Source organism: Natrinema hispanicum (genome assembly GCF_004217335.1).
Taxonomy (GTDB): Archaea; Halobacteriota; Halobacteria; order Halobacteriales; family Natrialbaceae; genus Natrinema; species Natrinema hispanicum.
The window spans coordinates 1-57,368 of sequence record NZ_SHMP01000006.1; the positions used below are offsets into that span (position 1 = coordinate 1).

Annotated in this window: 47 protein-coding genes, 2 tRNA genes and 3 rRNA genes (1 of these 52 running past the window's edge); 25 read left to right on the forward strand and 27 right to left on the reverse strand. The window is 62.3% G+C overall.

The features are described from left to right. The 5 genes from BDK88_RS14475 to BDK88_RS14495 all read right to left on the reverse strand — a co-directional run. The coding region (locus BDK88_RS14475) for a HEAT repeat domain-containing protein (RefSeq protein ID WP_207225302.1) at nucleotides 1-831 on the reverse strand (831 nt) is incomplete at its 3' end. Nucleotides 832-923: 92 nt separating this feature from the next. Beyond that, nucleotides 924-2,954, reverse strand: coding sequence for a SpoVR family protein (locus BDK88_RS14480; protein WP_130501041.1), 2,031 nt, complete (start codon nucleotides 2,952-2,954; stop codon nucleotides 924-926). After that, nucleotides 2,947-4,275 carry a YeaH/YhbH family protein gene (locus tag BDK88_RS14485; RefSeq protein WP_130501042.1) on the reverse strand — a complete coding sequence of 443 codons (1,329 nt, stop codon included), beginning with the start codon at nucleotides 4,273-4,275 and terminating at the stop codon, nucleotides 2,947-2,949. Before BDK88_RS14485 ends, BDK88_RS14480 begins: the two co-directional genes overlap by 8 nt. Then, entirely contained in the window at nucleotides 4,266-6,554 is a 2,289-nt protein-coding gene (locus BDK88_RS14490) for a PrkA family serine protein kinase (protein WP_130501062.1), read from the reverse strand. Before BDK88_RS14490 ends, BDK88_RS14485 begins: the two co-directional genes overlap by 10 nt. Nucleotide 6,555: 1 nt before the next feature. Further along, on the reverse strand, nucleotides 6,556-8,628 hold the full coding sequence (locus tag BDK88_RS14495; RefSeq protein WP_130501063.1) for a PrkA family serine protein kinase: 2,073 nt from the start codon (nucleotides 8,626-8,628) through the stop codon (nucleotides 6,556-6,558). Between the two features lie 690 nt (nucleotides 8,629-9,318). On the opposite strand from BDK88_RS14495, the gene BDK88_RS14500 reads away from it, so the two are divergent. Both BDK88_RS14500 and BDK88_RS14505 read left to right on the forward strand, forming a co-directional pair. After that, nucleotides 9,319-9,750 carry a DUF5820 family protein gene (locus BDK88_RS14500; protein ID WP_130501064.1) on the forward strand — a complete coding sequence of 144 codons (432 nt, stop codon included), beginning with the start codon at nucleotides 9,319-9,321 and terminating at the stop codon, nucleotides 9,748-9,750. Nucleotides 9,751-9,818: 68 nt separating this feature from the next. After that, nucleotides 9,819-10,265 (forward strand): UPF0179 family protein, encoded by a 447-nt coding sequence (locus BDK88_RS14505; RefSeq protein WP_130501065.1) that lies wholly within the window; start codon nucleotides 9,819-9,821, stop codon nucleotides 10,263-10,265. Between the two features lie 140 nt (nucleotides 10,266-10,405). On the opposite strand, the gene BDK88_RS14510 is transcribed toward BDK88_RS14505, so the two are convergent. After that, nucleotides 10,406-10,756 carry a winged helix-turn-helix transcriptional regulator gene (locus BDK88_RS14510; RefSeq protein WP_008010127.1) on the reverse strand — a complete coding sequence of 117 codons (351 nt, stop codon included), beginning with the start codon at nucleotides 10,754-10,756 and terminating at the stop codon, nucleotides 10,406-10,408. A 108-nt stretch (nucleotides 10,757-10,864) separates the two neighbouring features. Further along, nucleotides 10,865-11,446, reverse strand: coding sequence for a flavodoxin domain-containing protein (locus tag BDK88_RS14515; protein ID WP_130501066.1), 582 nt, complete (start codon nucleotides 11,444-11,446; stop codon nucleotides 10,865-10,867). A gap of 127 nt (nucleotides 11,447-11,573) precedes the next feature. Between BDK88_RS14515 and yqeC the strand changes: the two genes are divergently transcribed. Continuing rightward, entirely contained in the window at nucleotides 11,574-12,320 is a 747-nt protein-coding gene (gene yqeC, locus BDK88_RS14520; RefSeq protein WP_130501067.1) for a selenium cofactor biosynthesis protein YqeC, read from the forward strand. A gap of 11 nt (nucleotides 12,321-12,331) precedes the next feature. Here the strand turns inward: yqeC and BDK88_RS14525 are convergent, their stop codons facing one another. After that, nucleotides 12,332-12,967: a molybdenum cofactor guanylyltransferase gene (locus tag BDK88_RS14525; protein WP_130501068.1), complete on the reverse strand. Its 636-nt coding sequence runs from the start codon at nucleotides 12,965-12,967 to the stop codon at nucleotides 12,332-12,334. 58 nt (nucleotides 12,968-13,025) lie between these two features. Continuing rightward, the gene (locus BDK88_RS14530; protein ID WP_130501069.1) at nucleotides 13,026-13,580 is read right to left on the reverse strand and encodes a hypothetical protein; all 555 of its coding nucleotides are present in this window, start codon (nucleotides 13,578-13,580) and stop codon (nucleotides 13,026-13,028) included. A gap of 164 nt (nucleotides 13,581-13,744) precedes the next feature. Here BDK88_RS14530 and fdhF point away from each other — a divergent pair, with 164 nt between their 5' ends. Both fdhF and BDK88_RS14540 read left to right on the forward strand, forming a co-directional pair. Next, nucleotides 13,745-15,874, forward strand: a complete 2,130-nt coding sequence (gene fdhF, locus BDK88_RS14535) for a formate dehydrogenase subunit alpha (protein WP_130501070.1) — start codon at nucleotides 13,745-13,747, stop codon at nucleotides 15,872-15,874. A gap of 225 nt (nucleotides 15,875-16,099) precedes the next feature. Then, entirely contained in the window at nucleotides 16,100-17,260 is a 1,161-nt protein-coding gene (locus BDK88_RS14540; RefSeq protein WP_130501380.1) for a glutathione-independent formaldehyde dehydrogenase, read from the forward strand. A 120-nt stretch (nucleotides 17,261-17,380) separates the two neighbouring features. Here BDK88_RS14540 and BDK88_RS21265 read toward each other — a convergent pair whose 3' ends face one another. Continuing rightward, the gene (locus BDK88_RS21265; protein WP_165396973.1) at nucleotides 17,381-17,542 is read right to left on the reverse strand and encodes a hypothetical protein; all 162 of its coding nucleotides are present in this window, start codon (nucleotides 17,540-17,542) and stop codon (nucleotides 17,381-17,383) included. 93 nt (nucleotides 17,543-17,635) lie between these two features. On the opposite strand from BDK88_RS21265, the gene BDK88_RS21270 reads away from it, so the two are divergent. Continuing rightward, nucleotides 17,636-17,794, forward strand: a complete 159-nt coding sequence (locus BDK88_RS21270; protein WP_165396974.1) for a hypothetical protein — start codon at nucleotides 17,636-17,638, stop codon at nucleotides 17,792-17,794. Nucleotides 17,795-17,871: 77 nt separating this feature from the next. On the opposite strand, the gene BDK88_RS14545 is transcribed toward BDK88_RS21270, so the two are convergent. From BDK88_RS14545 to lrpA1, 5 genes are all read right to left on the reverse strand, one after another. Next, the gene (locus BDK88_RS14545; RefSeq protein WP_130501071.1) at nucleotides 17,872-19,035 is read right to left on the reverse strand and encodes a CobW family GTP-binding protein; all 1,164 of its coding nucleotides are present in this window, start codon (nucleotides 19,033-19,035) and stop codon (nucleotides 17,872-17,874) included. A gap of 176 nt (nucleotides 19,036-19,211) precedes the next feature. Beyond that, nucleotides 19,212-19,511, reverse strand: coding sequence for a DUF4242 domain-containing protein (locus tag BDK88_RS14550; protein ID WP_130501381.1), 300 nt, complete (start codon nucleotides 19,509-19,511; stop codon nucleotides 19,212-19,214). Nucleotides 19,512-19,764: 253 nt separating this feature from the next. After that, on the reverse strand, nucleotides 19,765-20,355 hold the full coding sequence (locus tag BDK88_RS14555) for a nitrous oxide reductase accessory protein NosL (protein ID WP_130501072.1): 591 nt from the start codon (nucleotides 20,353-20,355) through the stop codon (nucleotides 19,765-19,767). A gap of 88 nt (nucleotides 20,356-20,443) precedes the next feature. Continuing rightward, nucleotides 20,444-20,923: an SRPBCC family protein gene (locus tag BDK88_RS14560; RefSeq protein WP_130501073.1), complete on the reverse strand. Its 480-nt coding sequence runs from the start codon at nucleotides 20,921-20,923 to the stop codon at nucleotides 20,444-20,446. An 86-nt stretch (nucleotides 20,924-21,009) separates the two neighbouring features. After that, a complete protein-coding gene (lrpA1, locus tag BDK88_RS14565; RefSeq protein WP_130501074.1) occupies nucleotides 21,010-21,438 on the reverse strand; it encodes an HTH-type transcriptional regulator LrpA1 in 429 nt (142 codons plus the stop codon). A 967-nt stretch (nucleotides 21,439-22,405) separates the two neighbouring features. Between lrpA1 and BDK88_RS14570 the strand changes: the two genes are divergently transcribed. The 5 genes from BDK88_RS14570 (at nucleotide 22,406) to BDK88_RS14590 (ending at nucleotide 27,747) form a co-directional block, all read left to right on the forward strand. Further along, nucleotides 22,406-23,879 (forward strand): 16S ribosomal RNA (locus BDK88_RS14570). 139 nt (nucleotides 23,880-24,018) lie between these two features. Beyond that, nucleotides 24,019-24,090, forward strand: a tRNA-Ala gene (locus BDK88_RS14575). A gap of 227 nt (nucleotides 24,091-24,317) precedes the next feature. Then, nucleotides 24,318-27,235 (forward strand): 23S ribosomal RNA (locus BDK88_RS14580). Nucleotides 27,236-27,371: 136 nt separating this feature from the next. Next, nucleotides 27,372-27,493 (forward strand): 5S ribosomal RNA (rrf, locus tag BDK88_RS14585). The 16S, 23S and 5S rRNA genes sit together here with 2 tRNA genes alongside, the layout of an rRNA operon. A 179-nt stretch (nucleotides 27,494-27,672) precedes the next feature. Continuing rightward, nucleotides 27,673-27,747, forward strand: a tRNA-Met gene (locus BDK88_RS14590). Between the two features lie 93 nt (nucleotides 27,748-27,840). On the opposite strand, the gene BDK88_RS21815 is transcribed toward BDK88_RS14590, so the two are convergent. The 3 genes from BDK88_RS21815 to BDK88_RS14605 all read right to left on the reverse strand — a co-directional run bounded on the left by BDK88_RS21815 (nucleotide 27,841) and on the right by BDK88_RS14605 (nucleotide 31,755). Next, complete coding sequence (locus tag BDK88_RS21815; RefSeq protein ID WP_130501075.1) at nucleotides 27,841-28,194, reverse strand: hypothetical protein; 354 nt, start codon at nucleotides 28,192-28,194, stop codon at nucleotides 27,841-27,843. Nucleotides 28,195-28,911: 717 nt separating this feature from the next. Next, nucleotides 28,912-29,847, reverse strand: coding sequence for a thiamine pyrophosphate-dependent enzyme (locus BDK88_RS14600; protein ID WP_130501076.1), 936 nt, complete (start codon nucleotides 29,845-29,847; stop codon nucleotides 28,912-28,914). 3 nt (nucleotides 29,848-29,850) lie between these two features. Beyond that, nucleotides 29,851-31,755 (reverse strand): 2-oxoacid:acceptor oxidoreductase subunit alpha, encoded by a 1,905-nt coding sequence (locus tag BDK88_RS14605; RefSeq protein ID WP_130501077.1) that lies wholly within the window; start codon nucleotides 31,753-31,755, stop codon nucleotides 29,851-29,853. 240 nt (nucleotides 31,756-31,995) lie between these two features. On the opposite strand from BDK88_RS14605, the gene BDK88_RS14610 reads away from it, so the two are divergent. After that, on the forward strand, nucleotides 31,996-33,816 hold the full coding sequence (locus BDK88_RS14610) for a 2-oxo acid dehydrogenase subunit E2 (RefSeq protein WP_130501078.1): 1,821 nt from the start codon (nucleotides 31,996-31,998) through the stop codon (nucleotides 33,814-33,816). Between the two features lie 29 nt (nucleotides 33,817-33,845). Here BDK88_RS14610 and BDK88_RS14615 read toward each other — a convergent pair whose 3' ends face one another. The 6 genes from BDK88_RS14615 to aroC form a co-directional block, all read right to left on the reverse strand. Continuing rightward, nucleotides 33,846-34,355 carry a VOC family protein gene (locus tag BDK88_RS14615; protein ID WP_130501079.1) on the reverse strand — a complete coding sequence of 170 codons (510 nt, stop codon included), beginning with the start codon at nucleotides 34,353-34,355 and terminating at the stop codon, nucleotides 33,846-33,848. A 61-nt stretch (nucleotides 34,356-34,416) separates the two neighbouring features. After that, on the reverse strand, nucleotides 34,417-35,439 hold the full coding sequence (locus BDK88_RS14620) for an NAD(+)/NADH kinase (protein WP_130501080.1): 1,023 nt from the start codon (nucleotides 35,437-35,439) through the stop codon (nucleotides 34,417-34,419). An 11-nt stretch (nucleotides 35,440-35,450) separates the two neighbouring features. Then, a complete protein-coding gene (locus BDK88_RS14625; protein WP_130501081.1) occupies nucleotides 35,451-36,452 on the reverse strand; it encodes an alpha-ketoacid dehydrogenase subunit beta in 1,002 nt (333 codons plus the stop codon). Then, on the reverse strand, nucleotides 36,449-37,495 hold the full coding sequence (locus BDK88_RS14630) for a thiamine pyrophosphate-dependent dehydrogenase E1 component subunit alpha (protein ID WP_130501082.1): 1,047 nt from the start codon (nucleotides 37,493-37,495) through the stop codon (nucleotides 36,449-36,451). Before BDK88_RS14630 ends, BDK88_RS14625 begins: the two co-directional genes overlap by 4 nt. Nucleotides 37,496-37,729: 234 nt before the next feature. Continuing rightward, entirely contained in the window at nucleotides 37,730-38,509 is a 780-nt protein-coding gene (locus BDK88_RS14635; protein WP_130501083.1) for a PHP domain-containing protein, read from the reverse strand. A 137-nt stretch (nucleotides 38,510-38,646) separates the two neighbouring features. Further along, on the reverse strand, nucleotides 38,647-39,798 hold the full coding sequence (gene aroC, locus BDK88_RS14640; RefSeq protein ID WP_130501084.1) for a chorismate synthase: 1,152 nt from the start codon (nucleotides 39,796-39,798) through the stop codon (nucleotides 38,647-38,649). Nucleotides 39,799-39,982: 184 nt separating this feature from the next. On the opposite strand from aroC, the gene BDK88_RS14645 reads away from it, so the two are divergent. Both BDK88_RS14645 and BDK88_RS14650 read left to right on the forward strand, forming a co-directional pair. Then, complete coding sequence (locus tag BDK88_RS14645) at nucleotides 39,983-40,354, forward strand: DUF7344 domain-containing protein (protein ID WP_130501085.1); 372 nt, start codon at nucleotides 39,983-39,985, stop codon at nucleotides 40,352-40,354. Next, the gene (locus tag BDK88_RS14650) at nucleotides 40,351-41,082 is read left to right on the forward strand and encodes a DICT sensory domain-containing protein (protein WP_130501086.1); all 732 of its coding nucleotides are present in this window, start codon (nucleotides 40,351-40,353) and stop codon (nucleotides 41,080-41,082) included. The genes BDK88_RS14645 and BDK88_RS14650 overlap by 4 nt, the downstream gene beginning before the upstream one ends. 3 nt (nucleotides 41,083-41,085) lie before the next feature. On the opposite strand, the gene BDK88_RS14655 is transcribed toward BDK88_RS14650, so the two are convergent. After that, nucleotides 41,086-41,391, reverse strand: coding sequence for a DUF7344 domain-containing protein (locus tag BDK88_RS14655; RefSeq protein ID WP_242611678.1), 306 nt, complete (start codon nucleotides 41,389-41,391; stop codon nucleotides 41,086-41,088). A gap of 224 nt (nucleotides 41,392-41,615) precedes the next feature. On the opposite strand from BDK88_RS14655, the gene BDK88_RS14660 reads away from it, so the two are divergent. Beyond that, on the forward strand, nucleotides 41,616-44,987 hold the full coding sequence (locus tag BDK88_RS14660; RefSeq protein WP_130501088.1) for a PAS domain S-box protein: 3,372 nt from the start codon (nucleotides 41,616-41,618) through the stop codon (nucleotides 44,985-44,987). A gap of 45 nt (nucleotides 44,988-45,032) precedes the next feature. Here BDK88_RS14660 and aroA read toward each other — a convergent pair whose 3' ends face one another. Then, complete coding sequence (gene aroA, locus BDK88_RS14665; RefSeq protein ID WP_130501089.1) at nucleotides 45,033-46,331, reverse strand: 3-phosphoshikimate 1-carboxyvinyltransferase; 1,299 nt, start codon at nucleotides 46,329-46,331, stop codon at nucleotides 45,033-45,035. Between the two features lie 110 nt (nucleotides 46,332-46,441). On the opposite strand from aroA, the gene BDK88_RS14670 reads away from it, so the two are divergent. The 4 genes from BDK88_RS14670 to BDK88_RS14685 all read left to right on the forward strand — a co-directional run bounded on the left by BDK88_RS14670 (nucleotide 46,442) and on the right by BDK88_RS14685 (nucleotide 49,075). Continuing rightward, complete coding sequence (locus BDK88_RS14670) at nucleotides 46,442-47,005, forward strand: tRNA (cytidine(56)-2'-O)-methyltransferase (RefSeq protein WP_130501090.1); 564 nt, start codon at nucleotides 46,442-46,444, stop codon at nucleotides 47,003-47,005. 93 nt (nucleotides 47,006-47,098) lie between these two features. Beyond that, nucleotides 47,099-47,623: a transcription factor TFIIE subunit alpha gene (locus tag BDK88_RS14675; RefSeq protein ID WP_008010224.1), complete on the forward strand. Its 525-nt coding sequence runs from the start codon at nucleotides 47,099-47,101 to the stop codon at nucleotides 47,621-47,623. Further along, nucleotides 47,623-48,303 carry a DUF2110 family protein gene (locus tag BDK88_RS14680; protein WP_130501091.1) on the forward strand — a complete coding sequence of 227 codons (681 nt, stop codon included), beginning with the start codon at nucleotides 47,623-47,625 and terminating at the stop codon, nucleotides 48,301-48,303. The genes BDK88_RS14675 and BDK88_RS14680 overlap by 1 nt, the downstream gene beginning before the upstream one ends. Nucleotide 48,304: 1 nt before the next feature. Further along, entirely contained in the window at nucleotides 48,305-49,075 is a 771-nt protein-coding gene (locus BDK88_RS14685; protein WP_130501092.1) for a DUF5803 family protein, read from the forward strand. 90 nt (nucleotides 49,076-49,165) lie between these two features. On the opposite strand, the gene BDK88_RS14690 is transcribed toward BDK88_RS14685, so the two are convergent. Beyond that, nucleotides 49,166-49,627, reverse strand: coding sequence for a chemotaxis protein CheW (locus BDK88_RS14690; RefSeq protein ID WP_130501093.1), 462 nt, complete (start codon nucleotides 49,625-49,627; stop codon nucleotides 49,166-49,168). Between the two features lie 140 nt (nucleotides 49,628-49,767). On the opposite strand from BDK88_RS14690, the gene BDK88_RS14695 reads away from it, so the two are divergent. The 6 genes from BDK88_RS14695 to BDK88_RS14720 form a co-directional block, all read left to right on the forward strand. Next, a complete protein-coding gene (locus BDK88_RS14695) occupies nucleotides 49,768-50,556 on the forward strand; it encodes a chemotaxis protein CheW (RefSeq protein WP_130501094.1) in 789 nt (262 codons plus the stop codon). Nucleotides 50,557-50,835: 279 nt separating this feature from the next. Continuing rightward, the gene (gene cheY / locus BDK88_RS14700; RefSeq protein ID WP_008010233.1) at nucleotides 50,836-51,198 is read left to right on the forward strand and encodes a chemotaxis protein CheY; all 363 of its coding nucleotides are present in this window, start codon (nucleotides 50,836-50,838) and stop codon (nucleotides 51,196-51,198) included. Continuing rightward, on the forward strand, nucleotides 51,195-52,412 hold the full coding sequence (cheB, locus tag BDK88_RS14705; protein ID WP_130501095.1) for a chemotaxis-specific protein-glutamate methyltransferase CheB: 1,218 nt from the start codon (nucleotides 51,195-51,197) through the stop codon (nucleotides 52,410-52,412). Before cheY ends, cheB begins: the two co-directional genes overlap by 4 nt. Further along, complete coding sequence (locus BDK88_RS14710; RefSeq protein WP_130501096.1) at nucleotides 52,405-55,557, forward strand: chemotaxis protein CheA; 3,153 nt, start codon at nucleotides 52,405-52,407, stop codon at nucleotides 55,555-55,557. Before cheB ends, BDK88_RS14710 begins: the two co-directional genes overlap by 8 nt. A 34-nt stretch (nucleotides 55,558-55,591) precedes the next feature. Beyond that, nucleotides 55,592-56,197, forward strand: a complete 606-nt coding sequence (locus tag BDK88_RS14715) for a chemotaxis protein CheC (RefSeq protein WP_130501097.1) — start codon at nucleotides 55,592-55,594, stop codon at nucleotides 56,195-56,197. After that, nucleotides 56,194-57,368, forward strand: partial view of a chemotaxis protein CheC gene (locus BDK88_RS14720; RefSeq protein ID WP_130501098.1) — the 5' portion only. The gene runs 94 nt beyond the window's last position; the window shows 1,175 of its 1,269 coding nt (coding positions 1-1,175); its start codon is at nucleotides 56,194-56,196; the stop codon falls past the right edge of the window. The genes BDK88_RS14715 and BDK88_RS14720 overlap by 4 nt, the downstream gene beginning before the upstream one ends.

The following is a 57,368-nucleotide window of genomic DNA, read 5'->3' on the forward strand; positions in this document are numbered from 1 at the left end:
CGTGTCGGCGCTGGCAGCGACGTGGCCGATCGTAGCCGCAGTCAGTGCCCGGGTGTCGGGATCGGGAAACGAAAGCGCTGCCTCGAACTCGGCGGCGACCGCTGCGACGGCGGCAGGATCACGGTGAGCGACATCGCCGAGACAGCCGATCGCGCTGTGTCGCAGCGACCGGTCGTCGTGGGCCACGAGCGCGGCTGCGTCGGTGACGAACTCGAGCGACGGCAGCGTCGCCTCGGAACGTGCCAACCGACCGAGCGCGCGAAGCGCCGGCCCACCGTTCTCGGTCGGATTCACCGAGAGCGCGTCGACAAGGATCGGTCCTGCCGGTTCGACTGCCGTCGGCGCGTATTCCGAGACGTGTGCGATCGCCTCGATCCCACAGCGATCGTAGCCACGGCGACGCTCGAGGACGTCGGCGATCGCGTCGGCGTGCTCGGCGACGACATCAGGTCGCTCGGCCGCGACAGCCGCGAGGGCGCGGAGGAGATCGCACGCGATCGACTGGTCGGCATGCTCGTGGGCGACGGCCACGAGCGTTCCACTCGAGGGTGCGACGTCGGTGGGTGCTTCGGCCGCCAGTGCGGCGAGACAGGCAGCGATCTCGTCGTGAAAGTCGAGGTCTGGCTGCTCGAGCAGTGCCCGGAGTTTCGGCACCGTCGGGACGTACGCCGCGGCCCGTTCTTCGTCCTCGATTGCGGTTCGAATCCGGCGCACGGCAGCCCGTTGGTCGGCCGAGACGTGACCGTCGAGTTGTGCGAGAACCGACGGGAGATCGGCTCTGGCAGCCCCCCGACCACCAGGCTCGACGGTCTCCCCCCCTTCCCGGTTCATTGTGTCCTCTGCATGGAGGATAACCGGTAAAAACATTCTGGCTGACCGACGCCTCGAGACACCTCGACATGGACGACCGGCGGTCGGCTGCTCTAGGCGAGCCACTCGTCGGGCTTGGTGTCGTAATCGACGTCGTCGGCAGCGAGGTGCTCGACTTCGTCCCACGGCACGTCTTCGGTCGTCACCGTCTGGCCGTCGTAGCGGATCAGCTTGCCCTGCTCTTCGGGTTCGGGCTCGCGGTTGCGCCGTTTTGCCACCTCGATGTCGTGGTCGTCGACCTCCTTGACGATCGTCAGCAGGTTCACCGGCCGCCCCCACAGCTCGAAGATCCGTTTGAGAGTCTCTTTGGCCTGTCCGAGATCGAGCATGACGCCGTTGTACTGGTGACCAAGCAGGAGTTCGTTGGCGTTGTTGTAGTTGCCGTCGTAGACCGCGATGGTCGGCTTCCCGAAGTTGGTAAACTGCAACAGCAGCTTCTTCTTGACGTCTTCGGCCGCATCGCTCGTGACGTGGAACTGGCCGGTCGCCTGCGAGTGCTCGTAGGTGAAGTAGTTGTTCTCGGTGATGAACTCCTGGGTCAGGAACTCATCCAGGAACGTCACGTCGTTGTGACTCTCCCGGACGTCGAACAGCCGATCCCAGCCGGCGGTGAAGTCGACATCTGCGAGTGCCTCCTCGACCGACGAGTACCGGGCGTCGTCGAACAGGTAGCGGCCGATCCGCTCGAGTTCGTTCTGATTGACACGCGCGAGAAAGCCACGGTTCTGCCGTTTGACCAGCGAGTAATGTCGCCGGGCCAGTCCCTCGTAGGTCAGTACCTTCCAGGGGTACGCCTCGACGTCGATCTCGCCAGCGCGGGCCCGCTCGAGGGCCTCATGATCGACCCACTCATCTCGAACGTCCGCGAGCTCGTCGAGCGTGTCGGGGGTGATCATCGCGAGCGCCGTCGGCGGCTCGAGCGTCTCGAGCACCGCGTCGAAGTCGACGACGTCGGTGAGGTTGCGCCAGGAGATGCCCTCGATGCGAAGCAGTCGTTCGAGGACTTCCCGACGATTCGTGGTGTTCTCGACGTACTCCCAGAGCTCCATCCCGAGGCTGTAGGGGTTGAGTCCGCCCGACGCCAGGACTTTCGCCATGTGGTCGGCGTAATTTAAGAACTCGTCGTCGCCGGCGAAGGTCTCGTCGGTCATCATCGTCGATTCCCAGTAGGCGGCCCACCCTTCGTTCATCACCTTCGTCATCTTCTGGGCGGCGAAGTAGTAGGCCTCCGCACGCATCATATCGAGGATGTCGCGTTGCCACTCTTCCATCTCGACCCCCCGGCCGGTCTCCTCGTCGTACTGCTTGCCGTGTTCGCGGACGAAGGCCAGTACGTCCTTCTGGGGCTGTTCCGGGAAGTTGGCGGTGATGTCCTCGTCCTCGAGTTTCTCGATCCACTCCTCGTTGAACACCTCGCCTTTGATCTCGTCGGAGAGCTCGAGTTCGTCTAACTTCTCGGCCAGATCCTCGTCGATCTCCGCGCCGGCCGGCCCGTCGACGTCAAGGCGGCGAGTAAAGATCTGGTGTTGATCGATGTTGTCCTCAAGGCTGAGACAGTGGTCGATCCACTTCTCGACCTCGGCACGGTCGATCTCGGGATCGGACATGTACTCGTCGATCGCCCGTGCATGGCGTTCGAGCATCGCGGCGGCGTTGACCTGGCCTTCGTCAGACTGACCGCGGGTGAACATGCCGAACCACTCGTTGTTCGCGAAGAAATCGGAGTGGGCCTCGACGTGTGTGATGACGGCCTTCTGGTCGGCTACTGTGTTCGACTCCTGCAGGAACGCGTGGGCGGGGTTGTCGTTGTTGACGATCTCGAAGGCCTTCCCGCCGCCGTACTGGCCCTGCTTTTGCTGTTTGTCGTACTGCATTCCCCACCGCCAGTGTGGGTAGCGACTCTGGAACCCACCGTAGGCGATGAGTTCGTTCATCTCGTCGTAGTCGATGATCCAGTACTTGACTGGATAGGGCTCGAGGCCGAGTTTCTGTGCGAGATTCCGGGCTTCCGTGACCGGTTCCTCGAGATCGCTTGCGATCGCCTGTTTGCGGAAGCGATCCGCGTTGGAGTTGCGCTTACTCATTTGTCTCACCCTCCGTCGAGAGGATTTCGTAGATCGCGTCGGTGACGTCGTCTTTGCTGTTGACGTAGGCCACCGCGACGTCGTCGGCGTCGGTCCCGAAGTGGCGCTCGAGTTCCTCGGCGTGGGTGGCGTTGATCGCGTTGCCGCTTGGCTGGGTCTCCACGTAGGCGTGGAGATTGGCTGGAATCTCCTCCATCAGCGGGACCACGCGCTCGCTGGTGTCATTTGAAGAGTTCTCGGAGTCACCCGCAGCGAAGACATACCGGTTCCAGTCGCTCCAGGGGTACTCCTCTAACAGTTCGTTCGCGAGTTCGTAGGCGCTCGAGATTTTGGTCCCGCCGCCGCTGCGGATGCCAAAGAACTCGTCGCGCTCGACTTGCCAGGCGTCGGCGTCGTGGGCGATGTAGACGAACTCGGCGTTGTCGTACTTGCCCTGGAGATACCAGTCCAGTGGCGTAAACGTCCGCTCGACGAGCTCGCGTTTCTTCTCGCGCATCGAGCCCGAGACGTCGCGGATGTTGACGACGACGACGTTCTTCTCTTTCTCTTCGATGATCTCGGGGTGGCGGTAGCGTTCGTCCTCGCGGCGGAAGGGAACGTGGTCGATCCCCTCGCGGCGGATCTTCTGTTGGACGTCCTCGCGCTCGACGTGGTCTTCGACTTCCTCGATCGAGGCCCACGTGCCGCGTTCCGAATCGGGGATGTCCTTGTAAGCCTCTTCGATCCAGGCCATCGAGACTGGAAGGTTCTCGCCGCGAGCCCACTCGAAGACCTCGCGCGGGGAGATGTCCTCGACCTTACAGAGTTCGCGCAGGAACTCCTCGTCGAAATCCATCGCGAGCTTGCGCTTGAGCCCCTCCTTGAACATTCGCTCGAAGTCGAGCGTGCTGTTCGGCCCGGTCCGGGTGAGGTCCGTAAACGGCCCCTCCTTTTCCTCGACGACCGTCTTGCCCTTCGGATCGAGATCGAGCCCGAGTTCCTCGTCGAGTTCTTCGGCGAACTCCTCGGGGTCCATCTCGTAGTATTCGTGCTCGCCGCCCTCTTCGCCGGGTTCGCCGTCCTCGCCGTCGTCGTCGCCGGGCTGGGGCTGTGGCTGGCCGACCGGCTGGCCGGTATCCGGCGTGCCGTCCTCGCCCTGCCCGACGCCGCCTTTGTCGCGCTGGTCGTACTCGAATTCCGGCAGCGAGACGATCTTCACCGGAATGTTGATCTCGCCCGGCCCGCTTCTGCCGAGTTCGCCGTACTGGATGAAGTCGGACAGATCTTCGCGGCGCTCTTCGCCGACTTCACGGAATCGCTCGAGGTCGTCTCTCAGTCCCATCGGTAGCTCACCTGTCCCATAACGTGTCTGCTTGTCAGTTCGGCCGACGCCTCCGAGTAGCCAAAGAGGGAGACCAATGTGTCGATCGTGTCCGCTTTGACCGTTGCCGTCTCGGTGCCACTTGGTGGGTCGTCCCACTGGCGCGGGTCGAAGTCCTCGAAGGTGCGCTCGACGTCGTCCCAGTCGTGGCTCTCGAGGACGGTCTTGATCACCGGAATCGCTGTCAGGTCGACATCTTCGACCGAGAAGTCGGCGTCACGGTGCTCCCAGGCGTGGCGGTTCAGTGACGTGATAACCTTCTCGCGCCGGAAGTTCCGGACGCTCTCGCGGGGGAGGTTGCCCTCGTATTCGGCCTCGGAGAACCGTCCCAGGTGTTCGACCTCGAACAGCTTCATCTTCAACGGATCGGGCTCGACGCGCTCGCCGCGGTCGTTGTACAGCGGTTCGTCGGTCTCCCAGGCGTAGACGTGTTCGACGTACTCGGCGACGGTCTCTTCGTCGACGCGTTTGTCGTGCATGATCGCCTCGATGACGTCGGACTCCTGTTGGTCGTAGACGTAGTTTTTCACGGGGACGACGCGGTTTTCGAACTCCGAGCGCTCGCCCGAGGAGAACACCGGTGCGTCGGCCAGCCCCTCGACCATGGCGTTTAACACATCGCGGGGCATGACGATATCCTCGACCGGCAGATCGGCGTGGTGGCGGTCGCGGTCGGTCTGGAGCAACTCCGCGAGCGTGTCCCGCGTGTACGTCACGGGAACCCCGTGGTCGCCGTCCGTCCCGTCGTCGTTGAAGTCGAACTCCGCTTTTTCGCGGCGGCTGTCGCCCTCCTGGAGGTAGCCCTGATCGTAGATCAGCGCCTTGTCGACGAGATCCAGCCCGTTCGGGAGGTTCTCCTCGTCTAAGCGCGTGACGACCGCATACAGCGCGGCCGCTTCGATCGCATGCGGGGCGAACTCCTGGACGCGCGTCTCGCCGTCACGGTTCTTGACCGTTACTCGCACCGGCTCGCGGATCCGGTCTGCGAGTTCGTCGTAGCTGTCTGCCTCCCAGACTGCCGTCTCGCCAGTGAGCTCGCGCCGGATCAGCTCCGTCTCGAGCGAGAGGTTCGTCAGATAGCCAAACCGGTGTTTGTCCAGCCGTCGCTTGAGCGCTTTCAGCGGATCCATCCCGTTGCGGTCGGCGTGTTGGTTGAGCTGGGCCTCGAGGTCGGGGTTCGAGATAATCAGCAGCTGGCTGTCGACGTCCATCCCGATTCCTTTGTCCAATTTGACCGACTGCTCGTCGGGGACGTTCAGCAGCTTCTGGAGCAGGTCGGCGTGCTGGGCGGCGTCCTCGACGATCGTGAGGACGCCGTTGCCCTGCGAGAGGACGCCGTCGTAACTGAACGCCTGCGGGTTCTTGCGCCCGCGCGAGTCGAGTTCCTGGAGCATGCCGTGCATCCACGAGCCGACGAGCCGTTCTTTCGGTCGGCCGTCGTCCTCGCTGTGGAGCACGCCGACACCCTGGCCGACGTCGACGACGTAGTTTTTCACCCGGAGGTGATCCTCGTCGGTGATCGCCGAGAACAGCTCGTCCTCGCCTTCTCGGCGGTACCGTTCCTCGAGGTAATCGTAGGCCTCCCGGGAGAACGGGTCGAGCTGTGCGTCGACCTGGACCGGGACGTGATCGTCGAGTTCGTCGTTGAGTTGTGCGAGCAGGTCCGCACGGACGTCTTCGGGGAACACCGACAGCGGATGGACCTGGACGGGGCTTTCGTACCAGTTCTGCTCGTCGGCTGCGGTGGCGTCGCCGCCGTAGCTCAGACCCCGCTCGCCGGCGTCGGCGGTCGTAACGTTCCATTCGACGGTGTATCGGCGGCCGTCGGGCGTTTTCGAGTACTCGCGCAGCCCGTTAACCAGACAGCGCTTGAGCTCCGACTTGCCGGTCGCGGTCGGCCCCTCGAACCAGATGATCTTCTCGTCTTTCGCTCGACCGGCGGCGATCGACCGCAGGTCGTCGACGAATCCGTTTAATACCTCTGTGTTACCCAGAATGGCGTGCTCGCCGTCGTTGTGCGGATCGTCGAAGAAGCGATACCGCTCTTTCTCTTCGCCTTCCTCGACCACGGTCCGGGTGCCGGCGGCTTCGATCGCCTCGAGCAGATACTTCGAGGCGTGAGAGGCAATCGACGGGTTCTCGAAGATCCGATCGACGTACGCCGCGAGGCTCATCGGCTCCTCGTATGTCTCCTCTAGGGTGCGGTCGGCGTCACGGACGTAGTCGGTTCCTCGTGGCATGTTAGTCTTCCATCTCGGCTTTGGCGACCTCCGCGCCGGCGAACTCGAGTACTTCCTTGGCTCCTTCCTCGGAGTAGCCCTGTTCGATCAGCGCGTCGATCCACGACGAGCGTTCGTCGTCGTCGAACTCGTTGGCGCTGACCAGCGCGGAGAAGTTGATGTTGTGTTTCTTGTCCTCCCAGAGTTTGCGCTCGAGGGCACGACGCAGGCGCTCGTTGTCCTGTGGGTTGAACGCCTCGCCTTCGCGAGCGCGTCGGGAGACCCAGTTCGAGACTTCCTGGCGGAAGTCCTCTTTGCGATCTTCGGGGATGTCGAGTTTCTCCTCGACCGATCGAAGGAACGTCTCGTCGGGCTCCTGTTCGCGGCCGGTGAGTTCGTCCTCGATGGTGTCGTCGTCGATGTAGGCCATCACGTGGTCCATGTACTTCTCGCCCTGGCGTTGGATCTCGTCGATGTCGTAGGCCAGCGCGTGGCGGACGTCCTCGATGGCGCGCTCGCGGTACTCCTCGCGGACCGTCTCGAGGTAGCGGTAGTACTTCTCGAAGTTGTCCTCCGGAATGGAGCCGTGGTGCTCCAAGTTCTCCTCGAAGAAGTTGAACACCGTCAGCGGCGAGAGGAAGCCGCGCTGGCGGTGTTTCGAGTCCATGATCGCCTCGGCGATCTCGTCACCGATAAACCGGGGTGAGATACCGACCATGCCCTCGCCGATCTCGGCTTTCCCCTCGGCCTCTTCGCGGAGCTTCTTGACGTCGATGTCGTCGCCCTCGTCGATCTCACCGTTGTAGGCTTTGGCTTTCGAGAGCAGATCGACGGTCTCGGTGTCGGGCTCTTCGATGCGCGTGAGGACGCCGAACAAGCCCGCCATCTCCAGGGTGTGGGGCTCGACGTTGATGTCGGGGACGTCGGCGTTGTTCAGCATCTTGTTGTAGATCAACGCCTCGTCTTCGTAGGAGAGGACGTAGGGGAAGTCGATCCGCTTGGTGCGGTCGTTAAAGGCCTCCATCTTCTCGTCGCCCTTCTTGTCCTTGTACTCGGGCATGTTCGTCCGCCCGACGATCACCTGGTCGATGTCGATGCGGGGGTTGTTCTTGGGCTTGATCGTCTGTTCCTGCGTTGCGTGCAGGAAGTCGTAGAGGAACTCCCGCTGGAGTTTGAGCAGTTCCTCACCGGAGAAGATCCCACGGTTTGCGTTACAGAACGCCCCCGAGTAGTCGAACGCACGCGGGTCCGATTCGCCGTAGATGGCGATCTTGGAGTAGTTGACGTCGCCGGTGAGTTCGGTCTCGTCCTGGTTTTTCTTGTCCTTGGGCTCGAAAGTTTCCAGTCCCTGCCGTTTGTTCTCGTCGGCGACAAAGCGGATGATCTCGACGTGATTTTCGAGGACCTGCTGGAGATCGTCGTCGTAGTACGCGAGCAGCCTGTCCATGTAGAACTCGCTTTCCGGATCCAGCGCCTGCTCGTTCTGGATGGTGTAGGGTGCATCGAGGTTCTCGTTGAGATCGTCGATGACACGCTGGCGCTGCTCGAGTGGCAGCAAGACGAGCGGGTCTTGGTTCATCGGCGAGCGGACGACGTCGTCGGCCGGGTCCTGATCCTGGATGACGTCACAGAGGTTGGTCCACCGGAAGGTGTACATCCGGCCCTCATCGCGGAGCGTGTAGTCCTCGAAGTACCGACGGACCTGCTTGTCGAAGTGGGACTTCCCGGAGCCGACGGGGCCAAGTAGGAGCTTGATCCGGCGTTCGGGGCCCAACCGGCGGGCACCCGACTTGACCTTGTTGACGAACTCGTGGATCGACTGGTGGATCACCTTCCCGTAGAAGGTGTTCTCGCCGTTGCCCAGCGGATCCTCGCTTGCGAGCTGGTACTCGACCATCCCTTCGGTCTCGTCATAGGTGGTGCCGTAGTAGTCGAACATGTCCGCGACGCGCTGGTGGGCGTTGCGGGCGATCTTCGGGTCCTCGTAGACGGCTTCTAAGTACCAGTCGAAAGACTTGGTTTCCCGCAGGTCTGCGGGCATCGATTCCTTGTAATCCGTACTGAGCTGCTCGAGTGTCTCGATGTCACCGGTCATGGTATCATTGGGTGCGGGTTCCCCCGGTTGCGGTCGTCCGTGATCGCACGGGACGTGAAAGCGGACGTCGGTCGACCTACCGAGCCGTCTCGTGGCTGCACTGTCGAACTCCGTCGCGGTACCCGGCGTGACGGGGTCGGCTCGCCTCGTGTCGATGGAATTGCTGCTGGCTCCTCGAGCGGGGTCCCGGGGAGCGTAGCCCTGGCGTGGGCGGCTGTATGGTGTGTCATGTGTCACCTATCACCACTTTCCGTCGCGTGACACCCTCACGGGAATCAAGCAACGGTGCGCCGGGGACGGGCGCGGAGTGGATCGGTCCGGCGAACGGATACCGATAGTATTTAATGAGTGAGTAATCCAGCTACTTAGCCTTAGCCCCAAAAGGTATTTGTCAGGACTTAATTCCAAGAAAATACTGCCAGAAGCCTATGTTGATGGTAGGTATCACACCCCACATTCGGCGATCTACCACATAAGTTGTGGGCCTGCAATGGCCGTGTTCGCTCGCGCGCGCCAGTCCGCCGGTCTGCGAGACGCTCGAGTCAGCTTCGTCATGACGAGCTAGCGGTCGGTCTCCCCAGTGACGGTGACGGATGATCACCGCCTTGCAAATCAGCTGGGACGCCTGCGATCGGGTGGGGACGGACCGGTGTCCGGCAGTATATACGGTCGGCACGCCTACCGACTGGCATGTCGGATTCGGACGGAAACGGTGGCATCGATCGCTCGAGCGTGCCGGACGGCTGGGAGGTCTGGAGTGAGGGGGCCGACGGCCGGCTCGTCCTCGCGTATCGGCCCGACGTCTTCAACGCCGCGGACTTCCCCGCGCCGTGTCTGCCGACGCTGTATCTCACACACGGCAAGCGAACCCGGCGTCCGGGCGTCAACCCCGCCGACACCGCCGATTCCGAAGACTGGTTCGTCACGCTCTACCTCGAGCCGGACGTCTCGCTCGACGAGACGATCCGCGTCCCGACCCGCGAGGCGGCCATCGAGCGGACCGTCGAACTCGCTCGGCAGTTCGACGCTGGCGAGATCGACTACCGCGAGCTGTATCAAGTGCCACGGGAGGCATACTTCGAGCGTCTCGATGAATTGACCGGCGGCGATCGCGACGACTGATACTGCCGGGGTGTCGGCTGGCCCGTCGGGACGTGACCCTTAACCGCCAGTGGCGACTACCGATTCCTATGTCGACCGTTACGCTCATCGGCTCCCGGCTAGCCGAACCGGGAACCGAGTTCGTCTACGAGGGCGAAGCCGACGCCTGCGCCGGCTGTCCCTACCGCAGTCAATGTCTCAATCTCGAGCCGGGCAAGAAATACCGCGTCACCGAGATCCGAGAGAACGCACAGACGCTCGAATGTGCGATGCACGACGATGGGGTCCGTGCCGTCGAGGTCGAGCCCGCGCCCACGCGTGCGAACATCACATCGAAGGGCGCGTTCGCCGGTAGTAAGACGAGTCTCCCCGGCCCCTGTCCGTACGTCGCGTGCCCGAGCCACGAGTACTGCGAGCCTGACGGCGTCTCATTCGACGAGGAGTACCGCATTCGAGAGATCATCGGCGAACCACCGCACGAGGTCTGCCATCTCGACCGGTCGCTCGAACTCGTCGAACTCGAGACCGACGACTGAGACGGTCTGCTACCACTGCGTCCCGGCACACCCCATGACGGGTTGCGGGTGCGCCAAAACTGACTATGAGGAGTCCGTATGACGAGGAACCAGTCAGTGAACCGACGTACTTGGCCGACGCGTCACGAGCGGGGCTGTCACTATGCTTCGAGGTCGTCCTCGTCGAGCCAGGAGCCGGCCCAGCACTCGATTTCGCCGAAGACAGGCTCGAGCGATTCGCCCTTGTCGGTGAGGCTGTAGTACGTCGCGATCGGCGCGTCTTCCTCGAGTCGGCGTTCGACAAAGCCCATCTCGCCGAGGTCGTCGAGGACACGCGAGAGGGTCCGTGCGTTCGCGCCGGTCGACCGCTTCAGTTCGTTAAACCGCTGTTCGCCGTCCAGCAGTTCGTGCAAGACGGCAAGTCGCCACTTGGAGCCGATCTGCTCGAGGGAGGCGATGACAGGACAGGCGTCGGCGGTTTGCTCGTGTGGCGTCGTCTCTGGGGATGACATCGATAAGACCTGTCCATTCGTAGCGGGCGGTCGGTCTTAGTGGTTCGGATCCGAACCAGCTAACGAAACGATAGTATTTTCCAGCTCAGCCCCGTCCCGTCTCAGACATCAGTTCGCGTCCGTCGATTCAGGTGGCCCTACACCGAGCCGGCCCTCGACGAACGAAGCGAAGTCCGCAGCGAACGTTTCGACTTCGTCCCAATCGGTATATTCGTAGTCTCGAGACGTGTCCGTGTCGCCGGTCGCCGTCTTCGCGATCCGTTTCATTACCAGCCGCTTGAGAAAGCCGTACTTCGAATACCGGAGCGCGCCACCGAAACGGGCGATGCGGTCAGGATGCCAGTCGGTGTCCTCGAGGAACGTCTCGACGTACCCCGCCGCCTCCGCCTGTCGTGACTCGTCGGCGACTGCGGATGACATCGAGAGTTGGAAAAACCCCGTTGGCCGGGCAGCCAGTTGTTCGCGATGCTCGATCACGAACGTCCGAACCGACTGCTGGTGGGTCCCCATGTGGACCGATGCGCCGACGAGGACGGCGTCGAACGCCTCGAGATCGACCGCGGATGGCAGATCGTCGGCGCGTATCGCGGTCGCATCGTGGCCGCGCCCGGTAAGGACATCGACGATTCGGTCGGCGACCGTCGCCGTCTGTCCCTCTCCGGTACCGTAACAGACGAGAATCGAAACCATTGGCGGCTTCCGATGTAATACACCGTGCAACCGCATAAAGGAGGTCGGCGAACTGGCCTCGCTGATGGCGGTCGCCGCGACCGGCTGTGGACCCAAATAATTAGACAGTGTTTGTGGTAACACTGCTATGGATATCTGCGAGGCGCTTCGGGCCGAATCCGGCGTCGTCGCCGTCGTCGGTGCCGGTGGCAAAAAGACGACCCTCTATACGCTGGCTGCACGGGCCAGCGAGTCGGACCGCCGAGCGGTCGTGACCGCGACAGTTCGGATCCCGATTTTCGACCGCCACGTCGAGGACGTCATCGTCACCGACGAGCCGGTGGCAGCACTCGAGCGAGCGGAGGCATGGCCGGTCGGCGTCGTGTCCGAACGCGAGAACGAGGATCGGTACGTGGGGTACGATCCCGAGATGATCGACGACCTTGCCGCGGTCGATGTCGCCGATGTCGTGCTTGTCAAAGCTGACGGAGCACGGACGCGTGAATTCAAAGCGCCGGGCGAGCACGAACCACAACTTCCCCAATGCACCACGACGGTGGTCCCGATCGCGAGCGTCCAGGTAGTCGGAAAGCCACTCGCTGCTGAACACGTCCACCGACCGGAACGAGTGGCCGCGATTACGGGACGCGAACTCGGTGAGACGATCCGACCCGTGGATGTCGCCGACGTGCTCGCGAGCGAGCGCGGCGGGCTGAAAGGGGTCCCGGACGGCGCAACCGTCGTCCCACTGCTCAACAAGGTCGACGACGCGACTCACCGGCGGGACGCCGAGGAAATCGCGACGACCCTCTTCGAGCGAGCCCCAGCCGTCTCCCGCGTGGTACTGGCACGACTGATCGACGACGACCCGGTGATCCAAGTGCTCGAGCGCTAAGACGCACGGAATCAGTCTTCGAGTCGCCGAGTGGCCGCCTCGAACTCCTCTCGGGTGTTGACGTTCTCGAAGGTCGAAAGCGGCGCTTGATCGCGAATCTCGGCTTCGTCGACGACGACGTACTCGAGGTCGAACAGCGGTTCGATGATCTTCCGCTCGTCGCGCTCGAGGGCGCGTTCGCAGGCGGCGACCATCGGTTCGGCCCGGTAGACGGCCTGCGTAGTCTGGAACCACTGGTCGTCGAGCCGTGGGACCGCAGCATCGTGACCGGCCGCGCGGTCGAAGAGGTGCGCAATGAGGTCGGGATCGACGAAGGGCATATCGCAGGCGACGACGGCGGCGTACTCCCCCGTGGCCGCACGCAAGCCGGTCATGATCCCCGCCATCGGGCCCCGGTCGGGGACTGGATCGACCGCAAACGTGACGTCGGGACCGTCCTCGAGTGCCGGTTCGATTGCCGACACCTGATCATCCCGGCAGTTGATGACCAGTTCGTCGACGAGCGGTGCAAGCCGGTCGACGACACGGCGGATCATCGGCGTTCCGGCGAGGTCGGCGACGGCTTTGTCTCCATCGCCGAAGCGGCTTGAGTGGCCGCCCGCGAGGACGACTCCCGTGCGCTCGGTTCGGCCGATCTCGGGGGGCATGGCCGATCGTTCGTCGAGAACGTGGAAAAACCTCCCGCACGCGACTGGCTCACGCTCGTCATGCCGATTGCCGCCAGAGCGCGCGATACAGCATCCACAGGTCACAGTCGAAGCGGTCGGCCACCGAGCGACAGCGCTCGAGGTACGTCTCGTATTCCGAAACCGACGGCGGATCCGGATACGGTCGGGAGAGTTCGTCCGCCTCTCGGAGCGCTGCCCACACGCGAGGGCCGACGACGACGTATGCGTCGGGATCGATGAACATGCAAAACGCCGAGGCGACGGGGACGTCGACGGCCTCGAGGGCGGTCAGCGCGTCGATCATCGCGGCAGCATCGTCGGCGTCGACGGCGGCCGCAATCGCGTCGCGGACGGCCTCGAAGTCGTTGTCCCAGAAGCGCTCCTCTGCGTCCCGTCGCTTGTCGTCGGGATACGCGCCGAGAAAGCGCCGATAATACCATCTGACGACCCAGGCTGCGTCCCGGCGGCCGTACTCACCGGACTCGAATGCGGCTGGGAGCGTCTCTCTGTTCTCCGCCTCGACGGCGTACAGGGGCTCGCGCCGTCGGTAGTCACGTGCCTGCGAGTCTACGACCGACTTCGTAAGCGCCATCGTGTGCTGCTTTCACATGCGGTGCCGTCAGCGTTTCCCTGATCTCGGTAGTGCTCGCGTGAGCCGTCGCTTCTCGAGATGTACCAGTACTATGGTAGAAAACCTCATGCACGCGCAGGTGATGGCTGTTACACAACGGGTGCAGCCACCTGGAGGGACTCACAATGTCCAGTGACCAAGAGCCAGTCAAGACGATCTGTCCGTACTGCGGTGTCGGGTGTGGAATCCAAGTACAGCCGGGCGACGAGCCCGGTGATGTCCAGTTCATGCCGTGGGGTGACGCTCCGGTCAACGAGGGCCGGATCTGTATCAAAGGCGGAGCAGCGACGGAGGTCGTCGACCACGAGGACCGACTGACCGACCCGCTGCTCAGAGACGACGACGGCGAGTTCCGCGAAGCTACGTGGGAGGAAGCATACGAGTACATCGTCGACGAACTCGAGCGAATTCGCGACGAGTACGGCCCGGACGCGACGGGCTTTTTCGGCTCCTCGAAGGTGATGAACGAGGAGAACTACCTGCTACAGAAGCTGGCCCGGCGCTACGGCACCAACAACGTCGACAACTGCACGCGGATGTGCCACGCGTCGACGGTCTGGGCGCTGCGCACGAGTCTGGGCGCGGGTGCGATGACAAACAGCATGCGCGACCTCCGCGAGGAGTGTGATCTGTTCTGGATTCAGGGCGCGAATCCCGGCGAGCAACACCCCATCGCGAACAGCCAGTACTTCCGGCAAGCAGTGCTCGATGGGGCGACCGTCATTCAGGTCGACCCGCATGCGAACAAGACGACACGGTCGTTCCAGATCGATGACACCGACCGCCACCAACACCTGCAATTGAATCCGGGGACGGACATCCCGCTGTTGAACATCGTCCTGAAGACGATCCTCGAGCACCACGCGGAACATCCCGACGACGGCTGGATCGACGAGTCGTTCGTCGAAGAACGCACCGAGGGATTCGACCACCTCAAAGAAACGCTCGAAGACTTCGACAAGGAGGCAGCTGCCGAGGAGTGTGGCCTCGACCTCGAGGCCATCGAACTGGCCGCCGAAAAGTATGCGACCGCCGACAACGCGGCCATCTTCACCGGGATGGGGATGAGCCAGCATGCCTGCGGCGTCGACAACGTCCAAAACGAGATCAATCTCGCGCTGATCACGGGCAACCTCGGCCGTCCCGGCACGGGCGTCAACCCGCTGCGCGGCCAGAACAACGTCCAGGGGACCTGTGACGTTGGCGCGATGCCGAACGTCCTGCCGGGCTACCAGCTGGTCGACGACGACGAGGCTCGCGAGTCGGTCGAGGATGTCTGGGGCTTCGAAATCCCCGACGAGCCGGGACTGACGAACGTCGAGATCTCCTACGAGGCGGGCGACTCGGTCAAGGGCCTGTATGTCATGGGCGAAAACCCCGTAATGAGCGAACCCGACGCCAACAGCGTCGCCGACCGGTTGGCGGATCTCGAGTTCATGATCGTGCAAGATATCTTCATGACCGAAACCGCGGAGTTCGCGGACGTAATCCTCCCGGCGACGACCTGGGCCGAACGCGGCGGCACCGTCACGAACACCGATCGGCGCGTCCAGCGCATGCGCGGCGTCGGAAAGGTCCATGAGAACACTAAACATGACCGCGAGATCCTGACCGAAGTCGGGATGCGCCTGTTCGATGAGGGGTTCGACTTCGAGGATCCCGAGGAAATCTTCGAGGAACTCCGCCAGGTCTGCCCGAGTTATCACGGGATGACCTACGACCTGCTGGGCGAGGAGGGACTGCACTGGCCCTGCTACGAACCCGGCGACGAGGGCGATCCGTTCCTCTACGAGGACGAATTCGACACGGAAAGCGGCCTCGGCCACATCGAGGGTGTCGAACACACCCCGCCGGCGGAGACGCCCGACGACGAGTACCCGCTGATCCTCACGACCGCACGGCTCGAGGAACACTACAATACCGGGACGATGAGCACGCGCTCGCCGACGCTCAACAGACAGACCCCGGAGAACTTCGTCGACGTTCACCCCGAAGACGCCGAGCGCTATGGCATCGAGGACGGCGAGTACGTCCGCCTCAAATCGCGACGCGGCGAGATCACGCTCGAGGCCCACGTCACCGACGACACGAAAGAGGGGGTCGTCTGGACGACGCCACACTTCGCCGCTGCCTCGGCGAACAAGCTGACGAACCACGTGCTCGACAAGCGGGCGAAGATCCCCGAGTACAAGGCCGCTGCCGCGGAGATCGACGTCGATATCGAGCCCGTCGATCGAGCGGCTGGCGACGACTGAGACCGGCGCGGTGTCAGCACACTCCCGCCTCGTCGTGCGGGCGCATCGAGTCAGACACCGAGGACGGCACCGAGCGGCAGCCTGACAGCGACAGCCACGTCCGAGCCAGCACCGTCTCGAGGTGCGGATCGATCAAACAGCTTGAGTTTCATGCTGAGTCGGGATAGCGACAAGTTTTACAACGAGGTTCGTGGTGCGTTCCATGAGGTTCGATACCTAATGTCAATGGACGCTGTCGTATACCAGGGACCGAACGACGTCGCCATCGAAGAGGTCGACGAACCAGAGATCGAGCACGAGAACGACGTTCTCGTCGATATCACGACCACGGCGATCTGTGGCTCGGACCTCCACATGTACGAGGGACGAACCGCAGCCGATCCGGGGATCGTCTTCGGCCACGAGAACATGGGGATCGTCAGCGAAGTCGGCGATGCCGTGACGACCCTCGAGGAGGGCGATCGCGTCGTGATGCCCTTTAACGTGGCCTGTGGCTTCTGTCGGAACTGTGAAAACGGCTATACCGGCTTCTGTACCAACGTCAACCCCGGCTTCGCCGGCGGTGCGTATGGGTACGTCGCAATGGGGCCGTACGAGGGCGGCCAGGCCGAGAAACTCCGCGTGCCGTTCGCGGACTTTAACGCGTTGAAACTGCCGGAAGGCGACGCACACGAGGACGCGTTCTCGCTGCTGGCGGACATTTTCCCGACGGGATGGCATGGCACTCGACTCGCGAATCTTCAACCCGGCGAGTCGATCGCGATCTACGGGGCGGGTCCCGTCGGCCTCATGGCCGCCTACAGCGCCAAGATCCAGGGCGCGTCCGAGATCTACGTCGTCGACCGCGTCGACAGTCGCCTCGAGATGGCCGAAGACCACTGTGACGCCCACGCCATCAACTTCGAGGAGGGCGACCCGGTCGAGCAGATCGTCGATGCCCACGGCGATGAAGTCGACAAGGGCGTCGACGCCGTCGGCTATCAGGCGATCGACCCCGAGACGGATCCGGGCGACGATGCCTACGATCCGGCCCGGGAGAATCCCGCGATCGTCCTCAACCAACTCATCGAGACTGTCCGTCCGACGGGACAACTCGGCATTCCAGGGCTGTACGTCCCATCGGACCCCGGCGCGCCCGATGAGATGGCGGCACAGGGACGGCTCGGCATCGACTTCGGCAAGCTCTTCGAAAAGGGCCTGAAGCTCGGGACTGGCCAGTGTAACGTCAAAGAATACAACCGGGAGCTCCGAGACATGATCATCGAGGGACGAGCCGACCCCAGCTGGGTCGTCTCCCACCGCGTCGACTTAGAGCAAGCACCCGAGATGTACGAGAAGTTCGACGAACGCGAGGAAGGCGTCACCAAGGTCTTGCTCGAGCCATAACGCTCCGCCCTCGACCGCCGTTTTTCGTCCCCCGCCGATCAGAAGCTCGGTCAACGAGTGCCGTCCAGCCGACGAGCCCTGGGACGCGCTCGAGCGTCTGCAGACTGCCAGCCGACAGTATCAGCTTCGCAGCCAGGCTTTCGGGTGGTCGTCGCGAAGATGATCCTGATACCGTTTGATCAGCGCGGGGTACGATCCCGCAACCGCATACCAGTCGCAGTGGTCGCATTCCCGTTCGACCGTGTCAGTCGCGCTCTGTACGTATCCGCCGCGTTGGTGCATGTTCATCGCGCTCTGCTGTGACGATATAACCTTTCTGTCTCGGCTCTCTCGACCGGAGAAACAGGTATGGTCCCGACTGACATAATCTGCTGCATGTGCCAGTACTGTAACTACTCCTTTCACGACGGCTGGACGCGGCTGCTCGAGTACGACGACGTCTATCAGGACGCCCTCCCCGACCGAGTGACCGACCAGTCGACGCACGGCTTTCACGAGTCCTGGGAAGAACTCAGCGACGAACTCGAGTTGTAGGGCAACGAGTGACGAGATCGCCGCCGTCCTCTATGCACCCGTCGCACGACAGCCTGGCGATCGGCGTGGAACGCGGTTCAAGAGGCATGCGAGAGCGGGAACGGATCGGTGACGGTCGCTGCCAGTTCGCGCTCGTCGCCATCGATCACACACGCCTCGAGTTCGTCGCGAATCCGCTCTTCGTTCATCGAGCGACCGATGATTACCAGTCGCGTGCGACGGTCGTCCTCGGGTCGCCACTCGCCAATCGGGCCGGCTTGAACGGACGGACCGGCCTGACTGACGCCGATCACGTCGTCGTGGGCGGCGACATGACAGACGCCTTTGGCCCGGACGATCGACCCGTCCCAGTCCTCGAGCCAGGCTGCAAGCCGTTCCGGGTGGAACGGCCGGTCGGAGCGGAAGACGAACGACGAGACGCCATGTCGGTCGGCCACGCTTTGCTCGCCATCGTGAGTGTGATCGTGGCCGTGTTCGTCATCATCTCGATATTCATCCTCACCGTGGTCGTGTGTCTCACCACGCAGGTGGCGTTTCCATCCCGGCGAGCGCTTTGCCGTCGCGAAGTCGAACGCCCCGGTATCGAGGACGATATCCGGATCCACCTCACAGTAGGTCGTCCGCAGTCGTTTCGCCCGCGGTTGGAGGGTGTCGACGACGGCCTCGATCTCCGCGAGTGTCCCCTCGGGAACCATATCGGACTTGTTGAGCAACAATACGTCACAGAACTCGATTCCTTCCACGAGAACTTCGCTCAACGGCCGGTCGTCGTCGGGCTGGGCGTTCTCCGGGAGCTGCTCACCGGCGTCGAACTCTTTCCAGAACCCGTACGTATCGAGGACGGTCACCATGGTGTCCACCCGGAACAGGCTCGTCGGGTCGACATCGCTTGCGTCCGTTCCATCAGTGAACACCTGCGCGATCGGAATCGGTTCGCTGATCCCCGACGCCTCGACCAGCAGGTAATCGAAGTCGCGACGCCGTGTGAGCCGCGTCGCTTCCTCGAGGAGATCTCCCTGCAGCCGACAGCAGATACAGCCGTTCGAGAGGTCGACGATGCCCTCGTCGTCGGACTCTCGAGCGAGCAGTTCCGCATCGACGTTGATCTCACCCATATCGTTGACGATCACCGCGAGCCGCCGGTCGCCTGGATTCGACAGCACGTGGTTGATGAGCGTCGTTTTCCCTGCGCCGAGATAGCCGCTAACGATAGTTACGGGAGTCGTGTCGTTATGAGTCATGTGATACCAAACACCATGATAGTGGGGCTACTAAGTTATCGGGTCGCTCTCGTTGACAGTATCGCACGCGAGACTGTCACGAGTCGGTCTCGAGCAATGGGCACCCGCTCTGGATTCGGGTCTTGCGGTTGCCCGATCCGATTCAGACACAGTTCAGGCGAGTTTCGGTGCGTGGCTTACTCGCCCTCGAGGGGTTCGCCGCGACGATCGACTCGCGTTGCGGGAAGGCCAGCTCGATCGGCGTGTTCGTGAATTATCTCTTTTTCTTCGGCTCGGTACTGGCAGAACGTTCCCGTGATCTCCCCGTCTTCGTTCGTCATGATCTCGGATTCGATCCAGCGGATCTCGTTCCCCTCCGCTCGAAGTTCTTGCAGGACGTCTCCGGATTGTGCAGCCGCATCCTCGAGTTCGTCCTCCGTAATTGGTTCATCGAGTGACCGGAGTATCAGGAAGTCCGTTAGCTCTTGTTCGGACATTGGTGCCATGACACATGGCACTCTCTGTGACAATAAAAGTTGGTTTGACAGACAAGAAAGCTGTCATGAATTGACAGACACCCCCGGAGCCGACCCCTTCACGTTGACTCGGGACTCCACGCTGGCTCGAATCGAATGTCGGCATCGCGACGGCGAGCGCAACCACCGGCAGTGTATCGAGATCGCCGGTCACTCCACTCATACTCGAGAACTCGTCCCGATTTGAACGCTCTGCTGTCGATGGGACGACGCGTTACTCGTCAGGAAGGCGGCTCTTGCGGTAGATCTTTGCGGTTTCCATGTCGACCTTATCGAGTCCGATAATGATGTCCTCTTCGGGGGACAGATCCTCGGCTTCCCAGTTCTCGAGGAACATGACAGCGTCGCTGCGGTGGGCGTAGGGGCGTGGGTCGATACCCATCGGGTCGTCGGCGGCTTCCTTGTCCGTGATGAGAACGAAGTTGGCCATCGTTGCATCGATGAGCTCCCCGGTCTGGTAGTCAGTCGTCCACGCACCTTGAATCGGCGAGTCGGGTGTCGACGACACTTTGTAGGCGAACAAACAGCCTGGCAGGTCGAAGACGGCCGCCTGTCCGTTCTCGTGGACGAGTTGGCTACTGCCGAAGTACTTCTTGACCGGCATCCCACAGACGTCACAGCGTTGGGAGTCAGTGAACTCGACCGGACCTTCTTCAACGCCCTCGAGCGAGGGTTCGTACACGTGTGCGGGCAGGTCGTCACCCTCAGAATCAGTTCCGCCGAGACAGCCAGCAATGCCCGCGGTCACACCCATCCCGAGCGCGCCCAGCAGTCGCCGCCGCTGGAGCCCGTCGCGTTTGGTCATATTCCTCTATAGCGGCCCGGTAATCAAAACCGACATGGTTCAGGTGTCGAATCCGGCTCGAAGGCGATGTCGGCCCCGAGACGCACGTTCACTCGAGTCGCGCTTTTGCTAGCCGATGGCGCGCGCGGAACATGGCTGCAAACCCGGGTTTCGAGAACGGCTCGGCAGCGTCGCCGAGCGGGCCGAAGGGGAGTTCGTACTCGACGCGATCCCGGATGACAGTCCGATCGCCGTCGGCGAAAAAGCTGTGCGTGTGCTCCCACCGGTCGAATGGCCCGTGAACCATTTCGTCGCGAAAGTACGCCGAGCCATCCTCACACTCGCGGTCCGTAATCACCGAGGTCCAGTGCTGGCGTGGCCCGACGCCGAACGGCTGGATCGACAACGCGATCTCCGAGCCGGGCTCGAGCACGTCCGGTTCCGACTGGCCGTCCGGTCCGAGCACGCGTTCGACGCGCAAGCCCAGCCAGTCGGGGGTCACCCCCTCAAGGCCGGAGATCCGAGAGTGAAACGCCCAAACATCGTCGAACGACGACCGGACCATCGTCTCGCGTTCGTACGTTGGCATAGATGGGTCTACGGTTGCCAACCTGAAAACATCAGTCCCGAAATCGGCGGCGACGGAACACGCCAAGCGGTGTCTGTTCCGCTGTCTTACTTCAGTCGCTCCTGCAGGAACGACGGGTGAGCTGCGGTGACGCCGTCGATTTCGAGCAGTTCTTCGGAGATGATCTCGCCGAGTGCGTCGCCGTCTTCGGCACGCACCTCGGCCATCAGCATGTGGTCGCCACTGGAACTATACAGCGCCTCGACCTCCCCGAGGTTCTTGATCGCCTGTGTGGCCTCGACGTAGCGTTCGCTCGCGACATCGAGTCCGACCAGCGCGATCGTCTGGCTCGAGAGCTTCTTTGGGTCCACGTCGGCCGAGTAGCCGACGATAACGCCGTCGTCTTCGAGCTGATTAATGTACTTTCGCACCGTCGGTTTCGAGACGTTCGCCCGCTCGGCGATCTCGGCGTAGGACGCCTGTGCGTCCTCCTCGAGCACCTCGAGAATGCGATCTTCCGTCGCCTGCGTACTCATAGCAGTACGTTTTGCTTCGATGGAAAAATATCTTTTGTATACGAGAACGACGAATATCCAATCAGAAGAGTCCGAAACCGCGGCGGCGAGCACGGCGCTTGCTGGTGATTTAGTCAGTCGGTTCGACTCTCTTGAGTCACTAGACGGCGTCGTGGTAGGCTGGGGACATCAAACGGGGTTGAAGCGGGAGAGTAACAGTTTGGATGAACATCACTATCCACTTCTCTGAGGAGATGGTCTCGATCCAAGCGTGAAGCGTGGGGCAAAAGCAACGTGGACCATACGACGATGTCTATTCGACCGAGTACGTCCTACAGAGTCCGCTGGGCGATCAAGGGCGAGCCAATCTGAAAGAAATCATTGATACGGTTTCCTGTCACTGGTTCCCGGCGCACCCGCAGGACGGTTGCGGTCCCACTGGCACTGACGCCCACCAGACTAGATGAGACCGTGCAAGCAGGAAACTCGAACTTCGAATTTACGCTTATGAATGTCATCGACGAAGTCAATATACGGTTTGAGGATAGAAAGATAATCGAGTAGTGGGATAACTTCGACTACCTCGGTGTAATGTAACGGCTCGGCTTGATTCCTTCAGACCCAACAGAATCAGGCGCGGAATCCCGAAAGCTGTATTATCCGGGTTGACAGAGGCCCGCTGGATGCTGAATGTAGATAATTCATGAATTTATAGTCGTATCCCTATCTGACAGGCCGTGTGGTATTAACTACCTTTGAAGGGTGGGGTTCGTAGGCCTTAAGTAGTGTTCGGCGATTCTGATTTAGTACGACGAAGATGAGGACCCCGCCCCTGCGGTCCGCCGTACAGACGGGTTCTGATGTTAGCCTTGGTAGTTCGGTGACGCCCGATCGGTCGTTCGATCGTGTCACCGAACGTGTGGACCCATGTGTGAGTGTATTTACATTCACCGCCAACTCCCCCAGCCTTGCTGGGGAAGAGCATTTCATTCCGGTTGATCCTGCCGGAGGTCATTGCTATTGGAGTCCGATTTAGCCATGCTAGTTGCACGAGTTTAGACTCGTAGCAGATAGCTCAGTAACACGTGGCCAAACTACCCTATGGATCCGGACAACCTCGGGAAACTGAGGCTAATCCGGAATACGGCTCTCAGCCTGGAAGTGGCGAGAGTCAGAAACGCTCCGGCGCCATAGGATGTGGCTGCGGCCGATTAGGTAGACGGTGGGGTAACGGCCCACCGTGCCCATAATCGGTACGGGTTGTGAGAGCAAGAGCCCGGAGACGGTATCTGAGACAAGATACCGGGCCCTACGGGGCGCAGCAGGCGCGAAACCTTTACACTGCACGAAAGTGCGATAAGGGGACTCCAAGTGCGAGGGCATATAGTCCTCGCTTTTCACCACCGTAAGGAGGTGGTAGAATAAGTGCTGGGCAAGACCGGTGCCAGCCGCCGCGGTAATACCGGCAGCACGAGTGATGACCGCTCTTATTGGGCCTAAAGCGTCCGTAGCTGGCCACGCAAGTCTATCGGGAAATCCGCGCGCTCAACGCGCGGGCGTCCGGTGGAAACTGCGTGGCTTGGGACCGGAAGATCCAGAGGGTACGTCCGGGGTAGGAGTGAAATCCCGTAATCCTGGACGGACCACCGGTGGCGAAAGCGCTCTGGAAAGACGGATCCGACGGTGAGGGACGAAAGCTCGGGTCACGAACCGGATTAGATACCCGGGTAGTCCGAGCTGTAAACGATGTCTGCTAGGTGTGCCACAGGCTACGAGCCTGTGGTGTGCCGTAGGGAAGCCGTGAAGCAGACCGCCTGGGAAGTACGTCCGCAAGGATGAAACTTAAAGGAATTGGCGGGGGAGCACTACAACCGGAGGAGCCTGCGGTTTAATTGGACTCAACGCCGGACATCTCACCAGCATCGACAATGTGCAGTGAAGGTCAGGTTGATGACCTTACTGGAGCCATTGAGAGGAGGTGCATGGCCGCCGTCAGCTCGTACCGTGAGGCGTCCTGTTAAGTCAGGCAACGAGCGAGACCCGCACTCCTAATTGCCAGCAACACCCTCGTGGTGGTTGGGTACATTAGGAGGACTGCCAGTGCCAAACTGGAGGAAGGAACGGGCAACGGTAGGTCAGTATGCCCCGAATGTGCTGGGCGACACGCGGGCTACAATGGCCGAGACAGTGGGATGCAACCCCGAAAGGGGACGCTAATCTCCGAAACTCGGTCGTAGTTCGGATTGAGGACTGAAACTCGTCCTCATGAAGCTGGATTCGGTAGTAATCGCGCCTCAGAAGGGCGCGGTGAATACGTCCCTGCTCCTTGCACACACCGCCCGTCAAAGCACCCGAGTGGGGTCCGGATGAGGCCTCGATTCCGAGGTCGAATCTGGGCTCCGCAAGGGGGCTTAAGTCGTAACAAGGTAGCCGTAGGGGAATCTGCGGCTGGATCACCTCCACAGACCGGGACTGGGGCGTTGCCCCAGCCCACCTTAGCGGTATTCCGCACGTTCGATCGCGCCGTTTGGCCGATCGGGCACCTTTGAACTACCAAGGCTAACACAATCTCTCTGTCCACCCTCTCTTAGGGGTGGACGTGGGCCCATAGCTCAGTGGGAGAGTGCCTCCTTTGCAAGGAGGATGCCCAGGGTTCGAATCCCTGTGGGTCCATGCTTCGTACTTGATCGCCGAATCCGTGCCCTTAAGTGGGAGACGGAACTTCGATTGAGTACGACCGAACCGATGCACCAGCCCGCGTAAGTGTGGCTGGGAAGGGTTAATGCAGGCCAGCTGTCTACTGGCGTGCAGATGAGACCGTGTGTACGTGTAGTCCAGGCGTCCACTGGACCCGTTCCCGGGTCACTCAACGTTGCGACTCTGTCGCAACGCCGATCCGATGAACGTGGCTACTGTGCCAGCTGGTGGATCGCTCGGCTTGAGAGCTGAAGAAGGACGTGCCAAGCTGCGATAAGCCTGAGGGAGCCGCACGGAGGCAAAGAACTCAGGATCTCCGAATGGGAATCCCCACCGCAATTGCTTCGCGCAATGGGGAACGCCGGGAATTGAAACATCTCAGTACCGGCAGGAAAAGAAAGCAAACGCGATGTCGTTAGTAAGGGCGACTGAACGCGACACAGTCCAAACCGAAGCCTTCGGGCAATGTGGTGTTCGGACTGACTCTCATCAACCGAAACTCTTCGCGAAGTCTCTTGGAACAGAGCACGAAACAGGGTGACAGTCCCGTACCGAAGACGAGTACGCTGTGCGTCAGCTCCAGAGTATCGGGGGTTGGATATCCCTCGTGAAGATCGCGGGCATCGACCGCGAAGACTAAACACTCCTCAAGACCGATAGCGAACAAGTAGCGTGAGCGAACGCTGAAAAGCACCCCAAGAAGGGAGGTGCAATAGGGCGTGAAATCAGTTGGCGATGGAGCGACAGAGCACACAAGGTCCCAGACAAAACGACCGCAGCGCGAGCTGCTAGTAGGAAGTTTGGGAAGCCGGTGTTCTGTCGTACGTTTTGAAAAACGAACCAGGGAGTGTGCCTGTTTGACGAGTCTAACTCGATTATCGAGGAAGGCGTAGGGAAACCGATATGGTCGCAGTGCTTTGCACCAGGACCACCGTGTTCAAGCGCGGGGAGTCAAACGGGCACGACCCGAAACCGGACGATCTAGGCGTGGACAAGGTGAAGCGTGCCGAAAGGCACGTGGAGGCCTGTTAGAGTTGGTGTCCTACAATACCCTCTCGTGATCTACGTCTAGGGGTGAAAGGCCCATCGAGTCCGGAAACAGCTGGTTCCAACCGAAAGATGTCGAAGCATCACCTCTGCCGAGATAGTTCGTGGGGTAGAGCGACGGATTGGGGGACCGCACTCCGAGAGGAGTGCGCCCCCCTGTCCAACTCCGAACCTACGAACGTCGTTTGACGCAGGGAGTCCGGTGCACGGGGTAAGCCTGTGTACCGTGAGGGAGACAACCCAGAGCTGGGTTAAGGTCCCCAAGTGTGGATTAAGTGCGATCGAAGGTGGTCTCAAGCCCTAGACAGCCGGGAGGTGAGCTTAGAAGCAGCTACCCTCTAAGAAAAGCGTAACAGCTTACCGGCCGAGGTTTGAGGCGCCCAAAATGATCGGGGCTCAAATCCACCACCGAGACCTAGCGGCACCTGTCACAAGGTGATCCCGTAGGTTGGCGTTCTGTTCGGGTGGAAGCACGGAAGAGATTTCGTGTGGACCGTTCAGTAACGAAAATCCTGGTCATAGTAGCAGCGTGAGTCGGGTGAGACCCCCGACGGCCGAACGAGTAAGGGTTCCTCAGCACTGCTGATCAGCTGAGGGTTAGCCGGTCCTAAGTCAGCCCGTAAGTCGAAGCTGACAACAGGGAAATAGGTTAATATTCCTATGCCAGTGTGCATTCAAAGCCAACGCTTTGGGGCCGCCTGAGCCGGGCCTTCGCCCGGTCGAACAGTCGAAAATCGTGGAAGCCGTAATGGCACGAAGCGATTGAATGGCTGGATAGCGCAAGTCAGGTCAACCGAGAGCCCGTGAAAAGGCGAGCACACTGTCCGTACCGAGATCCGACACAGGTACTCGTGGCGGCGAAAGCCAAGGTCTGTCGGGAGCAACCGACGTTAGGGAATTCGGCAAGTTAGTCCCGTACGTTCGCAATAAGGGATGCCTGCCCTGTTAGGGGCAGGTCGCAGTGACTCGGGCGCTCCGACTGTCTAGTAACAACATAGGTGACCGCAAATCCGCAAGGACTCGTACGGTCACTGAATCCTGCCCAGTGCAGGTATCTGAACACCCCGTACAAGGGGACGAAGGACCTGTTAACGGCGGGGGTAACTATGACCCTCTTAAGGTAGCGTAGTACCTTGCCGCTTTAGTAGCGGCTTGCATGAATGGATCAACGAGAGCGCCACTGTCCCAACGTTGGGCCCGGTGAACTGTACGTTCCAGTGCGGAGTCTGGAGACCCCCAAGGGGAAGCGAAGACCCTATAGAGCTTTACTGCAGGCTGTCACTGAGACGTGGTCGCCATTGTGCAGCATAGGTAGGAGCCGGTACACAGGTACCCGCGCTAGCGGGCCACCGAGGCAGCATTGAAATACTACCCGATGGTGACTGCGACTCTCACTCCTGGCGGAGGACACTGGTAGCCGGGCAGTTTGACTGGGGCGGTACGCGCTTGAAAAGATATCGAGCGCGCCCCAAGATTTCCTCACCCGCGTCGGAGACGCGGGAAAGAGCGCAAGAGCATACGGAAGTCTGACAGTGTCCGGCACAACGACGGACGCTGACGCGAAAGCGTGGTCTAGCGAACCAATTAGGCTGCTTGATGCGGCCAATTGCTGACAGAAAAGCTACCTTAGGGATAACAGAGTCGTCACCCGCAAGAGCACATATCGACCGGGTGGCTTGCTACCTCGATGTCGGTTCCCTCCATCCTGCCCGTGCAGAAGCGGGCAAGGGTGAGGTTGTTCGCCTATTAAAGGAGGTCGTGAGCTGGGTTTAGACCGTCGTGAGACAGGTCGGCTGCTATCTATTGGGGGTGTTACGGTATCTGACGGGAACGTTCGTATAGTACGAGAGGAACTACGAATGGGTGCCACTGGTGTACCAGCTGTCCGAGAGGGCACGTGCTGGGCAGCCACGCACCACGGGGTAAGAGCTGAACGCATCTAAGCTCGAAACCCACCTGGAAAAGAGATACCACTGAGGCCACTCGTAGAAGACGAGATCGATAGACTCGGGATGTACGCACCAAGGCAACGAGGTGTTGAGTCCGCGAGCACTAATCGGCCAAGCCACACACTCATAACTACAACTATAACGCATTGGATCCGTGACGCGGTGAACGGGTCCGGACGCAAACTGGACTACACGTACATGACGGTCTTGGACACACCACCGATTACGGTTTGACGACGGTTCGAGTCCGTCGGTCGGCGTTACGGCGGCCACAGCGGCGAGGTGCCTCCCGTACCCATCCCGAACACGGAAGATAAGCTCGCCTGCGTATCGGCAAGTACTGGAGTGGGCGACCCTCTGGGAACGTCGATTCGCCGCCTCCACTCATACTCCTATCCAACGAGTAACTACGACTAGTAGTTCTCTATTTCCCCAGGACTTCACAGATAGTAGATGAGGTTGAGACTGAATCCGGCCAGACTATTCGACAACTGCACTGGAATATGCCAGCGACAGCACCCAGATAGCAATCCTTAATGATGGTCGGCAGAGACGGCTAGATAGCGGGATGGGATAGCCAGGAGATTCCGGCGGGCTCATAACCCGCAGACCAGTAGTTCAAATCTACTTCCCGCTATTTCTTGACTTTGAGAAACTTCTATACGACTTGGTCGGTAAGTCCCACGGTCATAACTAAATAATACCCGACCGAGTAGACAGCTGAATTCGGTCAGGACTGCCTTTGCACTTTGTCGATTTCACACTGGACGCACAAGTCGTCAGCAAAACACGAAACGCTATCGTAGGGACAGTCGTACTCGTCGCCGTTGGCAGACTGACGGAGTTTCTCCCGATGCCAGATACTTTCCCAGTCATCAATATCCATGTCTGGAGACGTGAAGACGACATCAGTATTTCTATTTGAAATCTTTGCGACTGTGACCGACTGTTGGTTCTCTTTGACTACCTCAATCGCTTCTTCGTACGAGGAACAGGCGACTGTCTCCGTTCCAGTTCGGTCATCCAAAAGTCGGACAGTAATCGAACCGTCGTATACCTCCGTCGGGTCCAGCCCTGACCTCATAACGGATACACTCGAAATACTGTATAATAGCTTGGGAAGAACACTTTTCTCGAACTCAGGTCACTCCGACGTGTGAACTCATAACTCGGCTCTTTCAGAGCTATTACTCACTTATTCATCTCTCTCACCAGCGATCAGCGTTCATGCTCGAGGTGTGTGATCTGCGGTTCCCAGTCGAACGGTTCTGTCACACTACCGTTGGTGAATCGCAGTGTCGCGCGAACACGACGGGACGAATCGTGTCGGAAGGGCGCAAGTGCATACAGCAGTTGTGGTCGATAATAGAAAGCAGATTCCTCAGTGGTCGTTGTTGAAATCTGGTGGAATGCGTATGCAATCGTTCCCTCGTCATTCAGGAGGAGCGGCTGCAACCAATTTTGCCATCGATTTGCTTCTCGAGCACGACGGGCTCTGCGAGAGTGCTATCTCGTCCTCTGTATCTAGGGACAGAACGCGTAGGTCGTGTGGACGAGGCCGTCTTCAAGCTCGTCGAGTACCGTTCAGCCAACGTCGTCGTCTTTCCGATCCCGGCGGTGATCGCAACGTTGCGATCGAGGATCAGTGCGTCCTGCTGCTGTTCGTCGGTCAGTCGAATCCCATTGATCTCTCGGTCTGCTGTCAGTCAGTGTCGAAAACCAGTGACAGCGGACCGTATGAGGACAGGTGGGCTCGAGACGGTAGCCGACCGTCAGCTCTGGGTCGGCGTCGACAGTCGGATTACGTGTGTCGCTCGAGCAGGTCGTAGCTGCGCTCCCACTCGGCGTCGTCGTCGAAGTACCGTTCGGCCAGCGGCTGGTCAGGCAGTTCGCCGACGGCCCGTTTCTCCTCGGTGTAGGACGGTCGGTCCTCGTCGACGTAGTAACGGCCGGTGAGGACGGTTCCCTCGTTTAAGACGTCCTCGGTCTCGCGCATCATCTCGGCGGCTTCGGCCCGGTCCGTGACGTCGAAGTCGTAGTCGTCGGACTCCTGGACGTCGACGTAGGGGACGTACTGGCGGGCGTCTTTGTTCCAGGTCGGACACTGGGTCAGGAAGTCGATGTGGGCGAAGCCGTCGTGTTCGATGGCCTCCTTGATGATCTCTTTGGCCTGGTTGGGGTTGACGGCGGCAGTGCGAGCGACGTAGCTTGCACCGGCGTTCAGCGACATCGACAGCGGCCGGATCGGCGTCTTCGCGCTGCCCGAGGGCTGGGTCTTGGACTTGTGGCCCTTCGGACTCGTCGGCGAGGTCTGGCCTTTCGTCAGGCCGAAGATCTCGTTGTTGAAGACGATGTAGGTGATGTCGTGGTTCTCGCGGGCCGAGTGGATGAAGTGGTTGCCACCGATCCCGTAGCCGTCGCCGTCACCGCCGGCGGCGATGACCTCGAGTTCGGGATTCGCGAGTTTGGCGGCTCGAGCCACGGGCAGCGAGCGGCCGTGGATCGTGTGGAATCCGTAGGTGTCGAGATAGCTGTTGAGCTTGCCCGAACAGCCGATTCCGGTAACGGTCAGCACTTCTTCGGGCGTCTTGCCGGCCTCCGGCAGCGCCTGTTTCAGCGCTTTCAGGACGCCGAAGTCGCCACAGCCCGGACACCAGGTTGGCTGTGGTTCGACACCGGGCGTGTACTCGTCCCGGTCGATTTCCCGTTCCTCTCCGATCGCGTTGAATGCACTCATTGGTCAGTCACCTGCAGCTGGTTCGATTCGTACCTGTGCGGTCGGTTCGCGCTCTTCCTCGACGAAGTTGACCTCGTAGCCCTCGACGATCTCGGCAGGCTCGAACGGCTCGCCGTTGTACTTCAGCAGGCTGGTCAGCTTCTCGCCGAACCGGCCCAGTTCCTTCTGGAGCAGGCCACGGAACTGCGCGGTGGCGTTCATCTCGACGACCATCGCCTCGTCGACACTCTCTAAGAACTCGGTCACGTCGGCCTCGGCGAACGGCATCATGTCGGAGACGCTGATGCCTTTCACCGAGTGGCCGGCGTCGTTGAGCCGCTCGACGGCCTCCTCGACGGCACCCTGACTCGAGCCCCACGTAATGATTCCGTGGTCGGCAGTTTCGTCGCCGAAGTAGGTCTGGGTCGACGACTCTCGGCTGTCGAGGTCTTCGCGGATCGACTCGAGTTTCTCGAGACGGCGGTCCATCTGGGCGACGCGGTTGTCGGGGTCTTCGCTGATGTGGCCGACGGGGCTGTGTTCGTTGCCGGTCGCAAGGAAGCGCCCGCCCTTCTGGCCGGGGATCGAGCGCGATGCGACGCCGTTCTCGGCGTCCTCGTAATTGAAGCGCTTGAACTTCCCGGAGTTGTCGTGGGCGGCTTCCCGGAGTTCTTCCTCGGTGAGCGTCGATCCGAGATCCGGCGCGGGTTCGCGGTCGAAGAACTCGACGTCGACGTTGGTGTTCTCACCGGAGAGCTTCTGGTCGTAGATGATGATCGCCGGGAGCTGGTAGTCCCAGGCGATCTCGAATGCCAGCCGGGTCTGTTCGTAGGCTTCCTCGATGGTCCCGGGCGCGAAGACGACGCGCTGGGAGTCGCCCTGACTCGTATAGAGGATGTGCTCTAAGTCGGACTGTTCGGGTTTCGTCGGCATCCCGGTCGAGGGACCGGCACGCATGGCCTCGATGAGGACCACCGGCGTCTCGGTCATTTCGGCGAGACCGAGCGGTTCGCTCATAAGCGCGAAGCCACCTCCCGAAGAGCCGGACATCGCCTTGACGCCGGCGTGGCTCGCACCGACGGCCAGCGCCGCGGCAGCGATCTCGTCTTCGACCTGTTCGGAGATGCCACCCATGTCGGGGAAGTTCTGGCTGAGGATGGTGAACACGTCGGTCCACGGCGTCATCGGGTAGCCGGAGATGAACCGACAGCCGGCGTCGATCGCGCCGTAGGCGATCGCGTTCGAGCCCGACAGCAGCGCCTGCTCAGTCTCGTGCGAGCCTTCGGGGGCTCGCAGGTCGTGCTCGAAGTCGTATTCCTCGGTAACGGTATCGTATGCCTCGTGAAGAATCTCGAGGTTCGCCTCGAGCACGTCGCCGCCCATCGCGTCGGACATCAGGTCCTCGATGTGTTCGAGATCCATCTCGAGCAGCGCGGCCGTCGCGCCGACGCCGGCGGTGTTACGCATGACCTCGCGGCCGTGCTCGCGGGCGAGTCCCCGAAGATCCATCGGGAAGACGTGCCAGTCGTTTTCTTCGGCACGGGCCTCGAGATCGAGCGCCTCGACGTCTTCCTCGCTGATGAGCCCCTCGTCGTAGATGATGATCCCGCCCTCGCGGAGTTCATCGAGGTTCTCCGAGAGAGGCTTGATCTCTTCGTTGCCGTAGAAGGCGTCTTCCTGCGGGTTCCGGGCGAAGGAGTCGCCCAGTGCGAGCAGGAAATTGTAGCCGTCTCCACGTGACTGTACCTCGTGGTCTGCGGCACGAATCTCGACGTACGTGTGGCCGCCGCGAATCCGCGACGGATAGTGCCGGTGAGTGAATACGTCGAGCCCCGAGCGCATCAGCGCCTTGGCGAAGTTCTGGCTCGTCGAGTCGATCCCGTCGCCGGAACCGCCCGCGATTCGCCAGATAAGTTCGTCGCTACTCATAGTGGATCAGTGGCCGATGGGCCAACCGTACTCGGATTTTCGCACTACCGTGCCTAAAGCCTTTGCTATGGATTGACAAGTATCTTTCGTGAAGAATGAACATCCATTGAATAATATGGCATGGAAGATCATTATCGATAAGCCGACGGCGCGTTCTCCCTTATTACGTCAGCGTGACCTATCACTGTCCGATGATCGACCGGCGGTACCTTTTATATCCCATTCATGCTATCCTATCCCATGGGTTACATCGTTCGGATGCCGAAGCTCGGGCTCGAGATGGAACGCGGGACGCTCCTCGAATGGGCGATCGACGAGGGGGACTCGGTCTCCGAGGGAGAACTGATCGCGGAAGTGGAGTCCGAAAAGAGTATCGGGGAGATCGAGGCTCGCGAAGACGGCGTGTTGCGACGAACCTACCTCGAGGTCGACGAGACGGTCCCACCGGGGACTCCGATCGGGATCGTTGCACCGGCGGAGGCCGATATCAGCGACCTCGAGGCCGAAGCGACGGCCGATCTCGAAGCCGATGTCGAGGTCGAGGAGGGCGAACCCGAGCCGGAACCGGACGAGGGAACGGCTGAACCGGCCGCAAGCGGGACCGACACGAGCGCTGGCGGCACGACAGCTGACGAGATCACGGCCTCGCCCCGGGCTCGAGATCGGGCGGATGAACTGGGTGTCGAGCTGACGACAGTCGAGGGAACCGGCTATCAGGGATCGATCACAGAGGAAGACGTCGAACGGGCGGCCAGCGAGGGTGCGGATGAAGGTGCCGGCGAGCTGAACGCGTCGCCGCGAGCGCGTGCTCGCGCGGACGAACTGGGCGTCGACCTTGCGGCCGTCGACGGAAGCGGCTATCAGGGCGCGATCACCGAAGAGGACATCGAAGCGGCCGCGGCGGAGACTGGCGGGACGAGCCGAACGCTCGCAGAGGAACGACCGTTCGGCGGGATGCGCAAGACGATCGCCTCACGGTTAAGCGAAAGCGATCGCGAGGCCGTCCACGTGACCGTCCACCGCGAGGCCGACGCCGAAGCCCTGCTTTCGGCTGCCGACGCCGCCGATGCGACCCTCGAGACCGACATCTCGGTCCAAGACGTCCTTCTTCGGGCCGTCTCGGCGGCGCTTGCGGACCATCCCGCGTTCAATGCGACGTTCGAGGACGACGTCCACGAACTCTGGGAGGAACACAACGTCGGCATCGCCGTCGATATCGAACAGGGACTGATCGCGCCGGTACTCCCGGATGTCGAAAGCAAGTCACTTGGCGAACTCGCCGACGAGCGGCGAGCCCTCGTCGACCGCGCGATCAGCGGCGACTACACCATGGACGACCTCCAGGGCGGGACGTTCACCGTAACCAATCTCGGTGTCCTCGGTGTCGAGGCGTTCGATCCGATCATCAACCCGCCGCAGGTCGCCATCCTCGGTGTCGACGCCATCGACGAACAGCCGACCCGCGGCGACGATGACGGCATCGAATGGCGACGCCACCTTCCGTTCGATCTCTCGTTCGACCACCGGGTCGTCGACGGCGCGGACGCGGCTCGCTTCCTCGAGACCCTCGTCGACTACGTCGAGGAGCCGTGGCCGCTCCTGCCCGACGAAGTCGCCGAGGCGGCCGACCGCGGGACCGTCGGCGGGGCAGAGACGGAGATGCCCGGCCGATCGGTTACTGCCACGAATCCCGATGGAATGCGAGGCCGTATCGAGGCCGGCTCATTCGAGTGGACGTACGACGAGCCCGAATCCAGCGGCGGCACCGAGACCGGCCCGACCCCGGTCGACGTCGCTCTCAGTGGCCTCGCCTCCTGTCTCTCGCTGAGTACCCGATTCCAGGCGAGCAAACGCGACATGTCGGTCGAGGAGATCCAGGTCGACGTCGATGCGACGCCAGCGGAGGGGCCAGTCGAGGACATCGCAGCGACGATCCGCCTTGCAACCGACGAAGACGACGAGGCCGTCGACCGACTCGTCGACCTCGGGGAGCGGGGCTGTCACGTCTCACAGATGCTTCGGGAAGAACTGGAACTGGATCTCTCCTGGGAGCGCCTCTAAAATCGGCTGGCCGGCCGTTTGGCGGTCCGTTATTCGGGATACGTTCGGTCCGGCTCCGGCATGGCGTCGACGTTCGCCGCGGTCTCGAAGATCGCGCCGTTGAGTTCGTCGGCGGTGTCGAAGTACCAGTACTCGGTGCCGCCGTAGTTGCCACTCTGGATGACCGGCAGGTCGGCGTCCTCGAATTCCTCGACGACCGCGTGCGGGTCATCGAAGGCGAAACAGGCGACGTGATGGAGCCCTTCGCCGTGTTCGTCGAGGTGTTCTGTATAAATGCTCTCGCCCTCGAGCGGTTCGATTAATTCGATCATCGTCTCGCCGAGTTGGGTGAGCGCGAGCACCATCGAATACTCGTGGGACTCACCACGATAGGTCCGATCGGTGAGCGTCGGTGGCTCGAACCGGTAGACGTCCCATGGGCCGATCCCGAGGATCGAGCCGAACCGGTCCATCCCGTCGTCGATGTCCTCGACGACGAACGCAATCTGCGACAGCTCCGGAATCTCAACATCTACATGAGGAATGTTATCTGTTGTCATTGTAGCGACCATCGCTACCACGACCGGCGAAGTAATGCTTTGCCCGCCGGCTCAGCGTGGGCTACTCCATTTGCCGCTCGTCGACGGCGTCGATCTCGAAGCCGCCGGCCCGTGCGCCTGCCTCGAGCGTCGCGTCGATATCGACGAGTCGCGGCCCATCCGGAACCGGCGTCAGTTCGACCGTCGCGTCGGTCAGTTCGAGTTCGCGCTCGCCGTCAGCCCCGACGACGCCGTCGGGCACATCGAACGAAACGGACTCGTCCGGCTCGAGCCGGTCGTACGATGCGACGCCGACCGTCGCGGTGACGCCCGGCGCAACGATCGCGCGGACACATCGGGGCGCGTCCTCCGGATCGGTAAGCCGGACAGCGACGCCGCCAGGATCAGTGGGAGACAGCGGCTCGAGGCTGCCTGCGACGGCTGGGAGCCCGATATTTCCGGGGTGGGCCTGTGACACGACCCCGCCGCGGAGATCGGACGGATCGAGCAGGGCCCGGGTCCCGATAAACGACTGCGAGGAGACCTCGGCGGCCGCGAGGCCGGTCAGCCGTCGCTCGCCTGTCGGCGTCTCGGCCCGTGCCTCGATCGTTCCGTGGCGCGTCGTCACTGCCTCGACCGACACCGTACCGGTCGCGACGAGTGCTGCGGCCGCGCCCGCGACGGTGCCGTCGACAGCCGACGGCACGACGTTGTTCGTCCCCGTCGAAACTGCGATCAGTGGCACGTCGCCGAGTTCGAGCGCGGCGTCGCGGGTCGTCCCGTCGCCGCCGAGGACGACTGCAGCGTCAGCTTCCTCGCGAAAGCGAGCCGCTGCTCGTCGGGTATCGGCTGGACTCTCCTCGATCGGCAGCTCGAGCGTCGTCGCGTCGATCTCCGCGGGTGCCTCCGCAACCGCGTGGTCGGCGATTCCCGTCCGGTCGGGCATGACGAGCACCTCGAGGGGCTCGCCCGTGATAGTCAGGCCGTCACAGACGCACTCGGCGACCCGGCGCTTCGCGTAGTTGTCGACGACGCTCGCGCCGCCGGTGAGCCGGCGAATGTCACGCCCTGCAGCGGGGTTGACGATCAGTCCGATAGTCGCCACGTGGGGCCCCGCTACGAGATCCGCTCGATTGCAGCTTTGACGTCGTCGTCGCCGGGCAGGACCTCCTGCTCGAGCGGCGGGCTGAACGGCATGTGCGTGTCAGGCGTCCCGACCCGCATGATCGGTGCATCGAGGCTGAAGAACGCCTCTTCCTGGACACGGGCGATGATCTCTGCGTGCGTCCCATACGAGAGCGGGCTCTCGTCGGCGACGACCAGCCGGCCGGTCTTCTCGACGCTCTCGACGATCGTGTCGGTATCGAGCGGGTACAGCGAGCGCGGGTCGATGACCTCGACGCTCACGTCGCCCTCGAGGGAGTCGGCGACGCCGAGTGACTCGCCGACGAGTCGCTGGGTGGCGACGACGGTGACGTCCTCGCCCTCGCGTTCGACGGCCGCCTCCCCAATCGAGACCGTGTAGTCCTCGTCGGTCGGCACCTCGCCCGACTGCTCGTAGATCATCTTGTTCTCGAAGACGAAGACCGGATCGTTCGACCGGATGGCGGCCTTCGTCAGCCCCTTCGCACTCGCGGCGGTTCCCGGCGCGACCGCCTTCAGTCCCGGGAAGTGTGCGATCCAGGTGTGGACCGTCCCCGAGTGCTGGCTGGCAGCACCCATCCCACCGCCCTCTGTCGTTCGGACGGTCACCGGCAGTTCGGCTTTCCCGCCGAACATGTAGTGCATCTTCGCCATCTGGTTCATGATCTGTTCCATCGAGACGCCCATGAAATCCGAGAACATGAGCTCGACGACCGGCCGTGTGCCGGTCGCCGCCGCACCGGTCGCCGCACCCATAAAGCCGGCCTCACTGATCGGCGTATCCCGGACCCGCTCGCCGCCGAACTCCTCGTAGAGGCCGCCCGTTACCTCGAGGACACCGCCGAAGAGCCCGACGTCTTCGCCCATCAGGTAGACGTCCTCGTCACGCTCGAGTTCTTCGCGGAGGCCCTGTCGGATCGCCTCCCGTACGGTCATGGTCTCGGTCTCCTGTTCGAGTTCTGCCTGTGCAGTCATCGGTGGTCACCTCCGTTTGCGCCGCCGTCGGTCCGTGCGACGTTCGCAAAGTGCTGGAGTTCTGGTGGCTGCTCGACGAACATGTCCTCGTAGGCCGCGCTCGGCTCCGGCAAGTCTGCCGCCTGCGCGTACTCGACGGCGTCTTCGATCATCGACTCGATTTCGGACTCGAGGTCGTCGAACTCCTCTTGGGTCAGTTCGCCGCGTTCGATCAGTCGGTCTTTGAACGATTCGATCGGATCTTGCTCTTTCCAGCGTTCGATCTCGTCGTCGTCGCGGTAGGGCTCCTCGTCGCCCTCGTAGTGGCCGCGGTAGCGGTACGTCTGGGCCTCGACCATCGTTGGCCCGTCGCCGGCGCGGGCTCGGTCCCGGGCTTCGGCGATCGCTTCCGCGACAGCGGTGATGTCCATTCCGTCGACCGTCACCCCGGGGATGTCGTAGGCCTGAGCCGTATCGCTCAGGTTGTCGAGGTTGTGCTGTTTCTCGACCGGCGTCCCCTCCCCGTAGTGGTTGTTCTCGACGACGAAGATCGCCGGCAAGTCCCAGGTCGAGGCGAGGTTGATCGCCTCGTGGACCTGTCCCTGGGCGACCGCGCCGTCGCCGAGGAAACCGACCGCAACCTGGTCGCGGTCCTGATAGTCGATCGAGAGGGCCGCGCCGGTCGCCATCGGCGGCCCCGCGCCGACGATACCGTTCGCGCCGAGCATTCCTGCGTCGACGTCCGCGATGTGCATCGAGCCACCCTTGCCGTTACAGTAGCCCTCGGCCTTTCCGTAGAGTTCGGCCATCATATACTTCGGATCGAGCCCCTTCGCGATACAGTGGCCGTGCCCACGATGTGTACTCGCAATATAGTCGTCGGACTCGAGCGCTGCACAGGTGCCGACACCGACCGCCTCCTCGCCGATATAGAGGTGAACGAACCCCGGTATCTCCCCGTCTGCGAACCGATTCCCCGCTTCCTGGTCGAACGCCCGGATCGTTACCATCCGGCGTAACGCCTCTCGCCTGCCGTCCGTACTGTCAAGGTCTAACTCTGCCATTGTGCCACTACTGTGATACGGTACCATCACACATATATCTAGCAGCTATCTTCATCTGGTACCACCCAGAGATCTGATCGAGACGCATGAATGTCGCCGATGATAGCTGAATTTGTGTTGGTAATTGCAATTAGTGGAGACAGTCCACCGACCGTCGATTGCTGTTTCGTCTCGGCTACTGGCTGCTGCAACTCGAGTCCGTCGTCACACTGTGGGCCGCACTGACCGGCTCGACTACGCCGCGAGTCCGTCGGGATCGACCGGTTCGAGCCCCGTTTCGTCGACGAAATCAGCGAGGAAGGCGGCTCGATCCGGGAGTTCGCTCGGTCGATGTGAGTCGGTGCCGACGGTCACGGCAACGTCGTACTCACGCAAGATAGATAGGAACCGATCGGACGGATGGACGACCTCGACGTCGGACAGCGCCCGTCCGGCGTTGAGCTCCGGAATCGTCCGCGACTCGGCGAACGCCCGTGCCACGCGCCGATAGTGGTCGTCAGTCGCTCGGCCTCGCAGCGGCGGCGTCCGCTCGAGCAAATCGACGTGGGCCGCGATCTCGAACAGTTCCGATTCGACGAGTGCAACGAGTTGCTCGAAATACGCGTCGACGACTGCGTCGCGTTCAGCCTCGCTCATTGCGTCGAAGTGGGACGATACTTGGACGTTTTTGCCGTCGACGTCGTGGACACTGCCGATCGCATAGTCGAAGCCCGCCTCCGAGAGGAAGGCGTCGATGGCGGCCTCGTCGCGCGGATCGTAGTCCATCTCGACGGCGTCGTAGATCTCGAGGCTGAACTCCTCGCGCAAGCGCTCGATCCCCCGCCGGCGACGCTCGTAAGTGAGATCGAGGTTGAACCCGTAGACGCTGCGCATCGACGCGTGGTGGTCACGCGTGGCCACGTTACAGTGGTCGGCGAAGCCGACGCCCTCGAGGCCAGCCGACGCGGCGGCTTGGGCCATCGACCGGAGGAACTTGCCGTCCGAGTAGTTCGAGTGGACGTGAAAATCCCGCATACGTCGTCGACCATGGAGGGCGGGTTAGGTGTTACGCTCGAGAAATGACACTCGAGCCGACATGTTGTTCGACTGCGATCGGTTGGCTTGCGCGGATACAGCGCGCCGCGTGCCGGCAGAGCGTCGGTGACGGAGCGTTATTCGTTACGCGGGTTGCTCGGGTGGTAGTCCGTGTCGTACTCGCCGGGCTGGGCGTCGATGCGGTCGGGGTTGAGTCGGCCCGACAGGAGCATGAAGTCGACGAGCGTCAGCGCGAGCATCGCCTCGACGACGGGGACCCCACGCGGCGGGAGCACGGGGTCGTGACGGCCAATGACCTTCTCTTCTTTGAGTTCGCCGGTCTCCCAGTCGGCAGTCTGCTGGGACTTGGGAATCGACGTCGGCGCGTGCAGCGTGACCTCGCCGTAGATCGGCTCACCCGAAGAGATGCCGCCCTGAATGCCGCCGTGGTCGTTCTCGATCGGCGTCGGGTTACCCTCGTCGTCGAACTCCCAGTCGTCGTTTCGTTCCTTGCCGGTCCACTCGGCGGCCTCGGTGCCGAGGCCGAACTCGAAGGCCGTCGCCGCTGGGACGGCCATCATAGCCTGGCCGAGTCGCGCGGAGAGGGAGTCAAAGCGCGGCGCGCCGAGGCCGACGGGGACGCCCTGGGCCTCGAAGTAGATGCTGCCGCCGATGGAGTCGCCTTCCTCCTGATACTCCGCGATCAGGTCCTGCATCTCCTCGGCGGTTTCGGGGTGGGCACACCGAACGTCGTTTTCTTCCGAGTGCTCGAGCAGCTCCTCGAAGCTCACCTCGGGGGCCTCAACGTCACCGATCTGGTTGACGTGGGCTTTTAGTTCGATTCCCTCGCGCGCTAAGAGCTTCTTCGCGATTGCACCCGCAGCGACCCAGTTGACCGTCTCACGCGCGGAGGAACGGCCGCCGCCGCCCCAGTTGCGGGTGCCGAACTTGGCCGAATACGTGAAATCACCGTGGCTCGGTCGCGGCGCGGTGATGAACGGTTCGTACTTGCCCGAGCGGGCGTCTTTGTTCTGGATGACGAGCCCGATCGGCGTGCCCGTCGTGTAGCCGTCCTGAATCCCGGATTTGATCGAGACGGCGTCGGGTTCGCCGCGGCTGGTCGTGATCATCGACTGGCCCGGCTTGCGCCGATCGAGGTCTTCCTGAATGTCCTCTGCAGAGAGCTCGAGGCCGGCGGGACAGCCCGAGATGGTACAGCCCATCGCCTCCCCGTGGCTCTCGCCGAACGTGGTCACCTGAAAGAGGCGACCGAAGCGGTTGCCGTTCATTATCACGTCCTCAGAGACGGGGACACTTAGCCCTGCAGGATTCTCGCAAGCGGGGGAGACTGCTGTGTGCCCGATCGGAGTCCGTCACTCCCGACGCGTCGACGGACAAGGATGGGTTCGCCGACCTGCATGCCGCGACAGGTGCCGTGCATATCTATTTGTGACTCAGACACACACATTAGCTATGGGCGACGAATCGTTCGAACCCGATCTGCGTGCACTCCGCGCAGCGGCCGACGAGGTCCCATTTGACGATGTCGTCCGCTTGCTCGGAGACCGCCACACTCGTACTGTGCTTGTGTCCCTTCACGACAACCCCGCGCCGACGCTCGAGGAACTGGCCGATGTGGTCACCGCCAACGCCGCAAGCGAGACCGGAGCGATCGCTGCGCCATCCGATCGCGACCGGATTCAACTGCGGCTGTATCATTCGATCCTGCCTCGACTCGCTGAACTGGGGTTCATCGCGTTCGATACTGAGACGAAGGCCGTCACTGAGACCGACATTCCGGACGCCGTCAGCGACGCGTTGGGCGTGACCGACACGGAACCATGAACTCGCTTGGCGAACTCATCGAAACGGTCGAACGCGAGCGAAAAACGCTCGAGGTCTACACCGACGACGACGTGATCCTCGAGACGCTGCGCCGGCAGTTCGAAACGCGAAACGTCGATGTCCGCCACCGATCGCTTGGGTCACTCGACGAGCCGGGGTTCGTGATCATACGGGATGTCAACGGCAAGTTTCGGGGCGCGCTGGGGATCGACGGCTTTCAGGCGATGCTCTCGCCGCGGATTCATCCGCCGTGGGAGCTTGCGGAGACGGACGACGATCGAACGGACCTGTTTGGCTTCCTCGAGAAGACGCTGTTTACATCGTATCGCCCGCGGCAGATGTTGGCAACGTCCCGCGAAATCGAAGACCGGGCGTGGCGCGTCGGCACTGGTCGGCTGTACACGGGCTTCGAACGTGCAACGGCGCTTGCGGCCCAGCGTGACGTCTACGATCGGTTCGGGAGCCACGGCTCGCTGACGGTCGCGGTGTTTCTCGGCGACGACTGGACCGAGCCGGTCCCCGAGGGTGTGACTGTCGTCTCTCAGGCCGGCAGCGAACTCGGCAACTACTGGTTCGTGGTCTTCGATGGTGGCGACAACGAACTGGAAGCCTGTGCGTTGCTCGCAAAAGAGCGCCGTCCGGGGGAATTCTACGGGTTCTGGACGTACGATTCGGAGCTGGTCGGGGAGCTGGTCACGTATCTCGAGACGACGTACGACGTGCTATAGAAGTCACATGGTCGTGAGTGCGCGAATGTCAGCACGGCTCGGACACGATTCGACCCGTTCGTTGCCGGCGTCGTACTCGAGGAGACCGAACTGAGACAGCATGGGGAGGTGAACGTGGTGGAGCGTTATCGCGACGTGCTCGACGCACTCGTGGCCCGTGTCGTGGTTCTGTTCTCGCGTGGCGATTGCCGACGCCAGCGCGGTGAGGTCGATGGGGTCGGCCCGTCCTGCAAGGTGCTCGAGGACGAGCCGACGCCGTTGGGACGCGAGCAATCGGTAGCGCTCGTCCATGTTGGGAGGCTCCGCCATACGATCGCGTAGCGATTGGGTCATAGGTTTTCACTCGTTCCGGGCTTTCCGTAAGCGTGCGCTAGATGTGATTAGGTAATTCTCTGCTGGGTGCCCGCCATATGTCGCCCCCGCTACAGTCCCGAATCCACACGATGGGCTGCCTGCGGGCATCTCGTGTTCCCGTTCGGAATAAGTTCCGTCGGCGGAGGGGTTATAGGGACCGAGTCGCGTTGTAGAACGCAATGACGACTTCCGCGTTGACCGAAAACCTCCGGGAAACGCTTGCATGTTTCGATGACGCTGGGGTCCCGCGGACGACCAACGAGGTGGCTGACAGGCTCGATCTCGGGAGACGAAGCACGTACGACCGGTTGGATCGGCTCGTCGAGCGCGGCCGGCTCGAGACCAAGAAAGTCGGAGCGAGTGCACGTGTCTGGTGGCGACCACCGTCAGCGGCCGATCGGACCACCGCCGGCGAGGAGCGTCCCGCCGTTGCTGGACCGTTGATCGACGTAATCGATGACGCCGAGGTTGGCCTCTTCGTCCTCGATGCGGACCTCGAGGTGGTGTGGCTCAACGAGACAGCCGAGCGGTACTTCGATCTTGACCGCAACCGCGCCCTCGGTCGTGACAACCGAGCGCTCGTAACCGAGCACCTCTCGGATGTCATCGACGACGGTGCGTCGTTCGCCGAGACCGTGCTGGCGGCCGACGAAGCCAATACGGACACCGAACGGTTCGAGTGTCACGTCACAGCGGGCGAAGACCGCGAGGAACGCTGGCTCGAATACCGGAGCAAGCCGATCGAGTCCGGCGATTATGCTGGCGGTCGAATCGAACTCTACTACGACGTGACCGATCGGAAACGCTCGGCACACGCCTGTAACACGGAACGAACCCTCCTCGAGCGCGTCCTCGAGGCCAGTCCGACGGGGATCGCAATCTTCGATACCGACGGCGAAATCCGGCGCGCAAACCAACAGTTCTCGAAGTGTCTGGGGTTGACTGAGACCGACCCAGAAACATACGTGCTTGGCGGCTTGCCCCTGCTCGACGAGGACGGGGACGTGATCCCATATGCGGAGCGGCCGGCAGCGCGGGCGCTCGCGACCGGCGAGTCAGTCGTCAACCAGCACGGTCAGGTCGAGGGTCGTGACGGACAGACGCGGTGGCTCTCGATAAACGCTGAGCCACTCGACGATGACGCCGGTGTCATCGTTACGGTCGACGACATTACGCAACTGAAAGAGCAGGCGAAACGTCTCGAGCGCCAGCACGACGACCTCGAGGCCGAACTCGATGCGGTCTTCGAGCGGATCGATGACGCGTTCTACGCGCTCGACGACGAGTTCCGATTTACCTACGTCAACGACCGCGCCGAAACGTTGCTGGGCCACTCCGAATCCGAACTGCTGGGCAGAAACATCTGGCAGGCGCTGTCCGTCCCCGTCGATGATCCACTCCGTGACCGATACCAAACGGCGCTGGCTACCCAGACCGCGACGAGTTTCGAACGCTACTCTGAGCCGCTCGACATCTGGGAGATCGTCAAGGTGTTCCCTTCGGAGTCCGGGCTCTCGATTTACTTTACGGATATCAGCGAGCAAAAGGAGCGCGAACGCGACCTCGAAGAATCGGAACGTCGCTATCGCACTCTCGTCGAGAACTTCCCGAACGGCATGGTCACACTCTTCGACGACGACCTCGAGTACACGCTCGTCGGCGGCGAACTCGTCAAACAGTGTCGTCTTGACCCAGACCAACTTGTCGGCGCGCCAGCCGGCACATTGTTCACCGAGCCAGCGACCTGCGACCAGGTCGAAGCAGCCTATCAGCGCGCGCTCGACGGCGAAACGACGACGTTCGAGGTGACGCGAAACGGCCGCGAGCTGTGGATACAGGTCTCTCCCGTAACCGACGACGATGGGATCGTGTTCAGCGGCATGGCAATTTATCAGGACATCACTGAGCGCAAACGAAAAGAGCGCCAGCTCCGCGAACACGAGGCCACCCTCGAGCGAACGACGGAACTGCTCGAACAATCACAGCAACTGGCCAGCGTCGGGGCCTGGGAACTCGACGTGAGTACGACACCCGCCGACCTCCGGTGGACCGACGAGGTTTATCGGATTCACGGGCTCTCGCCGGAGCAGGAGGTCGACCTCGAGGAATCGATCTCGTTCTACCACCCCGAGGATCAGCCACCGCTCCGTGAGGCGATCGACCGCGCGATCGAAGACGGCAGCCCGTACGATCTCACGCTCCGAATCGTGCCGAACGATGGGGACCTGCGGTGGGTCCGGTCGATCTGTGACCCCGTGCAAACCGACGGCGAAGTGGTTGCCCTCCGTGGCGCGTTTCAGGATATCACTGAGCGGATCGAGCACGAACAGGACCTCGAGCGCCAGCGCGAGCAACTCGCTGCACTCAATAATCTCAACGATGTCGTCCGCAGCATCACCGACGAGGTGATCGCTCAGTCGACACGCGAAGAGATCGAGCGCGTCGTCTGCGAGCGCCTCGCCGAGGCGGAGTCGTATCTGTTCGCCTGGGTCGGCGACGTCGACGTCGACTCACAGACGGTGAACCTCCGAGCAGAGGCTGGCGTCGACGGCTATCTCGACGAGATCACGATCTCGACTGATCCCGACGACGAGCGCAGTCAGGGACCGACTGGCCGGGCGATTCTCGAGCGCGAAACACAGACGTCACAGGATATCGAGGCCGACAGCAGACACGACCCGTGGCGCGACCACATCGAACAGTACGGCTTCCGCTCGTCGGCAGCGATTCCGATCGTCTACGAGGACACCGTCTACGGAGTGTTGAACGTTTATGCTGACCGACCGAACGCGTTCGAGGGTGAGGAACGGGCGGTTGTCAGTCAACTTGGAGAGGTAGTGGGCCACGCGATCGCCGCCACCGAGCGCAAGCGGGCGTTGATGAGCGATGACGTCGTCGAACTTCAGTTTCGTATTCGCGACATCTTTGCCGCCGTCGGAGCCGACGCGACGGCCGCCGGCACGATCACGCTCGACCACATCGTCCCCATCGAGAACGACGAGTATCTCGCCTACGGGACGCTCACCGAGGATGCGATCGCAGGGATGGACGCGCTCGTCGAGACGATCCCACACTGGGCGGACATAACCTACCGGACCGCAGACGGGCCAACGAGTTTCGAACTCCGGCTGTCCGATCCGCCGGTGCTGTCGACGATTGCCTCGCTTGGCGGTGCCATCGAGCGTGTCGTCATCGAAGACGGTGACTACCGGATGACGGTCCTCCTCGCACCGGGTGCCGACGTTCGGCGCGCGATCGATGTCGTGCAGACGACCTATCCAGCCGCGGAACTGCTGAAACACCGCCAGATCGCGCGCCCTGACACTACCGCCGAACGCATCCGCCACGTGCTGACGGACGAGCTTACCGATCGCCAGCGAGCGGCCCTCGAGGCCGCCTACCACGCGGGCTTTTTCGAGTGGCCCCGTGACGCCTCCGGCGAGGACGTCTCCGAATCGCTCGAGATCGCACCGGCGACGTTCCATCAGCACCTCCGGCGCGCACAGAAGAAGATCTTCGAATCGTTACTCTCAGGGTCGAGAGCGCCCTGACTGCGTCACTGCGCCGTGTGTCGGCTGCCCGACGCCACACAGCCGTTACGCCCGTCGCTCGAGGGCGACGCCCAACTCCTCGAGCATGCCGAAGAAGCCGGGGAACGAGACGTCAACGTGGTCGGCTCCCTCGATAGTGGTTTCGCCGTCGGCGGCCAATCCAGCGAGTGCGAGCGCCATGATGATCCGGTGGTCGTCGCGGCCCGACACGGTCGCTCCCTCGAGTGCCGACGCGCCGCCGTGGATCGTCAGCGAGTCCCGTTCCTCGGTGGTCTCGACGCCCATTTTTCCGAGTTCCTCGGCCATCGCGCTCACGCGGTCGGTCTCCTTGTAGCGGACGTGCTCGGCGTTCGTAATCCGTGTGTCGCCGTCGGCGACGGCCCCCAGCGTCGCGATCGTCGGGAGCAAGTCCGGTGTGTCCTCGACGTCGACTTCGATACCGGTGAGTGGGGCCCGTGAAACGTCGATCGTCCCTGCATCCCGGTCCCAGTCGACGTCGGCACCCATCCGCTCGACGATTTCGACGATCGCACTGTCACCTTGCGCGCTCGGCTGTGCGCCTTCGATGCGAACCGTCTCGCCCTCGGCGGCGGCGATCGCACCCGCCGCGAGCGGGTAGGAGATCGACGAGAAGTCGCCGGGGACCGCGTACTCGCCGCCTTCAGGCGCGTAGGATTGCCCGCCGTCGACCGCGAAGCCGGTCTCTGTCTTGTGGGCGTCGACGCCAAAATCAGCCAGCACCTCGAGCGTGATGTCGACATAGGGCGCGGACTTGAGTTCCGTCTCGAGGTCGAGTTCGATTCCCTCGTCGGTGACCGCACCGGCCATCAGCAGAGCGGTAATATACTGCGAGGAGACGTCACCCGGAATCGAGACCGCGCCGCCGGCGAGCGGGCCGGTGATGACCAGCGGAGCCTGCCCGTTTCCGCGCGTGCTGTCCGCTTCCACGCCGAGGTCGGCAAGTGCCTCGAGCAGCGGCCCCTGTGGACGTGAGCGCAGCGATTCGTCGCCAGTCAGCACCGACGTGCCGTCAGCGAGCGCCGCCGCCGCGGTGACGAGTCGCATCGTCGTCCCGCTGTTCGCACAGTCGATGACGTCCGCCGGCACGTCGGGGCGGCCGTCGAAGCCGTCGATCTCGAGGGTGCCGTCGTCGTGTCGGTCGACGTCGCCGCCGAACAACTCGACGGCGCGGGCGGTCGCCTGTGTGTCCGCACTCCAGAGGGCGTCGCGGACGGTCGCTTTGCCGGCGTAGCCCGCCGCGAGGATCGCACGGTGCGTGTAGCTCTTCGACGGCGGTGCTCGCGCCGTCCCAGCGACGCGCGAGGGCGTGATAGTGACGTTCATGGTCGCCCTGTCGTGTGGCCCCACCTTACCGATACCGATCCTGCGAGTCCGAGACGGGAGAGCGGATCGAAAGCGAAACCCCCTAACCCGCTCCGAGAGTGGATGCGAGCATGCACGACGACAGCGAGGTCGCCGTCCTTCGGCTCGGCCACCGCCCCGGCCGGGACGAGCGGATGACGACCCACGTCGGCCTGACCGCGCGGGCACTGGGTGCCGACCGCGTCCTCTTTCCCGACAACGCCGGCCAGTCGCTCGAGACCGTCAGGGACATCACCGACCGATTTGGCGGCCCCTTCGAGGCCGAACTGACCGACTCGCCCCATGCCGTCATCCGTAACTGGGAGGGGCAGGTCGTCCACCTCACGATGTACGGCGAGCGCGTCCAGGACGTCGACGCCGAGATCCGGACGGCCCACGACAGCGAGGGCGAGGCGCTCTTGCTCGTGGTCGGCTCCGAGAAGGTCTCCTTCGACGTCTACGAGGAAGCCGACTGGAACGTCGGCGTCACCAATCAGCCCCACTCCGAAGTCGCGGGACTCGCCGTCTTCCTCGACCGGCTATTTGAGGGCCGCGAACTCGAGCAAGACTGGGCCGACGCCGATCGAACGGTAATCCCGATGGAGACGGGCAAGCGAGTCGTGCCGGCCGACGACGCGGACGAACACCACGAGTGAACTGGCCGCACCGGTCGGTCACTCGCGAGGCGGCGCAACATGATGCGCGGGAGTTAACAAGACTTAATGGCTTCATGCCGTTACGTGTAGGCAATGGCTTTTGAGGACCTGCTCGAGGACCCAGTAATTCAGAAATATTTGCACGAGCTGGTCGGTCCCACGGGGATGCCCGTCGCAGCGGCACCACCGGACGGCGAGGTTACCGACGAGGAACTCGCCGAGGAACTCGACCTCGAGTTAAACGACGTGCGGCGCGCGCTGTTCATTCTCTACGAGAACGATCTCGCGACCTATCGACGGCTGCGCGACGAGGACTCGGGGTGGCTGACCTACCTCTGGACCTTCGAGTACGACAACATCCCGGAGAACTTAGAAGAGGAGATGTACCGACTCCACGAGGCCTTAGAAGAGCGCCAGGAGTACGAGCGCAACCACGAGTTCTACCTCTGTGAGATCTGTTCGATTCGCTTCGAGTTCGGCGAAGCGATGGACTTCGGCTTCGAGTGTCCCGAATGTGGCTCGCCGCTGGAATCGATGGAAAACGACCGCCTGGTCAATGCGATGGACGACCGCCTCGACGCGCTCGAGGACGAACTCAACATCGACGCGGACGCCTAATGGTCGTACTCGCAACCAAACTGTACGTCGAAGGTGACGCCCGCGAGCGTTCGCTGGATTCGTTGCGCTCGCTCGTCAACAACGAGGTCGGCGACCTCGACGTCGAATTCGATATCGGCGTGCGCCACGACGATTTCCCATCAGTGACGATTGAGGGTGACGACGCCACCGTCGCACGCAACGTCCTCCGCGAGGAGTTCGGCGAGATCGTCCCCGACCTCGAGACTGGCGAGACCTACATCGGGACGCTCGAGTCCTGGGACGACGACGGCTTCGTCCTCGATGCAGGACAGGGCGACGGAGTCCGGATTCCGACCGACGAACTCGGACTCGGCCCGGGATCGGCAACCCAGATCCGAGACCGGTACGGATTGGTCCAACACATGCCGCTGCAGTTCGTCTACGGCGGGGATAACGAACCATCCCGACTCGCCGACACAACACAGGACCGTCTCTACGAGTGGACTCGCGGCGACGGCCGACTCAACGTCAACAGCGCCACCCGCGCGGAAGTGCGGGCCACGCTCAATCGTGCCGGCCACGCACAGGACTACGTCACCGTCGAGCGACTCGGCTTGCTCGAGCAAAGCGTCGTTTGTACCGAAGACACCGACCCGCCGGGCCTGCTCGCAAGCGTCGGCGAGTACCTCCCGGCCGAACTGCGCTGTGTCGTTCCCTAGTATGAATCGCCGGCTCGTGTTCGCGACGGTCGCAGTCGCCCTGCTGTTGCTGGGAGCCGGCTGTGCGGCGTTTTCCGGCGGCATCTCCGACGAGGAACTCGACCGCGAGCAAGATTACAGCGACGTTCGCGACAGCGACGCCGACGTCACGATCGCACTCGATGACGGCGACCTCCTCAACAGCGGCGAGTACCGAACTGTTTACGACTTAAACGGAACCGAGGAGCTCTCGCTGTCTCAGTCGACGATCTACAGTCAGGAACCGCTGGATATCTACAGCGTTCGCTACTGGTATCCCAACGGGACCGAGGTCAACGGCTCTGACCTCGAGATCGAACAGGGCGGGTCGGCGACGACCATCTCCGTCCCCGACGAGAACGGCACGCTCGCGTTCTCGGGCGATGCCGGCCGGAAGACGTTCCGCCAGCCGGCGTACGTCACGGGCTCCTACGAGGTGCGACTGCCCGAGAACCACCGGGCGTCGAACTTCTTGTTCGGCGAAATCTCACCGAACGGGTACGAACGCGAAGTCGTTGACGGGCAGGTGCGCTTCTCCTGGGACGAGATCGAGGCAGATCGTGCGATCTCGCTTCGATACTACCTCGCGCGTGACATTCCGTTGTTCCTCGGCCTCACCGGTGTCGTCGTCCTCTTCGGTGGGATCGGCATCGGATACTACTACCGGCAGGTCAAGCGACTCCGCGAACAGCGCGAGGAGTTCGGTCTCGATCTCGACGACGATTCCGACGATGGACCTCCAGGACTTCTGTAGACACTGCCGACACCGGCCATCCCCTTCTGACCGCGTCTCGATAACGATCTGAGCCGTCGCCACGAACGCGAGGCGAGCGCTCGAATCGACTCAGCCGTGCATCGTTTGCTCATTGAGCCAGACGACTTCCCGGCCCTCGATCTCGAGGCGTCCCTTGATATGGGTCGTGTTCACCTGCGGTGGCTCAAGCGCGGCGGGTCGAACGTCGCTGGTCGTTCCCACGTCGTCGATCAGCCAGCCGTAATACCGACCGGTGTCGTCGGTGGCGTCGAAGACGAGCAGTTTCGGCGCATCGACGCGAGCCATTGTGCGAAACGACGCGCCGAACACCCGCGGGAGGTCGACCACCCTGACCCGCTCGCCGGCGACGGTGATCGCCCCCGCGTTCCACGGATCGTCGGCGTCCGCGAGTGCGGAGTCGTCCGCGATGCCGAGGACTGAGGCGACCGACTCGGCGCTGACACAGTAGCGTCGATCCTCGAGGTCGAACGTGAGGACGGTCACCCGTTTGTCGTCGGCGGTTGCCCCATCGTGGTTCGGTGCCGGTCCCATTTACTCTGAACACGGTCGACGGAGAAAATGAACGCACCGAATCGTTCAACCGGATGGTAACGATGGCGATAGATAAATCGAATGAACACACACGTGGGAGTCAACGTTTTAGTGGTGGACTCTGATACACGAACAGGACGATGGCCCCGGATCTCTCAGAAAAGCTTCTTGGAATCGATATCGACGGCACCGATCGACCCCGCGAGTCGGGCAGTGCCGACGCCGATGGCGACGACGAAGACGTCGTTCAGTTCGTCTTCGTTACCGTCGGAGAATACCGATTCGCGCTGCCGGTCGACGCCGTCAGAACGGTCACGGAACCGCCCACGGAGGTGACTCGAGTGCCACGAACGCCGCCTGCGATCGAGGGGCTGATGGACCTTCGTGGTGAGATTACAGCAGTCATCGATCCGCGGGTTCACTTCCCGACCCCCGAGATCGACACGGGGCGTGAGCGGCTGGTCGTGTTCGACCGCCCGAGCGATCGGCAATCGGCTGCGATCCGCGTCGACAACGTGATCGGCGTCGAGGTCGTCCCCGAGAGCAACGTGATCGACGACGACAGTGTCGCCGACAGTCCCCTCTCCGGCGATGCCCTCGAGCATCCGTTGGTCGTCGCACTCGTCACACAGGAACACGAGCGATCACAGTCTGACGAGTCGACGAACGTGACCGCAAGCGGCCGCGCAGATGATGGGACCGGTATCTCCGAGTCCAGTATCGGCGACGCGTCGACGCTGTCGTCGGGTGGTGGCGCGAGCGGTGGGTTCGGCGGTTCGATCGGCGAGACGTTCGAGATCGAATCGGCTGAAGACGTCAACGACGAACCCGATGGCGACGCGACCAATGGCGTGACACAGGAGATCGTGATCGAGGCAACCGCACTCATCGATGTCGAACGGATGCTGTTGGCGTCAGGACAGCAGTGAGACGGGCTGCTGTCCCGATCTCCCGGTGGGCCCGCAGTGCGGGGTGCGGTCCCACCGGCACTGACTGACAGGAGTCCGTATAAGAGACTCTATCGCTAAACTGGTCAATCGATACAAAATCCGGTCGGCAGGCGGGACACGCACGGCCGCAACCGAACCACGTTCGAGACCGCAGTCCACGTGGAATCTCCGGATCGTCTCTGACATTTATCACGACTGATAATGGGGAGACAGCATTTATGGTAGTTGTATCGCTACCAGAATTTGGTGTACTACTGAATGTCGACAGGGGTGCTCATCGTGGACGACTCTCATTTTATGCGAAACCTATTGCGCCAGATTCTGGAACAAGATTATCGCATCGTCGGAGAGGCGTCTAACGGGGCAGAGGCCGTCAAAATGTACAAAGAACACGACCCCGACGTCGTCATGATGGACATCGTGATGCCCAAATGCAACGGCATCAAGGCGACCGCAGCGATCAAGAAGATCGATCCGGACGCCCGCGTCATCATGTGTACGAGCGTCGGCCAGCGTGAGAAGATGAAACTCGCCGTGAAGGCTGGTGCGGACGGCTACGTCACGAAACCGTTCGAAGAACCCAGCGTCAGAAAGGCCCTTTCAGACGTCGTTGCGGCATGACGAGAGCACTCGTTGTCGACGACTCGAGGTTCATGCGGACAGTCATCGGCAACGCACTCGGTGACGCCGGCTACGAGGTGGAAACAGCTGCGAACGGTTCGGAGGCCGTCGCGCTCGCCAGCACGTTCGATCCGGACGTCATCACGATGGACGTCGAGATGCCCGAGTTAGACGGCATTGACGCCGTCGAACGGATCATGACGACGAACCCGGCCCCGATTCTCATGCTCAGTGTCTACACCGAACGCGGGGCGGAGGCGACACTCGATGCGTTAGAGCGTGGTGCCGTCGACTTTCTCCACAAACCCGATGGTTCCGATTCGCGGACCATCGTCCAGTTGACTGACGAGGTCGTCACGAAAGTCGACGATCTCGCCGATGCGAACGTCTCGACGGTAGCGCTCGCTCGAGCCACCGCGACGGCCCACGCGACCCGCTCGAGGGTCGCCGGCAACCCGCGGCCAGGGCAAGGGACAACCACCGGAAACGCCGTCGCCGGCGGCAGTGGCGACGTGCAGGTATCCGGTGATCATGGGCCGGCCGGGCCGAACGCACGCTCTGCAATCGAGTCGCTGTCGGAGGCCGACGAAGACACAGCGTCGCTTCCCGCCGAGCGGACAACCGCGCCAACGATCGTCCTCGGAGCGTCGACCGGCGGCCCGAAGATCGTCGAACGTCTGTTCGAGCAGCTGCCGGCCGACCTCGAGGCGAAAGTGCTGGTCGTCCAGCACATGCCCCCCGGATTTACGGAACGGTTCGCTGACCGGCTCGATGCCCACAGCGCATACGACGTCTTCGAGGCGTCCGACGGCGAGTGGCTCGAGCCCGGCGACGTCGCAGTCGCACCGGGTGACTCCCATCTCGAGGTTGCCTCCGCGGTCGACGACTGTCTCCGCGTGCGACTCAGCGACGGCGAGCGAGTCCACGGCGTACGACCGTCGATCGACGTGACGATGGAAAGCGCCGCCGATGCGGTCACAAGCGGGCTCTGTGGGGTCGTATTGACCGGGATGGGATTCGATGGCGCGGCCGGTATTGAGGCGATCAAAGCCGCAGAGGGCTATACGATCGCACAGGACAAGGCGACGAGCCCCGTCTTTGGCATCCCCTGTCAGGCAATCAAAACCGGCTGTGTCGACACGGTCGCACCCGCAGACGGGGTCGTCGACGCCATCGTCGACGCGTTCACGACGGACGGTGAGAACGATGACTGAGTATCTGACAGAGTTCGTGCAGGAAAGCGAAGAACGGATCACAGAACTGAACAACGCCTTGCTCACCCTCGAGCGCGATCCCGACGACGAGGCGGCGATGGAGAACATCTTCCGGATCGCACACACGCTCAAGGGCAACTGCGGGGCGATGGGGCTCGAATCGGCCAGCGATCTCGCCCACGCGATCGAAGACGTCCTCGACGCCGTCCGCGGTGACGACCTCAAGGTCTCCCCAGGGCTGATGGACGACGTCTTCGACGCCGTCGACGAACTCGAGACGATGGTCGACGAGGTCGCTGCAGACGGCGAGATCGAGACCGATCCGTCGGCGACGATCGCCGCGCTTCGGAGCCGCCTCGACGGTGCGGATAGCGAGGCAGCGACGGGATGTACCGTCCCCTCGGACGACGAGATCGACGCGGTGTGTTCGCGGTTCGATCCGCCGGCAGACGACACCCACGACGTCTACCTCACCCGGCTTGCGATCTCCGAGCGCGAGGACATCAACAACGGGGAGTTGGTCGTCGATGCGTTGATCGATGCCTTCGATCTGATCGGCACCGATCCGCCACAGTCCCAGATCGCGGCCGACGAGTACGACGGCCGCTTCGATGCCGTCTTCGCCACCGCGGTCGGCGAAACCGCGATCGCCTCCGGTCTCGAGCCGGTCGACGAGGTCGATGACTTCGAGATCGTCGACGTGACCGACCGGTTCGAGACTCCCGGCGAGTCGGCCCAGTCGACAGCCGACACTGACCAAGCCGACGACATTTCGTCCGAAGAGGCTCAGGAGCTCGAAGTCGACGAACTCCTCGACGAGTTCGACGAGTTCGACAACCTAGACGAACAGGTCGAAACCATCGACGACGACGAGCTCGAGCCCTTCGACGACATGGGCGAAGCCGGCTCGTTCGACGACTTACTCGGCGAGGACGAAATGGGCGAACTCGACGACGAGCCGGGCGACTCACCTGTCGACCCCGCTTCCGACGCGACGACCGCCGGTTCGACCGGGGCAGCAGATGACGACGCAGCTGCAGTCGACGACGACCCCGACGATGTCGACGATGCCAGTGCGGTCTTCGACGAGCTCAAAGACGAGGTCGAGATGGTCGGCTTCGACGAATTGCAAGACGAACTCGACGAACTCGAGTTCGACGAGTTCGATGACGAGGAGGAAGTCGGCATGGACGAACTCCTCGGCGAGGACGCTGCCGACGGTCCGTTTCTCGACGAAGACGCGTCCGAAAGCGAAGTCGACGACGTGCTGGTCGATGCGCCAGCCGGCGACGACGAGTTCGACGATGTCGACGTCGATGCGATCGTCGAGACCGGCGAGACGAGCACGGACGAGCTCGAGCCAGCCGACGAGACGGTCGAAGACGCGGACACCGACGATAGTGCGACGGCCGACGACCTCGAGACGGCAGACACCGACGAAGGAGACGTTGACACCGACGACAGTGGCTTCGAACCCGCCGATGAGTTCGAGACCGGCGACGACGGCGATGCCGTCGCTGAGGACTCGTTCGATGTGGACGTCACTGACACCGACGAGACGTTCGGCGAATCGGCTGTCGCCGACGCGTTCGACTCCGCGGACGCCGACGACGCGCTCGGAGACGAGACGGCCGAGTCGGACCCGTTCGAGACGGCGACTGCCTCGTTCGACGACGATGAATTCGACGATCCCACCACTGATTCGTTCGAGGGTACTGACGACGACTTCGAGACTGGTGACGCCGACTTCGAGGACATCCTCGACGACGACGTGTTCGACGGGACCGAGGCCTTCGACAGCGCCGATGTCGGATTCGACGCGACCGATTCGGAGGCTGGTGACGACTCGAGCGCACCGTCGACGGCGTCATTCGGTGACGATGCAGCCGATTCTGCTGCCGATGCGGCCGATGACGGCGTCGTGCGGATCGTCGACGAACCCGAGTTGGTGATTCCGGATATCGACGTCCCCGAACGAGACGAGCAACCGGACGACGACGAGACGGACGAGGTCCAGTCGGTTCGCGTCGATATCGAGCAGATCGATTCACTGCTGACGCTCGTCGAGGGGCTCGTGACGAGCCGCGTTCGGCTCCGACACGCCGCCGAGGTCGACGAGGATGAGGCTGCCATCCAGACGGAACTCGACGCGCTGTCGGATCTGACGACCGATCTCCAAGAGACTGTGATGGACATTCGGCTGGTGCCACTCGAGACGGTGACCAACCGGCTGCCACGAGTCGTCCGCGACATTGCACGCGATCAGGACAAGCAGGTCGCCTTCGAGATGATCGGCGAGGACGTCGAACTCGACCGGGGTATCCTCGATCGGATCGGAGATCCGCTGATTCATCTGGTTCGCAACGCCGTCGATCACGGGATCGAATCGCCTGACGTTCGCGAGGCGGCCGGCAAGCCCCCCGAAGGTACCGTCGAGGTTCACGCCGAGCGCGAACGCGACCGCGTGACGATCACGGTCGAGGACGACGGGGGCGGCCTCGATCCCGACCGCCTGCGCGCTGAGGCAGTCGACGCTGACGTGCTCACGGATGACGAGGCGGCCGCGATGGCCGACGAGGAGGTCTACGACCTCATCTTCCATTCCGGCCTCTCGACGGCCGACGAGGTGACCGACGTCAGCGGTCGCGGCGTCGGGATGGACGTCGTCAAGCGGACGGTCGAGGACCTCGAGGGAACGGTCTCGATCGACAGCGAGGAGGGCGCGGGGACGACCGTCACGATGACGCTCCCCGTGACAGTCGCGATTGACGAGATCCTGTTCGTCGAAAGCGGCGGCGAGGAGTTCGGCGTCCCGACCAAGGCCGTCCGCGACGTCGAGTCCGCACGGGCCATCGAGACTGTCGACGGCGAGGCCGTCCTCCCCGGCGAGGTCGGCGACTATCCAGTCGTCTCGCTGGCCGACGTCCTCGAGACACCGGCCGCCGGCGAAAACGGCGACGGGATGGTCGTCCGCATCCGCGGGGAGGTCCGCGAGGTCGCCTTGTACTGTGACGAGATCCGTGGCCAACAGGAGGTCGTCGTCAAGCCGTTCGAAGGCTTTATGAGCGGCGTCCCGGGGATCAGCGGTGCGACGGTTCGGGGGCGAGGGGAGGTAGTCAACATTCTAGACGTGACGACACTATGAACGAACGCGAACATCCAACCCTACGGAGGAACCCATGACGATGATGGTCGACATTCGAAAGCTGAGTTTCATAAACGAGATGGCAAAAGTCGGAACGAACGGCGTCGCCGACAACATGAGTAAACTGACCGGCGAGGACGCCCAGATGGAGGTCACCAAGACGAACTTCATCGACGTCGACGACATCGAGTCCCAGCTCGATGGCGGCAAGCGGGTCGGCGTCCGCGTCCGGCTGCTCGACGAACCCCACGGACACATCCTCATTCTCTTTCCCGAGGCGAGCGCGAAGAAGATCACGGCGATCATGCTGCGCGATGTCGTCGACGATATGGGCGACGTCTCCGGAAAGATGGCCAGAAGCGCCGTCGAAGAGATGGGCAATATGATGGCCAGCGGCTTTATCGACGGCTGGGCCGACGTCCTCGGGCGTGCGATCGACATCGCCGCGCCACAACTCGTCTACGCACCCGCTGGCGACATCGTTACCCGGACGGCCAGTCTCGGCGGCGACGATCTCGCGCTGTTTTTCGATTCGGATCTGGCAGTCCCCAGCTACCAGATCGAAGCCGAGATCTACGCCTTCCCCGACTTAGAAGAGTTCGTCGAAATGGTCAACGATATCGACGTCCAAACCGCATGAAACTTGACGTCAACGCACTGGGAACGTTCTACCGGATGGCTCGAGAGGGGGCCGGTCTCGCGGCGGGCCGACTCACGCACATGCTCGGCGTCGAGACGCAACTCGGCGTGACGAAACTCAACTTCATGCGTGGCGAGGAGATCCGCCACGATTTCGAGGATGGGACCGAGAAGGTCGGCGTCCGCGTCAAGCTGACCGGCGCGATCGAGGGGTACTCGATCGTCGTCTTCGAGCGCGAAAGCGCACTCCGGGTCGTCGAAACGCTGCTCTCGGAAGCGGGCCCCGACGCTGCCGTCGACGCCGACGTCACTGATGTCGACGCGTTCGACGACATGACCGAAAGCGCCGCGACCGAGGTCGGCCACATCATGAACAGCGGTTTCATCGACGGTTGGGCCGACGTGCTCGAGGCAGTCATCGACGTTTCGACGCCGGAGTTCGTTGAGGGCCAAACCGCCGAGCCGTTTTTCGGCGACATCGACGAAGCACCATCCGACGACGACCTCGCCTTGCTCTTCCAGAGTCGGATCGAGACCGTCGGCACCGAAGTCGGATTCAATCACTACCTTCTGCCGAAACGCGAGTCGATGTCGCAGCTTTTAGACCGGCTTCGCACCAGCGACGGCATCGAGTACGACAAACTCGAGGGCTTCGACCGGATGGCCGAACGCGGGGCCAAAGAAGTCGCCGAGACCGCGACGACGCTGACCGGGATCGACACCAGCGTCGAGATTCGCCGGCTCAACTTCGTCTCGCTCGAGGCGATCCCCGAACAGGTGGCAAACGAAACGCTCGTCGGCGCTGCCTTCGAGTTCGACGGGCTGCCGAGTGGCTATCTGCTCTTCCTGTTCGACGAGGAGTCGGCCCACGAAATCGTCGACGCGATGGTCCCCATGGCAGTCGACGAGGACGGCTTCGGCGAGATGGGGACCAGCGCGATCAAAGAGCTGGGCAACATCATGGCCAGTGGCTTTCTCGACGGCTGGGCGAACGTCCTCGATACGACGATCGACCACTCGACGCCGGAGTTCATCCACGATATCGGCGCTGCGGCCGTCGATCCCGTGATCATCCAGCTCGGCGAAAACCAGGACTTCGCGTTCGTCTTCGACACGATCGTCGTCGCCGACGGCCGCGAGTTCGACTGTCAGGTGTACGCGATCCCCGACGA

Excerpts from the sequence above, each read along its gene's own strand:
- BDK88_RS14545 (WP_130501071.1), bottom strand. The coding sequence starts at position 19,035 with ATGACTCATAACGACACGACTCCCGTAACTATCGTTAGCGGCTATCTC.
- BDK88_RS14560 (WP_130501073.1), bottom strand. The coding sequence starts at position 20,923 with ATGCCAACGTACGAACGCGAGACGATGGTCCGGTCGTCGTTCGACGAT.
- BDK88_RS14610 (WP_130501078.1), top strand. The coding sequence starts at position 31,996 with ATGGGTTACATCGTTCGGATGCCGAAGCTCGGGCTCGAGATGGAACGC.
- BDK88_RS14515 (WP_130501066.1), bottom strand. The coding sequence starts at position 11,446 with ATGGTTTCGATTCTCGTCTGTTACGGTACCGGAGAGGGACAGACGGCG.
- BDK88_RS14625 (WP_130501081.1), bottom strand. The coding sequence starts at position 36,452 with ATGACTGCACAGGCAGAACTCGAACAGGAGACCGAGACCATGACCGTA.
- cheB (WP_130501095.1), top strand. The coding sequence starts at position 51,195 with ATGACGAGAGCACTCGTTGTCGACGACTCGAGGTTCATGCGGACAGTC.
- BDK88_RS14675 (WP_008010224.1), top strand. The coding sequence starts at position 47,099 with ATGGCTTTTGAGGACCTGCTCGAGGACCCAGTAATTCAGAAATATTTG.
- BDK88_RS14710 (WP_130501096.1), top strand. The coding sequence starts at position 52,405 with ATGACTGAGTATCTGACAGAGTTCGTGCAGGAAAGCGAAGAACGGATC.
- BDK88_RS14555 (WP_130501072.1), bottom strand. The coding sequence starts at position 20,355 with ATGACCAAACGCGACGGGCTCCAGCGGCGGCGACTGCTGGGCGCGCTC.
- BDK88_RS14645 (WP_130501085.1), top strand. The coding sequence starts at position 39,983 with ATGGGCGACGAATCGTTCGAACCCGATCTGCGTGCACTCCGCGCAGCG.
- BDK88_RS14660 (WP_130501088.1), top strand. The coding sequence starts at position 41,616 with ATGACGACTTCCGCGTTGACCGAAAACCTCCGGGAAACGCTTGCATGT.
- yqeC (WP_130501067.1), top strand. The coding sequence starts at position 11,574 with ATGGATATCTGCGAGGCGCTTCGGGCCGAATCCGGCGTCGTCGCCGTC.
- BDK88_RS14695 (WP_130501094.1), top strand. The coding sequence starts at position 49,768 with ATGGCCCCGGATCTCTCAGAAAAGCTTCTTGGAATCGATATCGACGGC.
- BDK88_RS14525 (WP_130501068.1), bottom strand. The coding sequence starts at position 12,967 with ATGCCCCCCGAGATCGGCCGAACCGAGCGCACGGGAGTCGTCCTCGCG.
- BDK88_RS21815 (WP_130501075.1), bottom strand. The coding sequence starts at position 28,194 with ATGAGGTCAGGGCTGGACCCGACGGAGGTATACGACGGTTCGATTACT.
- BDK88_RS14600 (WP_130501076.1), bottom strand. The coding sequence starts at position 29,847 with ATGAGTGCATTCAACGCGATCGGAGAGGAACGGGAAATCGACCGGGAC.
- BDK88_RS14500 (WP_130501064.1), top strand. The coding sequence starts at position 9,319 with ATGTCGGATTCGGACGGAAACGGTGGCATCGATCGCTCGAGCGTGCCG.
- lrpA1 (WP_130501074.1), bottom strand. The coding sequence starts at position 21,438 with ATGAGTACGCAGGCGACGGAAGATCGCATTCTCGAGGTGCTCGAGGAG.
- BDK88_RS14540 (WP_130501380.1), top strand. The coding sequence starts at position 16,100 with ATGGACGCTGTCGTATACCAGGGACCGAACGACGTCGCCATCGAAGAG.
- BDK88_RS14635 (WP_130501083.1), bottom strand. The coding sequence starts at position 38,509 with ATGCGGGATTTTCACGTCCACTCGAACTACTCGGACGGCAAGTTCCTC.
- BDK88_RS21270 (WP_165396974.1), top strand. The coding sequence starts at position 17,636 with ATGTGCCAGTACTGTAACTACTCCTTTCACGACGGCTGGACGCGGCTG.
- BDK88_RS14655 (WP_242611678.1), bottom strand. The coding sequence starts at position 41,391 with ATGGCGGAGCCTCCCAACATGGACGAGCGCTACCGATTGCTCGCGTCC.
- cheY (WP_008010233.1), top strand. The coding sequence starts at position 50,836 with ATGTCGACAGGGGTGCTCATCGTGGACGACTCTCATTTTATGCGAAAC.
- BDK88_RS14510 (WP_008010127.1), bottom strand. The coding sequence starts at position 10,756 with ATGTCATCCCCAGAGACGACGCCACACGAGCAAACCGCCGACGCCTGT.
- BDK88_RS14505 (WP_130501065.1), top strand. The coding sequence starts at position 9,819 with ATGTCGACCGTTACGCTCATCGGCTCCCGGCTAGCCGAACCGGGAACC.
- BDK88_RS14490 (WP_130501062.1), bottom strand. The coding sequence starts at position 6,554 with ATGCCACGAGGAACCGACTACGTCCGTGACGCCGACCGCACCCTAGAG.
- BDK88_RS14680 (WP_130501091.1), top strand. The coding sequence starts at position 47,623 with ATGGTCGTACTCGCAACCAAACTGTACGTCGAAGGTGACGCCCGCGAG.
- BDK88_RS14605 (WP_130501077.1), bottom strand. The coding sequence starts at position 31,755 with ATGAGTAGCGACGAACTTATCTGGCGAATCGCGGGCGGTTCCGGCGAC.
- BDK88_RS14690 (WP_130501093.1), bottom strand. The coding sequence starts at position 49,627 with ATGGGACCGGCACCGAACCACGATGGGGCAACCGCCGACGACAAACGG.
- BDK88_RS14685 (WP_130501092.1), top strand. The coding sequence starts at position 48,305 with ATGAATCGCCGGCTCGTGTTCGCGACGGTCGCAGTCGCCCTGCTGTTG.
- BDK88_RS14530 (WP_130501069.1), bottom strand. The coding sequence starts at position 13,580 with ATGGCGCTTACGAAGTCGGTCGTAGACTCGCAGGCACGTGACTACCGA.
- aroC (WP_130501084.1), bottom strand. The coding sequence starts at position 39,798 with ATGAACGGCAACCGCTTCGGTCGCCTCTTTCAGGTGACCACGTTCGGC.
- BDK88_RS14650 (WP_130501086.1), top strand. The coding sequence starts at position 40,351 with ATGAACTCGCTTGGCGAACTCATCGAAACGGTCGAACGCGAGCGAAAA.
- BDK88_RS14480 (WP_130501041.1), bottom strand. The coding sequence starts at position 2,954 with ATGAGTAAGCGCAACTCCAACGCGGATCGCTTCCGCAAACAGGCGATC.
- fdhF (WP_130501070.1), top strand. The coding sequence starts at position 13,745 with ATGTCCAGTGACCAAGAGCCAGTCAAGACGATCTGTCCGTACTGCGGT.
- BDK88_RS14670 (WP_130501090.1), top strand. The coding sequence starts at position 46,442 with ATGCACGACGACAGCGAGGTCGCCGTCCTTCGGCTCGGCCACCGCCCC.
- BDK88_RS14495 (WP_130501063.1), bottom strand. The coding sequence starts at position 8,628 with ATGACCGGTGACATCGAGACACTCGAGCAGCTCAGTACGGATTACAAG.
- BDK88_RS14550 (WP_130501381.1), bottom strand. The coding sequence starts at position 19,511 with ATGTCCGAACAAGAGCTAACGGACTTCCTGATACTCCGGTCACTCGAT.
- BDK88_RS14615 (WP_130501079.1), bottom strand. The coding sequence starts at position 34,355 with ATGACAACAGATAACATTCCTCATGTAGATGTTGAGATTCCGGAGCTG.
- BDK88_RS21265 (WP_165396973.1), bottom strand. The coding sequence starts at position 17,542 with ATGCACCAACGCGGCGGATACGTACAGAGCGCGACTGACACGGTCGAA.
- BDK88_RS14715 (WP_130501097.1), top strand. The coding sequence starts at position 55,592 with ATGACGATGATGGTCGACATTCGAAAGCTGAGTTTCATAAACGAGATG.
- BDK88_RS14630 (WP_130501082.1), bottom strand. The coding sequence starts at position 37,495 with ATGGCAGAGTTAGACCTTGACAGTACGGACGGCAGGCGAGAGGCGTTA.
- aroA (WP_130501089.1), bottom strand. The coding sequence starts at position 46,331 with ATGAACGTCACTATCACGCCCTCGCGCGTCGCTGGGACGGCGCGAGCA.
- BDK88_RS14485 (WP_130501042.1), bottom strand. The coding sequence starts at position 4,275 with ATGGGACTGAGAGACGACCTCGAGCGATTCCGTGAAGTCGGCGAAGAG.